A 57,671-nucleotide genomic window follows, 5' to 3' on the forward strand; every position below is an offset into this window, starting at 1 on the left:
CGCACGTGCTCACCGCGCACTCGCTTGAGCCGATGCGACCGTGGAAGGCCGAGCAGCTGGGCGGCGGCTACCAGGTGTCCTCCTGGGTGGAGAGCACCGCGGTGCTGGGCGCCGACGCCGTTATCGCGGTCAGCTCCGGCATGCGCGACGACGTCCTGCGCATCTATCCGACGCTGGACCCGAGCCTGGTTCACGTAATCCGCAACGGCATCGACACCGAGGTGTGGCATCCCGCGGGGCCGGTGCGCACCGGGTCGGTACTAGAGGAGTACGGCGTCGACCCGAACCGGCCCATCGTGGCGTTCGTCGGGCGTATCACCCGGCAGAAGGGTGTGCCGCACCTGGTGGCAGCCGCCCACCAATTCAGCTCGGACATTCAGCTGGTGCTGTGCGCCGGGGCGCCCGACACCCCCGAGATCGCCGAAGAGGTGCGCTCGGCGGTGACCCGGCTCGAGCACACCCGCACTGGGGTGTTCTGGATCAGAGAGATGCTACACAAGGCCAAGCTCCGCGAAATACTTTCGGCGGCAACGGTTTTCGTGTGTCCGTCGATATACGAGCCGTTGGGCATCGTGAACCTGGAGGCGATGGCGTGCGCGACGGCGGTGGTGGCCTCGGACGTCGGCGGCATCCCCGAGGTGGTGGCTGACGGTGTCACCGGGTCGCTGGTGCACTACGACGTCGACTTCCCGGAAGCCTACGAGGCCAGGCTGGCCGAGGCGGTCAATGCTCTAGTCGCCGACCCCGTCAAGGCGCGGCAGTACGGGCACACCGGCCGTCAACGCTGTATCGAAGAATTCTCCTGGGCTCACATTGCCGAGCAAACGTTGGACGTCTACCGCAACGTGTGTGAGTAACCCAGTGAGCCGGTCGGCCGCTCTAGCTGGTGACGCCCTTGAGCTCGTCGCCCAGCGCGGCAGCCTCGTCCGGCGTCAGTTCGACCACGAGGCGACCGCCACCTTCCAGTGGTACCCGCATCACGATGCCGCGCCCCTCCTTAGTTGCTTCTAGTGGACCGTCGCCGGTCCGGGGCTTCATCGCCGCCATCGAGTGCTCCCTCCGAATTCGAGCTGGCCCGCACCCGCGGACCTGGTCGGCGCCGAGCATGCCCCGCCAGTGGATTTCCAGCCATACCCGACATTGAACTGCCAAATCACCCCACCATTGTTCCCTATCCGAGTCACAAGGTGCACAAAGACCCGGTTCTGGGACGAACTTGCCCGTTTCACCCAGCGGTTGCCTGCACCCAGCAAGAGCGGATGTGATCGTCGACCATGCCGGTCGCCTGCATCAGCGCGTACGCGGTGGTGGGTCCGACGAAGCGGAAACCGCGGCGCTTGAGCTCACGCGCCATCGCCCTTGATTCCGCACTCACGGAGGGGATTTCGGATATGTCGACGTACCGGGGCCGGGCCGGCGGCGCGAACGACCACAGCAGTTCGGACAGATCTTGCGGCGACCCGAGGTCGACGGCGGCACGCGCGTTGGCCACCGTCGCCTCGATCTTGGCGCGGTTGCGCACAATGCCGCTGTCGGTCAATAGACGCTGCACGTCAACGTCGGTGAAGCGGGCGACCTTGTCGACGTCGAAGCCGTGAAATGCGCGTCGGAAATTTTCCCGCTTGCGCAGGATGATCAGCCAAGACAGACCGCTTTGAAAGGCTTCCAGGCTCAGCCGCTCGAACAACGCCGTGCCGTCTTTGAGCGCACGGCCCCACTCCTGGTCGTGATAGTCGCGATACAGCTCGGCATCGGGTCCGGGGCGAACCTCGGCCCAGCTACAGCGAATCAGGCCTTCGCGGCAAGGTGCGTCCACTACTTGCGCGCCTCATCGCTACGCGCTGCATACTCGCCGCGGTGGCTCATGTCGGACCGGAACGGTCCGACCCGACGGCGTCGACGCCTGAGGGCTCCGCGTCCTCGGCCACATCGTCTAGCGCATTGGGCTGTGCCTCGCTGCTAGAGGCTTGCAGGGCCGCCACCTGGCCCCGCAGCGTCTCCAACTCACGTCCCAACCGGTCCAGGACCCAGTCGACTTCGCTGGTCTTATATCCACGAAGCACCTGGGTGAATTTGACCGCATCGACGTCGCCGGCCGTGACGCCGAAGGCCGGCAGGACGGTGGCCGTCGTCGCGCGCGGCAGGGGTGGCAATTGTTCGCCGCGACCGAACAACAGACTCGCCGCGCCGAACAGCACAACCGCCACAAGGACCAGAACCACCAGGTAGAGCAACACCAACGCCACGCGACCGATCCTGCCCTATGGCACCGACAAACAGTCGATCAGTGCGGACGCAACGCGTTCATCGGCGGCCGGTCGTCCAGTGACACCGGCAGCGTGTGCTGGGTGAAGCCGTCCCCGACGGGCAAGAACTGGGTCAAGCCGACTCCGGAGTCGGGAATGCCGCATCGGGAAAGTAGCGTGGCAATCACTTGGCGGCTCATCGCACCGAGCTCCTCCAGCGGCCGGTTGCGGTGCGTCCGAACACCCAGGTTGACCTGCGCGATCGCGTCCAAACCCAACCGATCGAAGGTGTCGATCAACAGGCCGATCTCGACGCCGTAGCCCGGGGCGAACGGCAGCGAAGTCAGCAGTTCACGACTTGCCGCGTACTCCCCGCCCAGCGGCTGCAACACGCAGCCCAGCTCAGGGCGCAGCGCCGCCAGGAGCGGTCGCGCCACCAGTTCGGTCACCCGTCCGCCACCGGTGGAGCCCGCGTCACCGCTGGCATCACCCTTGGTCAGCGGGCGCCGGTAGAAGCCCTTGACCAGGTGAATTCCGTCACCGGTGAGCAGTGGGCCCACCAGATTGGGCACGAACCTGGGGTTGGGGTTGACCAGATCGGAATCGATGAACACCACGATGTCGCCGCGGGTTGCCGCCAGAGAACGCCACAACGCCTCGCCCTTACCGGGTCGGGTGGGCAACTCGGGCAGCGCATGTTCGCGGCTGACGACGCGCGCCCCCGCGGCGATAGCCCGAATCTCGGTGTCGTCGGTGGAACCGGAATCGAGCACGATCAGCTCGTCGACCAGCCCGTCAACCAGCGGGGAAATGCTGTCGATGACCGACTCGATGGTGTCTTCCTCGTTGAGCGCCGGGAGCACCACCGAAATGGTCCGACCGGCCTTGGCCGCGACCAATTCGCTGATCGTCCAGCGCGGACGGTTCCAGGTATGGACGGTGGCGAGATCACCCGCGACCAGCTCAGATGCTGTCATGCCAGTCCTCTCACCGTGCGTGTCGGGCGACGCGTCCCCTGGATCGAGGCCACCATCTCCAGCGTCCTCCTGGTCGCCGCAACTTGGTGGACGCGAAACATGCGTGCCCCGGCGGCTGCTGCCAGCGCGGTAGCCGCCAGTGTCCCCTCAAGTCGTTCGGTCACGTCCACGCCCAGAGTCTCCCCGACAACATCCTTATTGCTCAAAGCCATCAGCACCGGCCACCCGGTATTAACGACATCGCTCAGATGTCGCAACAGGAGCAGCCCGTGGAAGGTGTTCTTGCCGAAATCGTGGGCCGGGTCGATCAGCACCCGGTCGCGGGCTACGCCGACCGCAACTGCCCGCTCGGCAGCGGCTGTGACCTGGCGAATCACATCGTCCACCACGCCGCGGGTAGTCGTACCGTAACTCACCCGGAAGGGACGTGTGCGCGGTAGCGCTCCCCCGGTGTGCGCGCAAACCAAGCCGGCGTCGAATTCGGCGGCCACCTCGGCCAAGGCCGGGTCGACGCCGCCCCACGTGTCGTTGATGATGTCCGCACCCGCCGCACAAGCCAGTTTGGCGACCTCCGAGCGCCAGGTGTCGACGCTGATCAGCTGGTCGGGATAGGCGTCGCGGAGCCACTCAACGAACGGCACCAGGCGGGCGATCTCGGTTTCGGCGTCGACGGTCTCACCGGGGCCCGCCTTGACCCCGCCGATGTCGATCACGTCAGCGCCCTCGGCGACGGCACGGTGTACGGCGTCGCGCGCTGGGCCGTCGGCGAAGGTCGCGCCCTGGTCGAAGAACGAGTCCGGGGTGCGATTGATAATCGCCATGATCAGCGCGCGATCTGACGCCACCCGGCGACCGCAGAACGTCGAGTGGCCGACTGCTGTCGACGAGGTTGGGCGCACGCGTCCATTTTGCCTGGGTCGTGGGTGCACTGGCGGCCTCGAGTGTGCACTGGCGGCGTCGAGTGTGCACTGGCGGCGTCGAGTGTGCATCCAGGGCGTGAAAATCGCCAATTCACCGCCGTAGCCGCACACGCGAAACCGTGAGCGCACACTCAAACGGCGAGGCCGGCCAACATCAGCCCTGCGGTCGCTTACCCGCGGCGACCTCGTCCGGGTAATCGTCGTAGTACTCGACGTAGCCCTCTTTGCGCCCGGCCAGCACGTACAGCGGGTCCGCCACGTCCGGGCCGTAAGCCTGCTTGCGCAACTCGACTTTGCGGCTCTTGAACGTCGTCGTGTGCTCCAGCGACTCCACCAACCGCACGAACAGCGGAAGCGCGTAGCCGGGCAGCCTGTCGTACACGGCGCCGGCCAGGGATTGGCCGTCGAATTCGCGGCCCTCCCGCAGCTTGACCGCGGCCATGCCGGCCCGCCCACCGGTATTGGGCACCTCAACCCCGAAGACCGTGCACTCTTCGACATTGGAATCGGTCGACACCGCGGCCTCGACCTGCGTAGTGGCTACGTTCTCGCCCTTCCAGCGGAATGTGTCGCCCAACCGGTCTACGAATGCCGCGTGGAACATGCCCTGCGGGCTCATCACGTCACCGGTGTTGAAATAGCAGTCACCGTCCTTGAAAGCGTTGCGTACCAACTTCTTTTCGCTGGCTTTCTTGTCGGTGTAGCCGTCGAACGGCTGCAGCCGGTTGACCGGGCTGAGCAGCAGGCCCTGCTCGCCGTCGGGCACCCGGCGAACCCGTCCGGCGTCGTCACGAACTGGTTCGCCGGTGTCCGGGTCGTACTCCACGTAAGCGAGCGGCATCGGCGAAATGCCGGTGCTGCGAGGCACATTGAAGATATTGATGAACGCGGTGGTACCTTCACTGGCGGCGTAGAACTCGCAAACCCGGGAAATACCGAACCGTTTGGTGAACTCGTCCCAGATGTCCGGACGCAACCCGTTGCCGGCGATGACCCGAACCTTGTGTGCGCGATCGGTTTTCTTGGGCGGTTGGTTAAGCAGGTAGCGGCAGACCTCGCCGATGTAAATGAAAGCTGTTGCTTCGTAACGGATTACCTCGTCCCAGAACCGGGACGCCGAGAAGGACTTGCCCAGCGCCAAAGTCGCGCCGGAGTTGATCACCGACGACACCGCGACGGTGAGCGCATTGTTGTGATAGAGCGGCAGGCAGCTGTAGAGCGTGTCGGAGGCCTTCAACCGCAGCCCCAGGCCGCCGAATGCCCCGAGCGCTTTGAGCCACCGGTAGTGCGTCATCACGCTGGCCTTCGGGTAACCGGTGGTCCCCGAGGTGAAGATGTAGAACGCGGTGTCCTTGGCGCGCACCTCCGACGCCGACGCAGGGTTGGTGGCCGGCGCGGTCGTCGCAAATCGCGCCAAGTCCTCGACGGTGACCACCTCACCGGCCGAACCCCCGGATTCGCTGACAGCACTGACCAAGTCGGATTCGGCGATGAGCACCTTGGCATCCAGCAGGCCCAGGCTGTGCGAGAGGACATCACCACGCTGGTGGTAGTTCAGCATGCCGGCGATCGCACCGCATTTGACGACGGCGAGCATCGTGAGCACCGCGTTCGGCGAGTTACGCAACATGACGCCGACGACGTCGCCAGGACCGACACCCCGCGCGGCCAGCACCGCGGCGTAGCGGTTGGCGGTCGCGTTGGCTTCGCGATACGTCAGCTGCTCGTCGTCGAACTTTAGGAAGATCCGGTCGGCGTAGCGCGCTGCCCGCTCCTGAAACACCGCGCCGATAGACGCTTTGGAGCCGGGCCGCGGCAACAGTCCGGTCCTGACCGCGCGCAGGATCGACGGCGCGTCGGCAATCACGCCGGGTACTCGTGTCGCGATATCGGTGAGCTTGACTCGTACGTGCGCTCCGCCGTCGTGATCAGACACCTGATTCCTCGATTCTTTCCAGACCGCCTCGGTCCGGCGCGCACGCCTGCAGCGCCTCGCCGACCTTATCCACTACTACGAGCCGATCGACGGCCGCCTGGGAGATGTAACCGCTGTCGAGCAACTCATATATCCACGCCAGGAACCCGTCGAAATGCCCCCACGGATCCAGCAGCACGATCGGCTTGTCGTGCACGCCGAGATAGCCCTCAGTCCACGCGCTCAACAATTCGTCCATAGTGCCGACACCACCCGGCAGCGCGATGAACGCATCGGCACGGCTTTCCATTACTCGCTTACGCTCGCTCATGGTGTCGGTGACGATTAGTTCGTCGGCGCCCCGGTCGGCCAATTCGCGGTTTAGCAGCATTCTGGGAATTACCCCGACGGTCCATCCGCCGACTGCGCGCGCCGCCGAAGCGACCGCTCCCATCGCCGAAACGTGGCCGCCGCCCCAGACCAGGGTCCAGCCTTGCGAACCGATGCTGGCGCCGAGCGAGGCGGCGAGTTCGAGCAAATCGGGGTGCGTCGGCGAGGCTGCGCAGTACACGGCCACCGTCCACTGAACATCGGTCTCTGCGGGCATACACGGAAAGGTAGACCAACGCCGCAGGGCCTACGCATGCCACGGGTAGGGGTCACCATAAACTCACAACGATGCCGATTCGTTGGAACGTCCCGCAGCACGCGGCAGCCCTGGAACGGCTCAATGCCGCTGTCGGCGACACGGGCGGGGCCGTCGTACTGGGACCTGACGGTGTCGGCAAATCGACCCTGGCGCGATTGGCTGCCGAACAGTTCTGCGCCCAGCACCCGACCACGACAACCCGCTGGGTGATCGGCACCCCAGCCGAGCGGGTGGTTCCCTTCGGCGCTTTCGGACATTTAATCGACATCGCCGACATCGGGAAACCGGCAGCGTTGCTGCGGGCCGCTCGCACCTCGCTGATCCGCGCCGCACAGCAGGGCGATCTGCTGCTCATCGTCGACGAGGCCCATGACTTGGACATCCTGTCGGCCACCCTGGTGTATCAGCTGGCACTGACCCGAGCCGCGCGGATGATCGTCACCGCGCGCGCCGATGCGGCACCGCCGGCAATCGCTGCACTGTGGGCCGATGGGCTGCTTGATCGTATTGACATCGCGCCGCCTCGCGGCTCGACGACCGCGGGTGAGGTTGACGAGTTTCTCGCCGAGTTACCGGCCCCGGCGCGGTCGGTGTTGGACTACCTTGCCGTGGCGGAGCCGTTGTCGGTGGCGGATCTGAGCGTGCTGGCCGGAGACGGCGCGGTCAGCCAGGCCGAGGATCTGGGCGCGGCCGAAACTCGGTTACGCGGCGGCAGCACCGACCCCGCGATGGTCTACACCGCACACCCACTGTTCGGTGCACGCGCCCTGGCGAAGCTGGGCCGCGACGGCGCGCGGCAGCGGCGCACCGACCTGGTCAACCTGCTGTCCCGGCATCCCTCCGAGCACCCGACCAACCGGCTGCGACTGGCGTCGCTGGCGCTGGACAGCGACGCGCCCCAACCGGTCGCCGAGGTCGCAGCGGCCGCACAGCAGGCGCTGCGCTTAGGCGACCTGTCGCTCGCCGAGCGGCTGAGCCGGGCGGCACTGGAGCGGTCCGGCGGGCTGGATGCGCGCGTGGTGCTGGGTCAGGCTTTGGGTTGGCAAGGACGTGGCCGCGAAGCGGGCACAGTGCTGGGGGCGGTGGATCCCGCGAACTTGTCCGAGGCTGAGTTGATCGCCTGGGCCGTGCCGCGCGCGGCCAACCAGTTCTGGATGCTTGGCGAGCCCGAGCGGGCAACCGCGTTCTTGCAGACCACCCGCAACCACGTCACCGAACCGGCGGCACGCACAGTGCTGGACGGGCTTACCGCCACGTTCGCGATGAACTCCGGAAATCTGCAGCGCGCCATCACTCTGGCCACCGACGTGCTTGCCAAACCGGACGCTGCAGACATGGCGGTGGCCTGGGCGGCCAGCGCGGCCGCGTTGTCCTCGGCACGGATGGGCCGGCTCAGCGACGTTGACCGCTTGGCTGAAAAGGCTTCCACTGCAGAGCATCCCGGGCTGTTGCGGTTCACCGTGGGGCTTGGGCAGATCACGTCGTTATTGATGGCCGGCGAGGTGGCGCAGGCACAGGCATTGGCCCAGCAGTTCACCGATTTCGCCGAGCTCCAGCAGCCCGGCCGGGCCATCGGCGAGGTGCTGCTTGCCTATGTGTTACTCGCAAAGGGCGAATACGAGACCGCGGCAGCCTTTTTGGATCCCTGCGCCACCGAGTTGGAACGTACCGGCTATTCGTGGGGTCCGCTGTCGTTAATGTTGCTGGCGACTGCAATTGCCCGTCAGGGCGACATACCCGGATCGGCAAAAGCGTTGCGCCGGGCTGAAAATCGGCATGGAACGAAGTCGGCGTTGTTCGCTCCCGAGCTCGGGCTCGCACGCGCCTGGACCCGGGCGACGGCCCGGGACCGTCCCGGTGCCGTCTCCGCGGCACGGGATGCGGCTCGCATGGCGGAGCGTTCCGGCCAATCGGCAGTGGCGTTGCTGGCCTGGCATGATGCCGTCCGACTGGGCGACCTGCGGGCGGCGGAGCCCGCGGCCCGGCTCGCAAGCCAAATCAGTTGCCCGGTAGGTGATCTCATTGCCAGACATGCTCGCGCACTGGTCGCCGGCGATGGTGCCGGGCTCACGTCGGTGGCCGACGACCTGGTTGCAATCGGGATGGGCGCCGCGGCCGCTGATGTGGCGTCGCAGGCTCAGCGACTCAGATAACCGCGCAGCATGTCGACCGCGGCGGTGATCTGGGCAACCGGCACGCGCTCGTCACGCTTATGGGCCAGGTTCGGGTCGCCCGGCCCGTAGTTCAGCGCCGGAATGCCACGGGCCGCAAACCGAGACACGTCCGTCCAGCCGTACTTTGCCCGCACCTGCCCGCCCGCGGCCTCGACCAGCGCACGTGCGGCCGGCGCCGACAACCCGGGCAGCGCACCGGTGGCGGAGTCGGTCAGCTCGATGGCCACATCGAGCCCGTCGAAGACCTCGTGGACGTGCTGCAGCGCAGTGTCGGGCGAGCGGTCCGGAGCGAAGCGGAAATTGACCGTCACCGACGCGGCGTCGGGAATCACGTTGCCGGCCACACCACCGTCAACGCGGACCGCGGACAGTCCCTCGCGGTACACGCAGCCGTCGATGTCGACGCTGCGTGCCTGATAGCTGGCCAGCCGGTCCAGCACCGTACCTAGCTTGTGAATCGCGTTGTCGCCCAACCAAGAACGTGCCGAATGCGCGCGGGTTCCGGTCGCGCTGACGACCACCCGCAGGGTGCCTTGGCAGCCCGCCTCGATGAAGCCGGCGGTGGGTTCACCCAGAATGGCCACATCGGCGGTCAGCCAGTCCGGCAGCTCTCGCTCCAGGCGCCCCAAACCGTTTGCTGCGGAATCGATTTCCTCGCAGTCGTAGAACACCAGGGTCAGATCGTGCGCGGGTTCGGCCACGGTGGCGGCCAGGTGCAGGAAAACCGCATCGCCGGATTTCATGTCCGAGGTGCCGCAACCGTGCAGTTCGCCGTCCTCGATCCGGCTGGGCAGGTTGTCGGCCACTGGCACCGTGTCCAGATGCCCGGCCAGCAACACCCGCGACGGGCGGCCCAGTGCGGTGCGCGCCAGCACCGCGTTGCCGTTGCGAATGATCTCGAAACCGGACGTTTGCGCCCGCAGGGCTGCTTCGACCTCGTCGGCGATGCGAGCCTCGTTTCGCGATTCGCTGGGGATGTCGACTAACGCCACGGTCAGCTCGACGGGATCGCCATGCAATTCCAGCACGGGGCCAGCCTAGTCCGGCGAGCAGACGCAGAATCGCACTAACGGGGCCGCTGGGATGCGATTCTGTGTCTGCTCGCGGGACCAAGTAACCTGACCGCCGTGACTGGAGCTGCAGCTGTTGGGCTGGCGACCCTCGCCTCGGACGGATCCGTCCTCGACGCGTGGTTTCCCGCACCGGAACTGACCGAATCGAGTACCAGCGCCACTTCGCGACTGGCCATCTCGGACGTCCCGGCAGAATTGGGCGCACTCGTCGGGCGCGACGACGACCGGCAAACCGAGACCATCGCAATCCGCACGGTGATCGGCTCGCTGGACGACCAGGCCGCCGACGCGTACGACGCCTATCTGCGGTTGCATCTGCTCTCGCACCGACTGGTGGCGCCCCACGGGCTGAACGCCGGCGGCTTGTTCGGGGTATTGACCAATGTGGTGTGGACTAACCGTGGCCCATGCGCCGTCGAGGGATTCGAAGCGGTGCGGGCGCGGCTGCGCCGGCACGGACCGGTGACGGTCTACGGCATCGACAAGTTCCCCCGGATGGTCGATTACGTGCTGCCGACGGGCGTGCGGATCGCCGACGCGGACCGGGTGCGGCTGGGCGCGCACCTGGCGGCGGGCACCACCGTGATGCACGAGGGCTTCGTCAACTTCAACGCCGGCACGCTGGGCGCCTCCATGGTCGAGGGCCGCATTTCGGCGGGCGTGGTGGTCGGTGACGGTTCCGACGTCGGTGGTGGCGCCTCGATTATGGGCACGCTGTCCGGCGGTGGCGAGCAAGTCATCTCGATCGGTAAGCGCTGCCTGCTGGGCGCCAACGCGGGCCTGGGCATCTCCTTGGGTGACGACTGTGTGGTGGAGGCCGGCCTGTATGTCACAGCCGGCACGAAAGTCGCTCTGCCCGAAGGTAAGTCGGTCAAGGCCCGGGAGCTCTCCGGTGCTGACAACCTGCTCTTCCGGCGCAACTCGATGACCGGAGCGGTCGAGGTGGTCTCTCGCGACGGTCAGGGCATTGCGCTCAACGAGGAGTTGCACGCGAACTGAGCGGGCGGAAAATTAGCCATCGGCCAGCAGTTGCTTCTTGAGTACCTTGCCCAGCGCGTTGCGGGGCAGCGAGTCCACCATGCGCACCTCGCGGGGCCGCTTGTGCACCGAGAGCTGTTGCGCGACATGATTGATCAGCTCGTCAGCAGCGGCAGACCCGACCACGTACGCGACGATGCGCTGGCCGAGGTCCTCGTCCGGTAGCCCCACCACCGCAGCCTCCTTCACACCGGGATGCCCGAGCAGCACGGTCTCGATCTCGCCCGCACCGATGCGGTATCCCCCCGACTTGATCAGGTCGACCGACTCGCGGCCCACGATGCGGTGCATGCCACCACCGTCCACGACCGCGACGTCTCCGGTGCGGTACCACCCGTCGGCGTCGAACGCCTCGGCGGTGGCTTCGGGCCGGTTCAGGTAACCGTCGAACAGCGTCGGGCCCCGAACAAGAAGCTTGCCAACGGTTTCCGCGTCATGCGGCACCAACTCACCGTGGTCGTCGACCAGTCGGGTCTGCACCCCAGCCAGCGGCAGGCCCACCCAGCCCGGGCGACGCTCGCCGTCGGCGCGCGTGGACAGGGTGATCAGCGATTCCGAAGCACCGTATCGTTCGATGGGCCGGTGCCCCGTCAGCTGTTCCAGCCGCTCGAACACCGGTACCGGCAGCGCGGCACTGCCGGACACCAATAGCCTGGCCGGCTTCAGCGCTTCGGCGGCCGCGGCATCATCCACCAGCCGCGACCACACCGTGGGCACCCCGAAATACAGCGTCCCGCCAGCCGCGGCGTAGCCAGCAGGCGTCGGTTTTCCGGTGTGCACAAAGCGATTTCCCACCCGCAGCGATCCCAGCAGACCAAGCACCAACCCGTGGATGTGATACAGCGGCAGCCCGTGTACCAACACGTCCTCCGGGGTCCACTGCCACGCTTCGGCCAGCGCGTCCAAATCGGCGGCGATGGCTCGCCGGCTAACCTGGACGCCTTTGGGCAATCCCGTTGTGCCCGAGGTGTATACCACCATCGCCAGGGCATCCGGTGCTGGTTCGGCGTAGCGATGCCATGATCTGGCATGCAACCGAACCGGTATGTGCGGCAAGCCTTCCGGCTCGTCCGGCACCGGTCCAAGCCAGGCCTGGGCACCAGAGTCGGCCAGCATATGACGGCGTTCGGCCACCCCGACATCGGCCGGCACCGGGACGACGGGTACCCCGGCGATCAGACATCCGGTGATTGCCAACACCGTCGAGGCGGTGGGCGTCGCGAGCACCGCGACCTGTCGCGCGCCGGCCACCCGCTCGGCCACCGATGTCGCGGCGCCGACCAGGTCGCTGCGACTGAGCGTGAACCCGTCGATACGGACCGCGTCGGGAATGTCGGTGGCGGTAACGGCTGAGGGATTCAGCGAGGTCAGCAGCACGTCAGGGAGGCTACCCCCCGTGCGGTGGCGGGAACAACGAACGCAGGGCGGGCGGCGGCTGGAATGGCGCCCAGGTGCCGGCGGGCTGCGCCAGCCGGTCCGCGATGGCCCAGATCGTAGCCGGGTGGTGCCCATATCCGATATGACTGCTGAGCACCGCGATGTTCTCGGCGCTCTTGGAGGGCAGGTCAATGCAGGTCTGCCAGGCGACCATGCCGTCGTAGCGGGAATAGATGGACGTCGCCGGCACCGGAAGGGGTTCGTTTTCGGCCAAGAGCGGCAACTCGTGGCGTTCGGCGTGCAGCCGCGCAAACAGATTGAACTGACTGCTGGCCCGCGACTGGCTGATGCGGTGCATGCGGTAGGGACTGCCCAGCGTGATCACCTGACGAACGGCCGACGGATTCCGTCGGGCCAGGGTGCGCGCGAAGATGCCGCCCAGGCTCCAGCCGATCACGCTGACCGGCGCCTGGTAGCGCTCGTGCAGTTCGGCAAGGCGGTCGGGCATCCCCGCTACCGCCTTGCGGGTCGGGCCGATGTTCACGCCAAGTCCCCAACCGTGCACCTGATATCCGAGGCCGCTCAGCAGCCGGCGCAGCGTCCACATGGTGCCATCACCGGCGAGCAGTCCGGGCAACGCCAGCACCGGATGTCCGTCGCCTACCGGCAACTTCCGCCGCAGCGGCAGCGCGGCAATCAGCTGGCCGTATTCGACTACGGCACGCGGGATATCGCTCAACCAGAGCCCCAGTGCGGGGGCGGTTCCGGCCACCGCACTGTCAACAGCGACCGGGCGGATAGCAGCTTGGGCTGCCGGCATGAATCAGGCCTCCTCATCCCAAATTTTCATCAAAGTTGCCAGGATCTCCTCGCCGCGGCCGAGCCCGGCCAGGTGAGACTCGCCCGGCAGGTGCAACAGCTCAGCCTTGGGTAGCCGGGACACGACGTGCTCCCCATGCGAGAACGGGATGATGTGGTCGTGGTCGCCGTGCCACCAGCGCACCGGGACCGTCACCTCCTCTAGCCGGAATCCCCAGTCGCGGGCGAAGACGATCACGTCGTTGAACGGTGCGGCCAACTGCTTGCGGCTGCCGTTGAGCAGGTCGTCGAGAAACATGGCTTTGAACTCGGGCCTGGCCAGCAGGTGCCGGTCGGCTTGCGGCGAGAGCATGGCGTACACGTCCAGTGCGGGTGAAGCGATCGGGCGGGCGGCCCGGATCATCAGGCTGGCACCAACCCGCAATGGATTGCCGCCGACTCGCAGCAGCGGCGCGACCCGTTGCCCCAGATCCATCAGCCCCCCACTGATTGCGTCGGACCCGCGCGTCGGAGCCACGCCACCGAGCACTCCGGCGGCCACCACCCGGTCGGACAGTTTTGCCGCGCACGCCAGCGTGTAGGGACCGCCGCCGGAGAGCCCGACGACGGCCATTTTGTCGATGCCGAGTGTGTCTGCGATGGTGCGCAGGTCGTCGGCGAAAGCCGAAATCGTCTCGTACTGATGCGGTGTCGACGATCCTATGCCGGGACGGTCCACTCCGATCAGCCGGATGTTGTGCAGGTCGGCGTAGATGCGGGCCTCGGTCGGGATCTGCCGCCGCGCACCCGGGGTGCCGTGCAGCCAGAACACGGCGCGTCCTTGCGGGGCACCAAACTCGGCAAAGCCTATTTGGCGGTCTTCGCCAACGGCGACGTTTCCTTCGATCTTGGGGCGTGCAATCGCGACGGGCATGCCGGGCAGCCTTTCACGTGAGTCGCCCCGGGCGCACCGTTTTGCCCCGGGACCGCGACGTGCTGACGGATACATTTTTGCATTCGATATGCTATCAGCGCAGGTCAGAGACTTTGGTGTGAGTTAGCTAACTATCCGGTCACCAATAACGCGGAGACGACGTAATTCGGCGAGTTCGTCGTCGCCGACACCTAGCCGGCGCAGGATCTCGTCATTGTGCTGGCCGAGGGTTGGCGGGGCGGTGCGGTGATGGCTGGGCGGGCCGGGGTTGATCCGAAACGGCCAACCCGGATATCGGTGAGTTCCGGTGACCGGATGCTCGAACTCCTCGTAGAAGCCGCGGGCTTCGAGTTGGGCGAACTCGTACATCTGCGCGCCAGTGCTCACCGGTTCTGCCGGGATACCTTGCGCGCGAAGGCTTTCCACGATAGCGGCGGCCGTCTGCGTGCGCGTCCAGCCAGCGACGAGTTCGTCGAACACGTCGTGGTCGAGCGATCCGTCATCGGGAAGCGACAAGGCGACCCATGCATCGTCTTCGCTGGTCGGGTAGACGCCCTGCAAATAGCCGCGGTGTCGGTTGCCTTGTCGTGGCCGTACGACCCCGTTCATCGAGTACTCGATCACGGGTTCGGCGGTAAGGCATGCGGCGACTTCGATTTGGGCGATCTCGATCAGTTGTCCTTCGCCGGTCCGGCGCCGGTGTTCAAGGGCGGCTAGCAGCGCAACGCCCGCGTGCACACCGACGACCGGGTCGGCCGGTCCCTGCAGGTTGCACGGCGGTCCGTCGGCGTAGCCGGTGGCGGCCGTCATGCCGGAAGTCTGTTCGATGTTCAGTGCCCAGCCGACGTAATCCCGCCAGGGACCCTGCAAGCCGAAGCCGGGCATGCGGACCGCGATCACATCGGGTTTCAGCTTCACCAGCGAGTCGTAGTCCAGGCCGAAATGCTCCACCACGCGCGGAGAAAAGTTCTCCACCACGACGTCGGCCTGCGCGGCCAGGCGGTGGGCGATCTCGCGTCCGCGTTCTGACGTCAGATCGAGGGTGACGTCTTTTTTGTTGAGGTTGGTGGCCTGCCACAGGGCGCTGCGCTCGTACCAGTCGTCGCCCTCGAACGGATAGGCGCCCGAGTAGCGGTGCCCGTCGGGTCGTTGAATGGACTCGACTTTGACGATGTCGGCGCCGAAGGAGCCCAGGTAGCAGGTCAGGTACGCCCCGGCCCAGAACGTACTCAAGTCCAGCACCCGCAGTCCGGCGAACGGCAACGCCCCCGACTCAGTGGTCCGCGAGCCGAAGGAGGATGCGGTTTCCGGCTCGCAATTTCGCCGTGCGGTCGGGCTCGCGGACATCCGGAACGGTAGCCCCGGGCACCGAAAGTCACGAAACTCCTTGAAGAAACCGCGCTTTGCGTACTGCGGAGATTCCAGAATGGTGGCGCCGTTGTTGACCGGTGCGGCCGGAATGCGCATGGCTTGGCTGATTTCGATGGTCTCGGCCACCGTGCGCTCAGCAAGCAATGGCTCTGCCTTGGCGAAGAATTCGGCGCGCTCGGGGCCACCCATCATGATCGCGATCTGATGTTCGCCATACTCCGGCAGATCCAGCATCGCGCAGACGTCGAGCCAGTGTTGTCCGGTCAGGCAGTTGATTCCCACCCATCCGTCGGCAGCCCGCACCACACCCAGCATCGGCGCCGAGCGCACATTCGACGGCAACCCAAGGCTGCGCATCCGTTCGACCATCAACATCGGATAGGGCAGCGTGGACAGCAGTGCCTCGAACTCCGAGACATCCACCTCAGATACCTTGCCCGGGTGGGGAATTCGCAGTGCCGTCAACGCACCCAGCGCGCCGTAGGCGCCCGCGACATACTCGGCGATGCGCGCGCCGGCCTGTACCGGAGGACGCTGCGGGTCCCGCGCGCTCACCCACCCCGCCACCGCCTGCATGGTCAGCGGCGATTCGATCCGGTCTCGCCAAGGACCGGTCTGGCCGAAGTGAGAAACGCTGAGCCGCACCAGTCCCGGGTTGATTCGGCTCAGCTCATCGGGACCCAGACCCCAGCCATCCAGTGTGCCGGGCGAAAGATTTTCCACCAGAATGTGCGCGTCGGCGATCAGCTCGCGGGCCTCGGCCACATCAGCTATTCGCTTGCCGGCGTTGAGGTATTCGAACAGGCCGGACCGATCCGGATTGGCGACGTCGCCGGGAAACGGCCCCCAGTACCGCAGCGAATCCCCGCCGGGCGGTTCGATCTTGACGACCTCGGCACCGAGGTCCACCAGCAGCTTTGTCGCGTAGGGACCCGAAATTTCGATGGCGATTTCGACGACGTGGAGCCCCGCGAGGGGTCCACTCACGCGGGAACCCCGATCGCCATCGGCTCCATGTATTGGTGCACTCCGCCGATTCCGCCGCCCTCACGGCCCAATCCGCTGAGTTTGAATCCACCGAACGGCGCCGCCCCGGGGCCGCACCCGTTGATCGCAACCTGCCCGGTACGGATCTGGCGGGCCACGCCGAGCGCCCGATCGACGTCGCCGCCCCACACCGATCCGGACAAGCCGTAGCGGGAATTGTTCGCGATCGCGACGGCGTCGTCGTCGTCGCGGTAACGCAACACGCTAAGCACCGGGCCGAACACTTCCTCTTGAGCGATAACGGAATTCGGCGTGACCTCGGTGAGAACCGTTGGCTCGAAGTAGAACCCGACGTCCAGGCCCGCTGGACGGCCTCCGCCGGTGACCACCCTGGCGCCCTGCTCCACCGCACCTGCGACGTGCGCTTCAACCCGTCCCCGTTGCGCGGCACTGATCAGCGGACCCATCTGCACCTCGGGATCGGTTGGGTCCCCGACTTTCACGTCGCGGGCCAGTGCGACCAACCGGTCGACGACCTCGTCGTGTAACGAATCGGGCAGCAGCAACCGGCTCTGCAGGATGCACGCCTGGCCCGCGTGCATCGAACAACAGTCGAACAGCATCTGCTGCAGCATCTCGTCGGTGACGTCGGTGTCGTCGAGGATGATGCACGCCGACTTGCCGCCCAGTTCAAGCAAGATCCGCTTCAGGGTGTCCCCGGCGGCAGACATAACCTCGCGACCGACGACAGTACTGCCGGTGAAGCTGACCATGTCGATGCGGGGATCGGTGGTGAGCAGCTTGGCCGCCGGCACACTCGATGGAGTGACGACGTTGACTACCCCGGCCGGGAAGTCGGTGTGTTCGTCGATGATCCGCGCCAGCGCCAGCCCTGCCAGCGGTGTGAGCGGCGACGGCTTGAGCACGACGGTATTACCCGCGGCCAGTGCGTGATTGAGCTTCATCACGTTGAGGCAATGCGGGAAGTTCCACGGCGTCAGGATCGACACGACGCCAAGTGGCTCATGACGCAGCAGCGTCTTTCCGGCTCCGATGCCGGTGACCTCTTCGTCCGCCAACTGAGTTGCGAGTTGGGCGGCGTGCATGGACATGAACGCGGCGCCGTCGACCTGCATTACCCGCTCGTTTGAGGTGCAGGCCCACTCCTGCTGGGACAGCGCGAAAAAGTCGTCGGCGTACTTGAGCAGGGCGTCGCCGAGTTGGCTGAGACAGGTTGCGCGCTCCGACGGGGACATCGTCGCCCACGGCCCCTCGTCGAAGGCTCGCCGCGCGGCCGCGACAGCCGCATCGACCTGGCCGACGCTCGCGTCGGGAGCAGCGGCGATGGGTTGCTCGGTAGCCGGGGAGATGTCGTCGTAGCGACCGTCGTCGGGTTCCACCCATTTGCCGTCGATGTAGAGCTGATAGGTGTCGATTAGTCCTGTGGGCGCCGGCTCGGCCATTGGGTTGTCACCCCTCTGTCGGTCATCTACCAACCTGGTGTACACCCGTCGGACCTAGAGGTCAATCGTCACCAGCCCGAATTTGCCATTACTTCAATGCATTGATGCCTGTATTGACAGGCGTAGGCGGCCGCGAGTAGACACATTGCGCAGGACACTTCACAGCAATGTGTCGGATCGGAGAACCGCCCGTGCGCACCGATGCCCCGCTGCACTCCCCCGAGTTCTACGCGGGCGACCCCTACCCGACCTACCGTGAGCTGCGTGCGACGTCACCTGTTCATTGGAACGACGTCACCAAATTCTGGGCACTGCTGAAATACGAGGACATTCGTTACGTGTCGAGCACCCCAGCTCTGTTCACCTCGACCAAGGGCATCTCCATACCCGACCCCGAGATGCCGAATCCGGTCCAGGAGGGCAACCTCATATTTACCGACCCGCCACGGCACCGGCAGATGCGCAAGCTGATCAATTCCGGTTTCACCAGGCGCCGGGTCGCCGTGCTGGAGCCGAAGATCCGCGAGATCGTGCGCGGGGTCCTCGATGAGGTGGCACCCGACTCCGTGCACGAATTCGCCGAAGAGATCGCCGCCCCGCTGCCCACCCGCATGATCGCCGAACTGATCGGCGCACCGCCGCAAGACTGGGAGCAGTTCCGCGCCTGGTCGGATGCCGCCACCGGAACCGCCGACCCGGACATCGAGCTCGATGCGTTCGTGGCCATCGGTCAACTCTTCGAGTACTTCCAGAAATTGATCGCGGAACGACGCCAAGAACCCCGTGACGACCTGCTCTCGGTGTTGGCCGCTGCCGAGATCGACGAACATCGACTCACCGACGAGGACCTGCTCAACTTTGCGTTCCTGCTGCTGGTGGCTGGCAATGAAACCACTCGCAATCTGATCGCGTTGGGCACCTTGGCATTGATCGACAACCCCGATCAGTGCCGCTTGCTGGTCGAGGATCCCGCGCTGATCCCCGGCGCCGTCGAGGAGATGTTGCGCTTTACCAGCCCGGTGGTCAGCATGTCGCGTGTTGCGACGGCCGACACGGAGATTCGCGGCCAGGGGATCCGCGAGGGCGATGTCGTGACGATGCTGTACGGGTCGGCCAACCGTGACGAGGACATCTTCGGCAGCGATGCAGAAGAATTCCGGGTGACCCGTCACCCCAACCCGCACATCGCCTTTGGGTGCGGTGAACATTCCTGCATCGGAGCACAATTGGCGCGGCTGGAAGCAACCATCTTGTTCGAGGAGTTGCTACGTCGCTTCCCCCGACTCGAACTCGTGGGCGACGTGGACCGGATGAAAGCAACGATGGTGCCCGGGGTGAAGCGAATGCCAGTGCGGCTGGGAGCCTGAGATATGGAACTGGAGTACACGCCCGAACAGGAGCAGCTACGCGCCGAAATGCGTGCCACGCTCGAGCAGGTGATGACGCCCGAGCGGGTGGCGGCCATCGGCGAGAAGATCGAGGGTGGCCCAGCCGTGCGGGACTGTGTCCGCGCCCTGGCACAAGCCAACCTGCTCGGCGTCGGATGGCCTAAAGAGTATGGCGGGCGGGGCTTTTCGGCGATCGAACAGTTCATCTTCTCCGAAGAGGCGCGCCGGGTGGGCGCGCCGATACCGTTGGTGACGCTCAATACGGTGGGTCCTACGTTGATGCAGCGCGGCAGCGAGGAGCAGAAGCAAAAGTTCCTGCCCGCAATCCTGGACGGCAGCGTCGAATTCGCGATCGGCTACTCAGAGCCGGGAGCCGGTAGCGACCTGGCATCGGTGCGCACCACCGCAGTGCGCGATGGTGACGAGTATGTGATCAACGGGCAGAAGATGTTCACCAGCGGCGCCGCCTACGCCGACTACATCTGGCTCGCCGCCCGCACCGACCCGAATGTGAAGAAACACAAAGGCATTTCGATTCTCATCGTGCCCACCTCCTCGCCCGGCTTCTCCTGGCAGCCACTGCACACCATGCCCGGCATCTCCACTTTCTACACGTTCTACGACAACGTGCGGGTGCCGGCCAGTGCGCTGGTGGGAGAGGAAAACCAAGGCTGGCAACTGATCACCACTCAGCTCAACTTCGAACGCGCCGCCCTGGGCAATCTGGGCGCGCTGGAGCCGCTGTTCGAGAAGACGCTGCGCTGGGCCAGCACAACCGAACTCGACGGCGGCCGCGTCATCGACCAGCCGTGGGTGCAACTCGCGTTGGCGCGAGTCGAGGCCCAGGTCGCCGCGTACAAGCTGGTCAATTTGCGGGTGAATGCCGCCATGACCAAGGGCGTGCTGAACATGGGCGAGGCGTCGGCGGCCAAGGTGTTCGGAACCGAACTCACCCAGCAGGTGGCCCGACAACTGTTGGAGGTGCTCGACGGCAACGGGATACGCCGCGGCGCTGATGCCCCGCTGCGCGGCGCGCTGGAAACGGCGTACCGACAAGCGGTGATCAACACCTTCGGCGGCGGCGCCAACGAAATCCAGCGTGACATCATCGCGATGGCCGGGCTGCGGATGCCGCGGGCACCTCGCGACTTGAGGGCCGCAGAAAAGTCAGGAGGATCAACCCAATGACAGACGCACAACTGCAGAGCAAGCTGCAGGCACTTGTCGGTCAACCGACCGGCGGTTCCGGAAAACCCTCGGTGGCACCGGATCCCGTCAATCAGCCGATGATCCGGCACTGGGCATACGCCCTGGCCGACCTCAATCCCGTTTACCTTGACCCCGATTTCGCGGCGACGTCGCGATTCGGCGGCATCGTGTCGCCACCGGTGATGCTGCAGACCTGGACGATGCCGTCCCCGAAACTCGAAGGCATCGGTGACCGTGGTGGTGCGCCGATCGAGATCAGATCCAATCCGACGTCATTCCTGGACGAGGCCGGCTACACCAGCACGGTGGCGACCAACTCCGAGTTCGAGATAGAACGCTATCCGCGATTGGGCGACTTGATCAGCGCCACGACGGTCTACGAGTCGGTCTCCGACGAGAAGAAGACGGCATTGGGGACGGGCTTCTTCTTGACCTGGGTCACCACATACACCGATCAGCATGGCGAGGTGCTGGGCCGACAGCGATTCCGGGTGCTGCGATTCAAGCCGGCGGCGCGCTGATGGCGACCCGAATGGCCCCGACCATCAGCCCGGACACCGAATTCTTCTGGAATGGGCTGCGGGACAACAAGCTTCTCATCCAGCGGTGTGGCGGCTGCGGTGCGCTACGCCACCCGCCGCGCCCGATGTGCCCGCACTGCCGATCGCTGGATTGGGAGGCGATCGAGTCGACTGGACGCGGCACCGTCTACAGCTTCGTGATGCCGCACCAACCCAGGGTGCCGTTTTTCGACTATCCCTACGTTGTCGCGCTGGTGGAACTCGAGGAGGGTATCCGGCTGGTGTCCAACCTGACAGACATCGACCCCGCCGACGTCACGGTGGGCATGGCAGTCGAAATCTATTATCAGAGCTTCGATAACGAGCTAGTGCTGCATCAATTCCGACCGAGCGCATAGCCATGGACTTCACCTTCACCGAAGAGCAGGAGACCATCTCCAAGCTCGCCCGCGAGGTCTTCGAGCGCCGCGCTAATCCGGATCGGCTCGCCGAACTCGAGGCAGGCGGGGTCCGCTTCGACGAGGCGCTCTGGAAAGAATTGGCCGCCGTCGACCTGCTGGGGACTGCCTTGCCGGAGTCGGTGGGCGGTACCGGCGGCGGCTTCGTGGAACTCGGGGTGCTGCTGGCCGAGGTCGGCTGGAGCGTCGCCGCGGTACCCGCCTATGCGACATTGGTCCTGGGCGCCGACCCGATCGCTCGGCACGGAACTGCCGAACAACGGCAGCGGTACTTGCCGGAAGTCGTTGCTGGGAAATGCATTCTGACCGCGGGACTATCGGAGCCCCACCGCTCTGACCCGAGATCGCCGGCGACCACCGCGACGCGTGACGGAACGAGTTGGCGACTCGACGGAACCAAGGAACTGGTGCCGGCCGCCCAATTGGCCGACACCATGCTGATTCCGGCGCGCACCGAAGACGGTGAGACGGGACTGTTCTTGGTCGCCGCTGACACCGCTGGTCTGGAGATCCGTCCGGCGAAGACCACCAACCGGGAACCACACGCCGACGTATTCCTGGACGGTGCAACCGTTTCCGATCAAGACCGGCTGGCCGGGGACGTCGACTCGATATATAGCCGCGCGCTAATCGCGCTGTGCGCTATCCAACTGGGCGTCGTGGAGCGGGCCCTGCACATCGCCGCCACCTACACCACGGGGCGCGAGCAGTTTGGCAGACCGATCGGAAGCTTCCAGGCCGTACAGCAGCGAATGGCCGACGGCTTCATCGATGTCGAGGCGATCCGTTGGACCACCTGGCACGCGGCCTGGCTGGTCGCCCACGACCGCCCGGCCGATCGGGCAGCCCGCATCGCCAAGTTCTGGGCCGCCGAAGCCGGCGCACGCGTTGCCGCCACCGCCCAACATGTGCACGGCGGTATCGGCATCGACACGACCTACCCCCTGCACCGTTACTTCCTGTGGGCCAAGCACAACGAACTCACCCTCGGCCCGGCGACCCAACAGCTTGCCTGCCTCGGCGCGACTTACCCGGAAGGACATTGATGACCACCACCGACCGCGGCAACAAAACTCTGAGTTGGCACGATATCGCCGAAGGCGACGAGGCAACTCCGCTCGAAATCCCAATCACGACAACGATGATCGTTGCGGGGGCCATTGCCTCGCGGGACTTCATGCCGGTGCATCACGATCGCGACTACGCCAACAAGCAGGGCTCGCCCAATCTATTCATGAATATCCTGACCACTAACGGGTACTGCGTGCGGTTCCTCACCGACTGGGCCGGACCCGAGGCGATGGTCAAGAAACTCTCGATTCGCCTTGGCGTGCCGTGCTTTCCGGACGATCCACTGCGCTTCACCGGTACCGTGACGAGCAAGACCGCCGGAGCGGACGGGGAGAATTTCGTCGAAGTGACCTTCCAAGGTGCCAACAGTCTGGGCAATCACGTCTCGGGCACCGCGATACTCAGCCTCCTCGACGAGGCACAGTGATGGGCAGCACCCTGCCCGGCGCCGCGGCAATCGTCGGCATCGGCCAAACCGAGTTCTCCAAGGAATCCGGCCGCAGCGAACTGCAATTGGCCTGCGAGGCGGTCAGCGCAGCGCTTGATGACGCCGGTCTGGCGCCCAGCGACGTCGACGGCATGGTCACGTTCACCATGGACTCCAGCGACGAGATCGAGATCGCCCGCAATGTGGGCATCGGCGACCTGAGTTTCTTCAGCCGCGTCCATCACGGCGGCGGTGCCGCTGCCGGCACCGTCGTGCATGCGGCGATGGCCGTGGCGACTGGAGTCGCGGACGTGGTGGTGTGCTGGCGCGCCTTCAACGAGCGGTCCGGCTTCCGGTTCGGCGGCAGCGGGCGTACCAGCGCCCAAACCCCGTTGTTCATGGCGCATTACGCTCCATTCGGCTTGATCACCCCGGCCGCCTGGGTAGCGCTGCACGCGCAGCGGTACATGTCGACCTACGGCGTCACCAACGAGGACTTCGGTCGCATCGCCGTCGTCGACCGCGCGCACGCCGCCCGAAACCCCGACGCGTGGTTCTACGAACGGCCAATCACGTTGGCAGACCATCAGAACTCGCGCTGGATCATCGAACCGGTGCTGCGGCTGCTGGACTGCTGCCAGGAGAGCGACGGCGGGGTCGCCTTGGTGGTAACCAGCGCCGAGCGGGCGCGCGACCTGCGCCAGCCGCCGGCGATCATCGCCGCGGCCGCCCAGGGCGCGGCAGCCAACGGCGAGATGATGACCAGCTACTACCGCGACGACATCACCGGCCTGCCCGAGATGCGCGTGGTCGGCGATCGCCTATGGCGCGATTCCGGCCTCAAACCAACCGATATCCAAACCGCCTTCATCTACGACCATTTCACGCCATTCGTCTTCACTCAGCTTGAAGAACTCGGATTCTGCGGGCCTGGGGAGGCTAAGGACTTCGCCACCATCGAGCGTCTCTCGCTGGGCGGCGAGTTTCCGATCAACACCAACGGCGGCCTGCTCGGCGAGGCATACATCCACGGCATGAACGGCATCACCGAGGGGGTGCGCCAGGTTCGTGGCACCTCGCACAACCAGGTCACCAACGTCGAGCACGTGCTGGTCACCTCGGGGACCGGTGTCCCCACCAGCGGCTTAATTCTCACTGGGGCTGATTAGGCGCAGTCATGACCCAGGCTTCGACGTCGAGCGACACCCGCGAACTCATCCTGGACGCCGCATACGCCTGCTTTCGCAAGCATGGTCTGTTGAAAGCGACGATCGTCGACATCGCCCGGGAGGCGAACGTCTCGCGCAGCACCATCTACGAATACTTCCGCGACAAGGGCGCCATCCTGGAAGCCTGCGCCGAACACGCCTCTGAGCAGTTCTACCGGGAGATGTCACGGGCCATGGCCGGCGGCACTTCGTTGGAGGAGAAGCTGGCCAACGCAGCGGTATTCGTTGCCCAGGCGCGCCGCGCAATCGCCTCCGAGGAGTACTTCGACGAGGACGCGATCAGCTTGCTGCTGACCAAGGACGCCGGCGTACTGCTGCGTGAGTGCGTCGACTTCCTGGCGCCCTATTTGTCCGCGGCCAAACTCACCGGCGAGGTTCGCAAGGACCTCGACGTCGCGCCCGCCGGTGAGTGGTTCGCGCGAATCTTGTTCTCGCTGTTCAGCACTCCGTCGTCGACCATGGATCTTGACGATCCGGATGTCGTCGCGGACTTCGTGCGCACGCACGCGGTCCGTGGCTTCGCCAGCGATCGGCCGGGGCGCGGCCCGTCACGGCGCGCTACTTAGCCCTTGGGCGCCCAGCGTGACTCCTATGACGGTCGATCGGCGCGTCGCGTCGTGAAATTCACACTCGGCGCGTAGCTCTTCTGACGTTCGGCCAGTGCCCGCAGGAAGAACCCCAGGTTTGCCGGGCGTTCGGCTAACCGCCGCGTGAAGTACCCGTACCACTGGGTGCCGAACGGCACATACACCCGCACCTGGTTGCCGGCCTCCGCCAACCGCAGCTGCTCGTCGTCGCGAATGCCGTACAACATCTGATATTCGAAATCAGCTGCACTAAAGCAGGATTCGCGAGCCAGATGTGCGGTGGCGTCGATAATCACCGGGTCGTGCGTGGCCACCATGGGATAACCGCGGCCCGCCGTCAGCAGCCGCAGGCAACGCAGGTACGACTCGGTGATCTCGTCACCGTCCCGATGTGCGACCGACCCGGGTTCGTCGTAGGCGCCCTTGCACAACCGGACCCGCGCGCCCACCGTCGCGAGTTCGGCACAGTCGCCCACCGCACGCCGCAGGTAGGCCTGCACAACCGTTCCGAGCCAAGGGAAGTCGACCCGCAGATCGCCCGATATCGACAGCGTCGAATCGGTGGTGGTGTGATCCTCGGCGTCCACCGTCACCCAGACACCGACCTCGGCCGCCCGTGCACAGATGGTTCGTGCGTTGTCCAACGCAATCTTTTGACCGTCGCGATCCAGCGCCTGCCCCAGTGCGGAGAGCTTGCACGACACCTCCAGCGGTCGCACACCATCGCCAACGGCGTCCTCCCGTCTGCTCAGCGCATCGAGCAGGGACAGGTAGGTCTGCACGGTAGCGTCAGCGCCGTCGGCATCCGTAACGTTTTCCCCCAGGTAGTCGATGCTGACGTAGCGACCCGAATCACGCAGTATAGCAATGCTTCTCAGCACATCGTCAAGTGAATCCCCGGGTACGAACCTGCGCACGACCCGGCGCGTCACCGGTGCGCGCTCGACAATGCGGCGCAGCCTGTCCGCCCGGCCAGCGGCGAGCAGCATTGGTCGCACGGTGTGGGCGAACAGGCCGGCAATCATTCGGGTTCCATGTGCGGGTAGTTGTGGTCAGTGGCGGCGACGAACGTCTCCTTGATGGTGCGTGCCGAGGTCCAGCGCAACAGGTTCAGCGCCGACCCGGCTTTGTCATTGGTGCCCGACCCGCGGGAACCCCCGAACGGTTGACGGCCGACCACGGCGCCGGTCGGTTTGTCGTTGACATAGAAGTTGCCCGCCGCGAACCGCAGACGCTGCTGGGCGCTCAGCACGGCCGCGCGATCATCGGCAATCACCGCGCCGGTCAACGCATATCGGGATCCGGTGTCGACGACTTCGAGGATCCGGTCGTATTGGTCGTCGGGGTAGACGTGCACCGACAGCAGCGGCCCGAAGTATTCGGTGGCGAACGCCTCGTCGGTTGGGTCGTCGGACAATAGGACCGTGGGACGGACGAAATACCCTTCGTTGTCGTCGTATTCGCCGCCGACGGCGATGGTGATCCCGGCCGCACCCTTGGCTCGCTCGATCGCATCGACGTTCTTGACGAACGCGCGTCGGTCGATCAGCGCACCGCCGAAGTTGGACAGGTCGGTGACGTCGCCGTAGCGCAAATCGGCTGCGGCGCCGAGGAAGTCGTCGCCCATTCGTTGCCACACCGAACGGGCGATGAACGCCCGCGACGCCGCCGAGCACTTCTGGCCCTGGTAGTCGAACGCGCCGCGAATCAGCGCCGTGCGCAACACATCCGGGCGTGCTGAAGCGTGAGCGACCACGAAGTCCTTGCCGCCCGTCTCGCCGACCAGCCGCGGATAGCTGTGGTAGCGGCCGATATTGGTGCCGACCCGTTGCCATAGTTGTTGGAAGGTGGAGGTGGATCCGGTGAAGTGAATACCGGCCAGCCGCGGGTCGCTCAGCGCCACATCCGACACGTCCAGCCCATCACCGGTGACCAGATTGATCACGCCGGGTGGCAACCCCGCGTCCTCGAGCAGTTGCATGGTCAGATACGCCGACAGGGTCTGGGTGATCGACGGCTTCCACACCACGGTGTTGCCCATCAGCGCCGGCGCGGTGGGCAGGTTGGCCGCAATCGAGGTGAAGTTGAAGGGGGTGATGGCGTAGACGAAACCGTCCAGCGGTCGGTAGTCACTGCGGTTCCACTCCCCCGGACCGCTGATCGGCTGCTGGGCGAGGATTTGTCGGGCGAACGCTACGTTGAATCGCCAGAAGTCGACCTGCTCGCACGGCGCGTCGATCTCGGCTTGGTACACCGATTTGGATTGCCCCAGCATGGTGGCGGCCGCGATCTTCTCCCGCCACGGTCCGGCCAGCAGGTCGGCCGCGCGCAGGAATACCGCGGCGCGTTCGTCGGAGGGCGTCTGAGCCCACGTGCTTCTCGCGGCCATCGCGGCCTCGACTGCCGCGGACGCGTCCTCGTACCTCGCGTTGGTCAAGGTGCCGAGTTTCGCGGCATGCCGATGCGGCTGCACGACGTCGATTCGTTCGCCGCCGCCCATTTGGTGCTTGCCCGCGATGACGTGCGGCAGGTCGATCGGGTGGTCGGCCAGTGCGGTCAGTTCGGCGCGCAACCGGCTGCGTTCGGGCGAACCGGGCGCGTAGTCGTGGACCGGTTCGTTGGCGGGCATCGGTACCGCGGTGATGGCGTCCATGCAGCCAGGATGCCCATCGCGCACCAGCGATGAGTTGGCTGATTCGACAACATCAACCGCTCTTCCTAGTAGGATCGAACAATATGCGAGCACCCGGTGTCGGACTGGGACAGTTGCTGCTCGCCCTGGACGCGACCATGGTGAATCTGGTTGCCGCACCGCGCGGCCTGGATCTTGCGGTGGCGACGGCGGCGTTGATCGATTCCGACGACATTCGGCTGGGGCTGGCGCCGGCCGCGGGCTCGGCCGACGTGTTCTTTCTGCTCGGAGTCACCGACTGGGAGGCGGTGCGCTGGGTCGGCGGCCCGGGCAGATCCCCGGTGCAGGCTCCGGTGGCCATCTTCGTCAAGGAGCCGACTGACGCACTGGTGGCGCGCGCGGCGCAAGCCGGTTCGGCGGTGGTCGCAGTCGAACCGCAGGCCCGCTGGGAGCGGATATACCAGCTGGTCAACCACGTTTTGGAACATCACGGCGACCCGGCGGACCCGCAGGAGGACTCCGGCACCGACCTGTTCGGTCTGGCGCAGTCGTTGGCCGAGCGCATCCATGGAATGGTCAGCATCGAAGACGCCCAGTCACATGTGCTGGCGTATTCGGCCTCCAATGACGAGGCCGACGAGTTGCGTCGGCTGTCCATCCTGGGCCGCGCCGGGCCACCTGAGCATCTGCAATGGATCGGTCAGTGGGGCATCTTCGACGCGTTGCGGGCCGGCGATGCGGCGGTGCGTGTCGCCGAGCGTCCCGAGCTGGGACTACGTCCGCGGCTGGCGATTGGCATCCATCAATCCGGTCCGCCGCGCATCCCGGATTTCGTCGGCGCGATTTGGGTGCAGCAGGGCGCCCGGCCGTTGGCTGAGGACGCCGAGGAGATACTGCGCGGCGCCGCCGTGCTGGCGGCGCGGATCATAGCCCGCTTGGCGGCTCGTCCGTCGACGCACGCCCGGCGGGTGCAACAGTTGCTCGGGCTGGGCCAGGCCGACGCGGGTGACGTCGCCGCGATCGCCCGCGAACTCAGCCTGCCCGTGGCGGCCACCGGCGCACTGATCGGCTGGGACACCGTCGGCAGCTCCGACCCTCACCCCCGACTCGGCGAGGTCTTAGCGTTGAGCGCCAGCGCTTTTCGGCATGATGCCCAAGTGGCATCGCACGGTCGACGGGTGTACGTGCTGCTCCCGCAGATCGCGAAATCCCGATCGGTCGCGTCCTGGGTCCGCGGCACGATCAGTGCGCTGCGTACGGAGTTGAATGTCGGTTTGCGCGCGGCTATCGCGGCTCCGGTCACCGGCCTGGCCGCGGTGGCAGCGGCTCGCCTCGAGGTGGATCGCGTGCTGGATAGCGCCGGACGCCACCCTGTCGCGATCGGACAGGTGACCTCGCTAGCCGAGGCGCGCACCACGGTCTTGCTGGACGAGATCGTCGCCCTGGTGAGTGCGGACGAGCGCCTGGTCGACCCACGGATACATGACTTGTGCGCGAAAGATCCGGTTCTGGTCGACACCCTGCGGGCATACCTGGATTGCTTCGGCGACATCGGCGCCGCCGCCACCCGGTTGCAGGTGCATCCCAACACGATTCGCTATCGGGTGCGGCGAATTGAGCGCCTGTTATCCACTTCGTTCGCCGATCCCGATGTGCGACTTGTGTTTTCGCTCGGATTGCGGGTAGTGGGAGCGGCTGCTTCTCGCCCGGGGGGCCCGGCCGGGGGTAAGCTCTAATCGCTCGATCCAGCTACTACCCGCTGGTCGCGACGTGTGGAGGTACCCATGACGGACCAACCGCCTTACCCGCCGCCGTATCCGGGCCCGCCGCCCGGCGGGTCCGGGTATCCCCCGCCGCCCGGCGGTTATGGCGGCTACGGTTACCCACCGCCGCCGCAGAACTACGGGCCCAGCACCAACGCGATGGCGCTTGCCGCGCTTATCGCTTCGATAACCGGATTTATCACCTGCGGCCTGGGGGCCGTTTTAGGGCTGATTTTCGGTTTCATCGGCCTCAGCCAGATCAAGCGAACCGGTGACGGCGGTCGCGGTTTGGCGATAGCCGGAATCGTGATCAGTCTGGCGACATTTGGCATTTTCCTGATCGCCCTCATCATCGGGCTGGTCACCGACGACCATTCCAATAGTTCCGCGCCGGCAACGGCGATAGTAATCATCAGCGATAGCCATCCCGCTGACCTGGTCGCCTGAAGTTGGCGCGTGCGCAATAGTTTTTCTCAGGGTGATGGTAACTGTAAGTGTTGCAGCGGATTTCCGTGCGGTTAGGCTGCGTGGGTGGCCGATCACCCGTCGTCATATCTAGTGCTGGCATCGCAGCGCAGCGGCAGTACGCTGCTGGTCGAATCGCTGCGCGCGACCGGCGTGGCCGGTGAGCCGCAGGAGTTTTTCCAATACTTGCCCACCACCAGTCAGTCGCCCCAACCTCGGGAGTGGTTTGCCGGCGTTGAGGACGAATCGATACTGAGCCTGTTGGACCCACTCGACGAGGGAAAGCCCGACCTGGCACCGCCTGAGATCTGGCGTGACTACATCCGCACCGTCGGGCGCACTCCCAACGGCGTGTGGGGCGGCAAGTTGATGTGGAACCAGACGCCGCTGCTGCTGGATCGGGTGTCTGGACTCGAAGAGCGATCGGGTGAGGGATTGCTGGCCGCGATCCGCGACGTCGTTGGTGAGGACCCACTGCTCATCCATATCCACCGGCCCGATGTGGTCTCGCAGGCGGTGTCGTTTTGGCGCGCCGTGCAGACGCGGGTGTGGCGGGGCAGGCCCGACCCGGTCCGCGACGCGCGTGCCACTTACCACGCGGGCGCGATTGCTCACGTCGTCAAGATGTTGCAGGCGCAAGAGGCAGGCTGGCAGGCCTGGTTCGAGGAAGAGAACGTCAAACCGATCGAGATCTCCTATCCGGTGTTGTGGCGCAACCTGACTCAGGTGGTGGGCGACATTCTGGAACAGTTGGGGCTGGACCGGCGGCAGGCACCGGAGCCGGTGCTACAGCGGCAGGCCGACCAGCGTTCCGATGAGTGGGTGGACCGCTATCGGGTGGATGCCGAAAAGGAAGGCCTACCAACGTGACCGCGACCAACACACTGCACGTCGACGAGCTGCGCCTGCTGGAAGCAGAGGCGGTGCACATCATCCGCGAGGTCGTCGCCGAACTGGAACGCCCGGTGTTGCTGTTTTCGGCCGGTAAAGACTCGATAGTGTTACTTCGCTTGGCGGAGAAGGCATTCCGGCCGCTACCACTACCGTTTCCAGTCATGCACGTGGACACCGGGCACAACTTTCCCGAAGTGATCGAGTTCCGGGACCGCCGGGTCACCGGTGAGGGACACAAGCTGATAGTGGCCTCGGTCCAGGAATCGATCGACAAGGGCCGAGTGCCCGATCCCGGTCCCACTGCTTCGCGCAACCGCGCCCAGACCCGCACCCTGCTCGACGCACTGGAAGAAGGCGGCTTCGACGCGGCGTTCGGCGGCGCCCGCCGCGACGAGGAACGCGCCCGCGCAAAGGAACGGATTCTGAGCTTCCGCGACGAATTCGGTCAATGGGACCCACGTGCTCAGCGCCCCGAGCCGTGGACCCTCTACAACGGCCGGATCAAGAAGGGCGAACAGGTCCGGGTGTTTCCGCTAAGCAACTGGACCGAACTCGATATCTGGCGTTACATCGAGCTCGAAGGCCTGGAGATCCCGTCGATTTACTACGCGCATGAGCGAGAGGTGTTCGAGCGCGACGGCATTCTGCTGGCGGTGTCGGAATATGCCACGCCGCAGAATGGTGAAACCGCGGCCGTCGAATGGGTGCGATATCGCACCGTCGGCGACCTGACCATCACCGGGGCGGTGCGTTCCGAGGCCACCGACATCACCGGCGTCATCGTCGAAATATCGGCGGCCACGGTGTCCGAGCGCGGTGAGACGCGCGCCGATGACCGCACCTCGGCGGCCGCGATGGAAGACCGCAAGCGAGAGGGCTACTTCTGATGACCACCTCCGAAAAGACCGGCAAGGTGGAAAAGATCTTGCACCCCAGGGGCGTAACGCGTCAGTTGTTGCGCATCACCACCGCGGGTTCGGTGGACGACGGCAAGAGCACCCTGATCGGACGGCTGTTGCACGACACCGACAGCCTGCCGTTGGACCACCTGGAGGCGGTCACCGACGAGGAGGGCGTCGCCGACTTGGCCGCGCTTTCCGATGGACTGCGTGCCGAACGCGAGCAGGGCATCACCATCGACGTCGCCTACCGATTCTTTTCCACCGAGACTCGCAGCTACATCCTGGCCGATACGCCCGGCCATGAGCGCTACACCCGCAACATGTTCACCGGTGCCTCCAACGCCCACGTCGCGATCCTGCTTGTGGATGCGCGCGCCGGCGTGCTGCGCCAGACCCGCAGGCATGCCCGAATCGCAAAGTTGTTGGGCATCAAGCACTTTGTGGCGGCGGTGAACAAGATCGACCTAATCGACTTCGACCGCGGCAAGTTCGCCGAGGTCGAGGAACAGCTGAGCCAGGTAGCGGGGCGGCTGGGCGAGGTCGACATCAAGGTGATCCCGATCGCCGCCAAGCACGGGGACAACGTGGTGCACAGCTCTGAACGGACCCCGTGGTACGAGGGACCGACTCTGCTCGAGTACCTCGAGAACGTGGAACTCGCCGCGCCAAACGCCGAGGCGTCGCGACTGCGACTGCCGGTGCAGTGGGTGTCGCGGCCGACCGAGAACGTGCGCCGGCGCTACACCGGGCGGCTGGCGGCCGGGACGCTCAGCGTCGGCGATCCGGTGGTATCGCTACCTGCCGGCACGCGTTCGGAAGTGACTTCGTTAGACACCCTCGACGACGGCCGGACCACAGCGGTTACGCCACTGTCGGTTTCGATCGAACTCGCCGACGACATCGACGTGGGCCGCGGTGATGTCCTGGTGCGCGGCGCCGACGATGCGGTGCACCCGGTGCTGGCCCGGGAGATCGACGCAACAGTCTGCTGGTTTATCGACTCCCCATTGCGCGCCGGCGACCGATTGGCGCTCAAGCAAACCACCAAGACGGTGCGGGCCACCGTTCAAGAACTGCACTCGCGGCTGGACCCCGAAACCCTCGACGAACTCGACCAGCCAGTCGAACTGACGCTCAACGACATTGGCACTGTGACATTGCGAACCAGCTCTGTCGTCATCGCCGATCCCTACGTCGACAACCGCGATAGCGGCTCGTTCATCCTGATCGACGAAGCCAGCAACGACACCGTCGGCGCAGGCACCATCATCGAGGCCCGCGAAGTCAAGCCTGGTACCCATTCGCGCAGCGACATCCGTTGGCACCCATCGGCCCTGGACCGCAAACACCGTTGGAAGGCCACCGAGCAGTCGGGTGCGACCATCTGGTTCACCGGCCTGCCGGCCTCCGGCAAGTCAACGGTCGCGGTCGCGGTAGAACGGGCACTCGTGGAAACCGGTCGGGTGGCGTATCTGCTCGACGGTGACAACCTGCGCCACGGACTGTCCGACGATTTGGGCTTCTCGCCCGGCGATCGCACCGAAAACATCAGGCGGGTAGGTCATTTGACGCGCCTGCTGGCTGATGCGGGCGTGGTCGCGCTGGCCTCACTGGTGTCGCCGCTGAAGTCGGACCGCGAGACCGCGCGCGCCCTCAACGATGCCGCAAAGTTGCCGTTCATCGAAGTGCACGTCGCAACCTCGCTCGAAGAATGCGAAAAGCGTGATCCCAAGGGCCTTTACGCACGCGCCCGCAAGGGCGAGCTCAAGGGTCTGACGGGTGTCGACGCGCCTTACGAGGCACCGGAAAACCCGGACCTCGTGCTCGACACCACCGGCGCGGACATCGACGAGTTGGTGGCTCAAGTCATCAGGTTGCTCGACGAACGTAGTCCGCGCCGGTCGCACTGACCAACGGTCAAAAACGGCAAGGTCGTCTCCTTGATGGGTGGGCGCTATCTCGACCACCTCGAGCGCCGCGATGGCGTCTGGACCCTGTGCTCTCACGTGGTCGAGTGTGCTCTCACGGCTTTGCGTGTGCTCTCACGGCGGGAATTTCGGCGATCGGCCGCCATGACTACACACGCAACGCCTTAGATGCACACTCGCGCCCGCCGATAGCCGGGGCAACCGAGGCTAACCGACGCGCTGGCGCTTCTCCGCTTGGGACAAGGCATAAACCTCGACCAGGAACTGTTCGACGGCCACCGCGGCATGTGCCGCCCGCGGGGACCCGAAAATGTCGAAAGCGTGCTGCGCACAAGGCAGTTCGGCGTAGACGACGGGCTGGCGGCTGACCTCGCGCAGCCGAGCGGTGAAGCTGCGGGCCTGTTCGACCGGAATCAGTGAGTCGTTGGTGCCGTGCAGCACAAAAAACGGCGGCGCGTCCTCGGAAATGTGGGTGATCGACGAGGCCAGGCGAAACGGTTCGGCAATGTCGGCTCGGCTCATCTTGAACACCCGCTTGCCCATCATCGACGGCATCATCGGATGCACCGCATCGTCGCGGGTGAAGTCATAGAAGCCGTAAAACGGCACGGCAGCTTGCACCCTGGTGTCGACCTCTTCGAACCCCGGCTGGAAGAGCGGCTCGTTAGGGGTAAGCGCCGCAAGGGAAGACAAGTGCCCGCCGGCCGATCCGCCCGTGATCGCGATCCATTCCGGATCGCCACCGTACTCGGCGATGTGCTCCTTGACCCACCCGATCGCCCGCTTGACGTCGGCAATCTGATCGGGCCAAGTCGAACGCGGGCTCAGCCGGTAGTTGATCGACACACACACCCAGCCCAGCTCCGCGAGGTGGCTCATCAACGGATGAGCCTGGCCGCGTTTGTTTCCCACCATCCAGGCACCGCCGTGGACTTGCAGCAGCACCGGCGCCTTGCCGCTGCGATCGAGGTCCGGGCGTCGCCAGATGTCGAGGTGGTTGCGCGAGCCGAACTCGCCGTAACTGATGTCGGCGTCGTGCGCGTAATCCCGCCAGATCCGCAACATGCGCGCCGCGCCCGGCTTCTTGGCCGTCGCACCCTCGGGCGGCGGCTGCTGCCACAGATCACCCCCATCGGTGCGGCGTCCGGGGCCCAGTCCGGCGTCGAGTGCCGCCGTCAGCGGCTCATTGGCCGAGCGGCCGATTCGGCCCAATGCCAGCAGTCCCAGCCAGGACACCCCCGACAGCAGCCAGCTGAACACCAGCCAGCGTGTGGACAGCCGACGCGACAGCGCGGCCAGTGCACTGAAGTGAACCGCCAGCGATTGCACGGGCAACTCCGAGGCGAACAGGCCGAAAGCGAACGCGTAGCCCGCGCCGTAGCCGCGCTTGGCCCATGGACGGTAGCCATTGGCGGTGAATAGCAGCCCGAGTATCGATACCAATGCGGCCAGAAATCGTTTCACGGCCATCCCCTCCATCGACAATGCGCACCACTGCGCAACTGGTTACTCAATCTAACCGGTTTCTGCGACCGCCCCCCGCCCGCGTCCCGGGTCCACCTGGACCGTTTCCCACTTTGCCGGGCCTTAACCGTCACGCACAACAGCTGACCCGTGAAGCTAGGACCCGGTCAGCATCCCGGAATCATCGCCGGGACCGGCTGCCCTGTTAGAAATGTCGCGCAATGGGACTTCGCGCATAAACAGCGCCAAGACCAGACCGAGTGCGGCGACCGAGGCCGCACACAGGAAAACCTGCGCTAGCGACCCGGCGTAGGCCTGCACGATCGGCACCGCCACGGTGGCGGGTTGCCGATGCAAAGCCCGGGGCGAACTCGCCACTTCGGCGGACGCGCCGGTGGCCGCCAGTGCCGAGGCCAGCCGTGAGTTGAGGAAGTTGACGAACAAGGAACCGAATATCGCAGCGCCGAATGAGCCGCCGACGGTGCGGAAGAAACTCACACCGGAGGTGGCCACGCCGAGGTCTTCGAAATTCGACGTGCTCTGCACGATCAGTACCAGCACCTGCGAGCACATGCCGATCGCGGCCCCCAGGATCAACAGATAGACCGATTGCATTGCCGCAGTCGTCGATCCGTCCATGCGAGACATCAGCAGAAACGCGATGGTCATCAACGCGGTACCGACGACCGGAAAGATCTTGTAGCGGCCGGTCCGCCCGACCACGCTGCCGCTGACGATGGAAGTGATCAACATGCCGATCACCATCGGCAGTATGCGAAGACCCGAGGTGGTCGCCGAAACACCGTTGACGTACTGCATGAATGTCGGCACGAACGTCAGCGCCCCCAGCATCGCGAACCCAACCACGAACGCCAGCACACAGCACATGCTGAATATTGGCTTGGCGAACATGCGAATCGGCAGAATCGGTTCAGCGGCACGGGTTTCCACCCGCACGAACACGCCCAGCGTCACGACGGCAGTCGCGAACAGCCCGATGATCGGCACCGACCCCCATGCGTAGACGGTGCCACCCCAACTGGTGGCCAGAGTCAAGGCGGCCGCGCTCAGGCCAATGAAAACTATTCCTGCATAGTCGATTTCAGGTTTACCAACGGCTGCCAGAGCCGGGATAGCCACGGCCGCAACGCAGATCACCACCAGACAGACCGGGAGGTTGATCCAAAACGCCCACCGCCAGGTCAGATAGTCGGTGAAGTAGCCCCCGAGCAACGGCCCCGCGACCGTCGTGACACCGATAACCGCGCCCAGGATGCCCTGATACCGACCACGATCTCGAAGCGGCACCACCTCACCGACCAGAGCGACCGCCGTGACGGTGATAGCGCCGCCGCCGATGCCCTGCAGGGCGCGGGAACACACCAGCATGGCCATCGACTGTGCCAGCCCACATGACACCGACCCCGCGGCGAAAAGCAGCACCGCGACCTGAAACACCCGCTTGCGCCCGAACAGATCGCCGAGCTTGCCAACCAGCGCGGTGACGATCGTCGAGGCCAGCAGGTAGCTGGTGACCACCCACGATTGGCGACCGGCATCCCCCAGATCGGCGACTATGGTTGGCAGCGCGATGGCGACGATGGTCTGATCAAGCGCCGAGAGCAGTATTCCGAGCACTATTGCCAGGAAGATGAAGTTGCGTCGTCGCGGGGTGATCAGCGCGCGGCTGGATGCGAGTTCCGCGGTGGGCGCGGCGACCGGGCGTGTCATGGCGGCCGCTACGTTCTAATACGTTCTAGCAAGTGTCACCAGCGCACCGGCAACGACAGCACGCCCTCGTTCATCATCCCGGTCCGAACCTTCAGGTCGTCCACATTCGCCGCAAGCTCGAGTGTCGGCACGCGGGTTACCAAACCCCTTAGTAGCGACTGCATCTCGCAACGCGCCAACCAGGCGCCCGGACACAGAAACCGACCGTGACCGAAACTCACGTGCCGATTGTCCGAGCGGTCGACCAGGAACTCGTCTGCGTCGTCGAAGAATCGGGTGTCGCGGTTCGCCGAAGTAGTGCTGATCGCGATCGTCGTTCCCTTCGCGATTACCGTGTCGTCGAGTTCGATGTCATCGGTTGCGTAGCGGAGTGCGCCGAGGTTCGACGGCGGCAGGTAGCGCAGCACCTCCTCGACCGTCGACTCGATCAATGACGGGTCGGCAACCACCCGGCCATAGCAACCCTTGTGCAGCAGCAGGCCGATCATCCGGGAAATCATCACCCAAGTGGAGTCGACGCCCGCGGCGAAGAGTGCCTGTGCGAGATAGACCAGTTCGAGGTGACTGAGCTGCCCGTCGTCGACGTCCGACACCGCTACCAACTCGCTGAAGAAATCGGCCGTCGGTGCGCTTCGCCGTTTCTCGACCAGCTCACAAATGAACGCCGCAAACTCAGCCTGGCCCGCGGCCATCTCCTCGGCCGTGTGCAGCGAAAGGCTGAACAGCCGCTCCGACCAGTACTGGACTCGGTCCCCGTCATCGGTAGGGAAACCGAACATCTCACCGATAATCCGCTGCGGCAGCGGCCGGGCGAGCGCCTTCACGGCGTCGGCGGGCATCGGTCCGGCCAGCATCGCATCGAGCAGTTCATCGACGATCGTGACGATCTTCGGCCGCAACTGCTCGATCCGCCCTCGACGCAGGGCCTTGGCGAATAACCGGCGAATCCGCGTGTGGTGCGGGGGGTCAACCAAAGTCGAGACGAACTCCAGCTCCAGCATGCTCAGCTGTGCGGTCGAAAGCCTCGCCGCGTCGGCGCGGTACATATTCCGACTGGCTCGGGAATCGTCCAGCATTCGCTTGGCATCGTCATAGCGGGTTATGACCACTGCCGGGTCGCCACTTGGAAAGCGCACCTCGGCCGCTGGGCAACGCTGCCTGAGTTCGCCCAGTTCGCTCGGTGCGGACAACGCGTCCGGCTGACTGAACGGATAGTCCGTTGCAATGCTCACACCGGGATGGGCCATACGGTCACCTCTTTAGAAATTGGGACAGCTAGTCGATTCCAGAACTGGTTGGTGAACGGAATCCAGAATATTGACGCGGTGCGACGTGAATGTATTCGACGCGACAATCCGCTGGCAAGGGCTCGGGCTACGCACGAATAGGTCAGTTCGTCGCCTTGCGCGTTATCGTCAATCTTGAATCGCAGGCTGACTTGCCTTATACCCCAACATCTTTCAAGTCCCGTGACAGCGCACTGGCCCTCTCGAAGGGCTCGATAGTGGGCGCATTCCGCATCGGCGCTTTGTCTATTTATTGTGCATTGTGCATCGCACACCGGGCATTCATTGTGCACAGTGCCTTGCGCATTCATTGTGCATTATGCAATGCAATTTGTGCATTCATTGTGCAGGATGCACGTCGCGTTGGCTGGTCTCCCGCGCGGACGGCGAAGCGATCCCGTCAAAGACCGGCCATGCAACCTGCCCAGCAACGCAGCAAATACACATCGACTACTGGCGAGATACACCGACGCTCGCCGGCGCACGATGATCGGGCCCCTTTGCGACAGGATGCGTAGAACTATAACGCCATTACAGGGCGGTGGAGCATCCGCTCCGTTAGCGGTAATCTAACCGGCATTAGCGCGTTACAGTCCGCGCATCCTGAGTCGGTTCACCGGTGCAGCCATATCGGTAATCGAGCGCTAGCAAAGGTTCAAGATGTCGTTTTTATTCGCCGCCCCGGATATCATCGCCGCCACGGCCTCGACTGTGGCGAGTATCGGTTCCGCGGTCGATGCGGCCAACTTGTCGGCGATTCTTCCGACCACGGGCGTGCTCGCCGCGGCCGAAGACGAGGTGTCGATGGCCATCGCCGCGCTATTCGGCTCCCATGCTGAGCACTACCAGGCGCTCAGCGCGCGCGCCGCGGCGTTTCAAGAACAGTTCGTCCAGACACTCAGTACGGGCTCGAGCGCATACACGAGTGCCGAGTTTGCCAACGGTTTGACGATGCAAAACGCGCTCAACGCCATCAATACGCCCGCGCAATCTCTGTTGGGACGTCCGCTGGTCGGCGACGGCGCCAACGCGATCACGCCCGGCGGCAACGGCGGTGACGCCGGCCTGCTGTGGGGCAACGGCGGCAACGGCGCCGCCGGCGCTGCGGGTCAGGCCGGCGGTAACGGTGGAGCCGCTGGGCTGTTGTACGGCAACGGCGGGGCAGGCGGCAACGGCGGCAACGCAGTCGTTGCCGGCGGATCCGGCGGCAACGGCGGCCTTGGCGGCAACGCGGGGTTGATCGGCCTCGGTGGCGCCGGCGGCCATGGCGGGTTGGGTCTCAACGGCGCTAACGGCGTCAATCCGCCTGCCCACGCCCCCTTCTCAGCCGGAAGCGGCCCCAATTTCGGCGACGATGGCTTCGACGGGATCGACCCCGGACGAACTGGGGGCAACGGCGTCGTCGGCCGCCCTGGCGATGACAGCGGGAGTTCAGCCAATGGCGGTGACGGCGGCAACGGCGGCGCCGGCGGTGCCGGCGCGCCAGGCGGTCAGGGTGGTGCCGGCGGACAGGCCTACGACTCCGGAACCGGCGGCAATGGCGGTGCCGGTGGCAACGGGGGCGCTGGGGGCAAGGGCGGGATTGGCGGTAGCGGCGGTGACGGCGGCGACGGCACATTTCTCGCGAAGGCCGGTGCCGGTGGTGCAGGCGGCAAGGGCGGGGACGGCGGAACTGGTGCGGCCGGCGGCAATGGCGGCAACGGCGGCACCGGCGGCCGCCCCACCAACATCTTTGCTGACAGTTTCGGCGGAGATGGCGGAGCCGGCGGCAACGGTGGTAGTGGTGTTGCCGGCCACGACGGGGGCAACGGCGGCCACGGCGGGGCCGGTGGTCGCGGCGGACTTCTCTACGGCAACGGCGGAGCCGGTGGCACCGGCGGTTTAGGCGGCGACGGTGGTGTCGGCGCGACGGGCGGCGACGGCGGCAGGGGCGGCAACGGCGGCGTCGGCGATTCCGCTGCGTCAGTACGCGGGCACGGCGGCGTGGGCGGCACCGGCGGCACGGGTGGTACCGGTGGCGACGGTGGCAGCGGTGGCAACGGCGGTGTCGGGGGCGCCGGCGGCCTGCTCAGCCAATCGGGTGCTGCGGGCGCAGGCGGCCACGGCGGCGCGGGTGCGGCCCCCGGCGCTTCTGGAGCCGGCGGCATCGGCGGCCAGGGCATCGCCGCTGACGGCGTGAGCACCGCGACGGCGGCCAGTGGCGCCAACGGCGAGGTGGGTGGTGCCGGGACCAACGGCGCCGACGGCCACAGCGGCGGAACCGACACCTATGCAGGCGTCGCGACCCGGCAGGTGCTCAGCGCGATCAACGCACCCGCGCAATCGATGCTGGGCCGCCCGCTGATCGCGGACGGCGCCAACGCCACCACACCCGGCGCCAACGGCGGCGACGCCGGCATCCTGTGGGGCAACGGCGGCAACGGCGCGGCGGGACTCCCTGGGCAGGCCGGCGGCAACGGCGGGGCGGCCGCAATGTTCGGCCATGGTGGCGCGGGCGGTGCCGGTGGGCTGGGCGCTCCCGGCGGCAACGGCGGGACGGGCGGACTGATCAACGGCAGCGGCGGCCCCGGCGGCTACGGCGGCGCGGGTGCCCTCGGCGGCAACGGCGGCAACGCGCCGCTGTTCGGCAGCGGCGGACCCGGCGGCCACGGTGGCATCGGGGCCGCGGGCGGCAGAGGCGGCAATGCGCTCGGTATCGGCGACGGCGGCCCGGGTGGCGCGGGTGGCCTCCCCGTGGCCAACGGCATCGTCGGCGGTAGGGGTGGCGACGGCGGTACCGCCGCGATGTACGGCAGCGGCGGCGCCGGCGGCCAGGGCGGTGTCAGCGCAGACGGCGGTAACGGCGGGAACTCCGAACGGATCGGCAACGGCGGCGCCGGCGGCGCCGGCGGTGATGCCGCGGTTGCCGGCGGCCACGGTGGCAACGGCGGCAGCGGTGGCGCCTCGGGTCAGATCGGCGTAGGCGGCGACGGCGGCCTGGGCGGACGGGGCGGCGACGGCAGCACCGGCGCCAACGCCGTCAATCCCCCGCCGGCCGGAACTGCCGGCACTGGATCGGCCGGAACAACGCTGGGCACCAGCGGCACCGGTAAAGCCGGGGGTGCCGGTGGTACCGGCGCAAACGGCAGTCCGGGTCAGGTCGGCGGCACCGGCGGCGTCGGCGGCGCCGGCGACTCCGGTAACGAGGGCGGCAAGACGGCTGCCGACGGCGGCACCGGTGGAACAGGTGGCAATGGCGGCACCGGCGGCACCGGCGGCACCGGCGCAAAGGGCGGCACCGGCGGAGACGGTGGGGCTGGCGGCCTCGGCGGCGGCAAGGTCGTCGTCTTCGGTGCTGGGCCGCCTGGGGGCGAGGGTGGCAACGGCGGCACCGGCGGCACCGGCGGTACCGGCGGCACCGGCGCGACCGGCGGCACGGGGACGGCAGCCGGGAACGGCGGCAGCGGCGGCGCGGGCGGGCGCGGCGGCACGTTGCTGGGTGTCGGCGGCAACGGTGGGGTCGGTGGCGCCGGAGGCATCGGCGGCACCGGTGGCATCGGTGCTGGTGGGGGCACCGGCGGCGACGGCGGTGTGGGCGGCATCGGCGGTACGGCCGGACCTTCCGGCATCGGAACCGTTGCCGCCAAAGCCGGCGACGGTGGTGTCGGCGGTGACGGTGGCACGGGAGGCACCGGCGGAACCGGTGGCACCGGCGGCGCCGGCGGCAACCGCGGTGCGGGCGGGGCCGGCGGCGCCGGCGGAATGCTGGGGATCGCGGGTAACGGCGGGGCCGGAGGCGCCGCCGGCGAGGGCGGTCTGGGTGGGACGGGCGGCACTGGCGGCACCGGCGGGGCCGGCGGCCTCGGCGGTGCCGGCGGTGCCGCCGACAGTTTGGATCCCAACCCCGCGGACCGGGTAGGCGACGCCGGCGACGACGGCGACCACGGTGGCGTAGGCGCAGGTGGCGCGGGAGGTCAGGGCGGCAAGGCGGGCACTGCGGGCGCCGGCGGAAGCGGCCTGGTCAACGGTGCCTCCGGCGTCGTGGGATCGACGGGCAGCGTTGGTACGGCCGGCAAATCCGGCTGAGCACCCCGCTGAGCAGACGCAGGATCCGGCTGGATCTGGCCTGGATCTGGCTAGGTGAGGCGCTGCGCGGCAGCGTCGATGCGCTCGTCGGTCGCGGTCAACGCAACGCGCACATGCCGCGCACCCGCGGGGCCGTAAAACTCCCCTGGCGCCACCAGGATGCCGCGCTCAGCCAGCCAATGCACGGTCTCACGACACCCCTGGCCCCGGCCGGCCCATAGATAGAGGCCGGCTTCGGAGTGGTCGACAGTGAAGCCCGCCGCGCGCAGGGCCGGCAGCAACACAGCACGGCGCTGCGCGTAACGCTCCCGCTGCAGCTTCTCGTGATCGTCGTCGTCGAGCGCGGCCACCATCGCCGCCTGCACCGGCGTCGGCACGATCATCCCAGCATGTTTGCGTACGGCCAGCAGCTCAGCGACCACCTGGGGATCACCGGCGACAAAACCGGCCCGGTAGCCGGCCAGCGACGAGCTTTTGGACAGCGAGTGCATCGCTAGCAGCCCGGTATGGTCGCCGTCGCACACCGACGGGTGCAGCACCGATAACGGCTCGGCCTCCCAGGCCAAACCCAGGTAGCACTCGTCGGAAGCCACCAGCACGCCCCGCTCGCGGGCCCACCCGACCACCTTGCGCAAGTGCTCGACCCCGAGCACCCGGCCGGTCGGGTTACTCGGCGAATTCAGGTAGATCAGCGCAGGAGATTGGGGACCCAGCTGCGTCAGCGAGTCCGCGCGGGCAACCTGTGTGCCGGCCAGTCGCGCACCCACGTCATAGGTCGGGTAGGCCAGCTCGGGCACCACCACCACATCTGCGCGACCCAACCCCAGCAGCGACGGCAACCAGGCGATGAGTTCCTTGGTGCCGATCACCGGCAGCACCGCCGATTCGGCCAGCGCGGTGACGCCAAACCGCCTGGCCAGCGCCGCTACGGCGGATTCCCGCAGCCGCGCGGTTCCCGCGGTGGCCGGATAACCCGACGACGAACCGGCGCCCGCCAACGCTTCCTGGACCAGCGGTGCGACTGGATCCACCGGGGTGCCGACGGACAGATCGACGATGCCGCCCGGGTGGGCAGCAGCTGTCGCTTTTGCCTCTGCCAGGGTGTCCCACGGGAACTCTGGCAGCGCCGCCGACACGGCCTGCCGGCGTTGTCTTGGCGCGTTCAGTCCTCGCCCTGCGGCGGCAGATCCTTGACCACCTGCGGGTCATTCTCGGTCATGCCGACCTTGGCCGCGCCTCCCGGAGATCCCAACTCCTCGAAGAAGTCGGCGTTGATCTGCGTGTATTGGCTCCACTGCTCGGGCACGTCGTCTTCGTAGTAGATCGCCTCGACCGGGCACACCGGTTCGCAGGCTCCGCAGTCGACGCATTCGTCGGGGTGGATGAACAGCATCCGGGCACCCTCGTAGATGCAGTCCACCGGACACTCTTCGATGCACGCCTTGTCTTTGATGTCGACGCAAGGCTGGGAAATCACGTACGTCACGGACGTCTCCTCAACGTGTCCTCCATGTACGGCTCAGGGTGGGATGCTGTCGCGTCACCCGAGGGGCTACTCGGCTGAGCATTTCGGTTACTGATACTAGACGTAGCACATACAACTCCGACAATTGGCACGCCCGGCGGAATGTCTCGCCGCTATGAACCTAGTTGCCTACCGCCCTGACCGGCATTTAAGGTGCGCGGATGGTGCTACCCCGGGCGATCCTGCGCGTGGGGGTTCGCGCCGAAGAATGCGCCGAAGAATGGGCCGAAGAATGCGCCACCGCCTGGACCGGCAAGGCGGCACGGGCAGTGCCGGAGAAATGATATCACCGTACCCGAAGTTGTTGTCCCCGTTGGACTTAGGGTTTACCACCCTGCGCAACCGGGTGGTGATGGGTTCTATGCACACTGGGCTGGAAGACCGAGCCGCTCATATCGATCGCCTCGCGGCATACTTCGCCGAACGTGCCCGCGGCGGCGTCGGATTGATCATCACCGGCGGCTACGCGCCCAATCGCACCGGTTGGTTGCTGCCACTGGCCTCGGCACTTACTTCCTCGAGCCAGGCCCGGCGGCACCGTCGCATCACCGACGCCGTGCACGACGAAGACGGCAAGATCCTGTTGCAGATACTGCACGCCGGACGCTATGCCTACCACCCACTTTCGGTCAGCGCATCGTCAATCAAGGCACCCATCAACCCGTTTCGACCCCGCGCGCTGACCGGCCGCGGCGTCGAATCAACCATCACCGATTTCGTCCGGTGCGCGCAACTGGCCCAGGAGGCGGGCTACGACGGCGTCGAAATCATGGGCAGCGAAGGCTATTTGATCAACCAATTCCTCGCGCCGCGCACCAACAAACGCACCGACTCCTGGGGCGGCACCGCCGCCAACCGGCGCCGATTCCCGGTCGAGATCGTGCGGCGTACTCGCGCGGCGGTCGGGTCGAATTTCATTATCTGCTACCGGATGTCGATGGCCGACTACGTCGAAAACGGTCAGAGTTGGGACGAAACCGTCAGGCTGGCAACCGAAGTGGAGGCCGCCGGCGCCACCCTCATCAATTCCGGATTCGGCTGGCACGAGGCCAGGGTGCCAACGATCGTGACATCGGTACCCAACAGCGCCTTCGTCGAGGTCAGCGGCGCGCTGGCCGAAGCCGTCAGCATTCCGGTGGTGGCCTCCAACCGGATCAACATGCCCCAGGCCGCCGAACAGATTCTCACCGACACCCAGGTTCGGCTGATCTCGATGGCCCGCCCGTTGTTGAGCGACCCGGAGTGGGTGCTCAAGGCCGGGGCCGACCGTGCCGACGAGATCAACACCTGCATCGCGTGCAATCAAGCGTGTCTGGACCATGCGTTCGCCAAGAAAATGGTGTCGTGTCTGCTCAATCCGCGGGCCGGTCGCGAAACGACCTTGGTGTTGTCACCTACCCAGCGGGCCCGAACGGTGGCAGTGGTCGGCGCCGGCCCGGCCGGACTTGCCACCGCGGTCAGCGCCGCACAACGCGGTCACCGGGTCACGCTGTTCGAGGCCAACGACTACGTCGGCGGCCAGTTCGACCTGGCCCGCCGCATCCCCGGTAAAGAGGAGTTCAACGAAACCATCCGGTATTTCTCGACGATGCTGGCCAAGCTTGGCGTCGACGTCCGGCTGGGGATCCAGGCCAGCGCCCAGGATCTCGCCGGGTCCGCCGACTTCGATGACATCGTGCTGGCCACCGGGGTGCATCCGCGCCTGCCGACGATCCCGGGCATCGAGCACGCCAAGGTGTTGAGCTATGCCGAGGCGATCACCGGCGCCAAACCGATCGGCAAGAGCGTCGCCGTCATCGGCGCGGGCGGCATTGGGTTCGACGTCTGCGAACTGCTGGTCACCGATCAGTCTCCGACGCTGAACCTCAAGGACTGGAAGGCCGAATGGGGCGTTCTGGACCCGCACCAGGCCGCTCCGGAAGCCCGCGGCGCGCTCACCACCGCCGTGCCCGCGCCGCCGGCTCGGCAGGTGTACCTGCTGCAGCGCACCGAGGGGCCCCAAGGCAAGCGGTTGGGCAAGACCACCGGATGGGTACACCGGGCGTCGCTCAAAGCCAAGGGCGTTCACCAGCTGTCCGGGGTCAACTACGAGCGGATCACCGACGAGGGACTGCACATCAGTTACGGCCGCAACCGAGCCAGACCGCAGCTGCTCGCGGTCGACACCATCGTGGTGTGCGCCGGCCAGGAATCGGTGCGCGAACTTCAGGACGAACTGCGTCGAATCGGCATCGCTCCGCATCTGATCGGCGGGGCCGCATTCGCCGCCGAGTTGGACGCCAAACGCGCAATCAAACAAGGCACCGAGCTAGCGTCAAAACTGTGAAGGGCTTAAGACCGCGCTAAGTTTTGGTGGTGAGCTTGCGGATTTCGCTCACCGCGAAACCACGTTTGCCAAGCCTCTGAGCTGGGAATTGTTACGCCCGCGGCTGGTTCGGCGATATCAATTTCGATAGAAGCACGTCCAGGGGGCCTGGTAACCTTTGTCGGAGACGGCAACCGCTGGGCAATGTCGTCGCCGCCGCATTCGGCGGTGCAAATTTTGGGGAAGGTGTCCAAACATGAGGTTGTCTCTTATCGGAATTGGTGTCGCGACCGGCGCCGCCGCACTGTCATTGAGCCTCGGCGCGGGTGTCGCGTCTGCAGACCCGCTGGACGCGGCGATCAACACGACTTGCAACTACGGTCAGGTCATGGCAGCGCTGAACGCAGTCGACCCGGCCGCGGCCGCGCAGATCAACGCAAACCCGATCGCGATCGCGAAGCTGAACCAGTTCCTCAGCTCGGGTCCGGCCGGTCGTCGTCAGATCGCCGCACAGCTTTCCGCGATCCAGGGCGCCCAGCAGTACGTCCACGATCTCGAAGTTGTCGCCGACACCTGCAACAACTACTGAGTTTTTTCCTAAGCCGCGAGCGCAACGCCGCGGCGTGATCCGTGCGGATCGCGCTGGCGTTGCGCTCGTGGTTTTAGGCGGCCAGTGACGCGTACGTGGTGGTGCGCTGACGCGCGGGGCGGCCTATTCCCTCGGCGATAGCGGCCAACTCGGCCACCGACTTGGCCGACCCGTGTTCAGAACCGGCCATTCGCGAGATCGTTTCCTCCATCAACGTGCCGCCCAGATCGTTGGCGCCACCGTTGAGCATCACCTGGGTGCGTTCCACACCGAGCTTGACCCAGCTGGTCTGGATGTGGGAGATGCGGCCGTGCAGCATGATTCGCGCCAGGGCATGTACCGCCCGGTTGTCGCGGTGGGTGGGTCCGGGGCGTGCGGCACCGGCCAGATACAACGGCGAATTCTGGTGCACGAACGGCAACGGCACGAACTCGGTGAACCCGCCGGTCCGGTCCTGGATGCCGCGCAGCACGTTCAGATGCCCCACCCAGTGCTTCGGGCTGTCGACGTGGCCGTACATCATCGTCGACGACGACCGCAGCCCCACCTCGTGCGCGGTGGTGACGATCTCAACCCACAGCGACGTCGGCAGCTTGCCCTTGGTGAGCACCCAGCGCACCTCGTCGTCCAGAATCTCCGCGGCCGTGCCGGGAATTGTGTCCAATCCGGCCTCACGCAGGCCGATCAGCCACTCCCTAACACTCAGCCCGCTTTTCGTCACGCCGTTGGCGATCTCCATCGGTGAGAACGCGTGCACGTGCATCGACGGGACGCGCGCCTTGACCGCGCGCACCAAATCGGCGTAGCCGGTTACCGGCAACTCCGGGTCGATGCCGCCTTGCATGCAGATTTCGGTGGCCCCGGCGACGTGCGCTTCCCAGGCCCGGTCGGCCACCTCGTCGGCCGACAGCGAGTACGCGTCGGCGTCGCCCTTGCGCTGCGCGAACGCACAGAACCGGCAACCCGTGTAGCAGATGTTGGTGAAGTTGATGTTGCGGTTCACCACGAAGGTCACGTCATCGCCGACCACCTCGCGACGTAGCGAATCCGCCAGCGCGACAACCGCTTCCAATGCGGGACCATCGGCCGTGGCAAGAGCCAGGTACTCGTCGTCGGTGCAACCGCCCGGGTCCCGTTCGGCCGAGCGCAACGCGGCCAGCACGTCGGTGTCTAGGCGCTCTGGCGCTCGTGACCCCAACTCGTGCACCCGCGAGCGGATGGATTCCCAGTCGCCGAAGGCGCTGTCGAGGTCGCTGCGGGTCTCGGTGTTGCGCCCTTCGGTGTCGATGGTGGCGCCCAGGTCCACCCGTCCGGAAGAGGCCACCTCGTCGGGCTCCTGCCACGGCATGCCCGCGGGGGTCACGTCGCGGGCAAAGCCGGTAGCCGGATCGGCAAGGGCCACAACATGTCCGCGCACCCTCGGATCGATCCAGGCCGCTCCGGCCTGCACATACTTGGGCTGCGCGGTCAACCGCTGCACCAGGTCGTAGCCGGCCTCGGCGGTGACGGCGGCCAAGTCGTCCAAAGCGGGCCAGGGCCGCTCCGGGTTGACGTGATCGGGCGTGAGCGGCGAGACGCCACCCCAGTCGTCGACACCGGCGGCCACCAGTGCCAGACATTCGTCGCGCGACACCAGGTTCGGCGGGGCCTGGATACGCATGCCGGGCCCCAGCACCAGGCGAGCCACCGCCACCGTCGCCAGGTAGTCCTCGATACCGGCATCGGGGACGGCGGCCATGGCGGTGTGCTGCTTGGCCCGGAAATTCTGCACGATCACTTCCTGGATGTGCCCGAACTCCTTGTGCGACTTGCGGATCGCGTGCAGTGTGTCGGCCCGTTCGGCCAATGTCTCACCGATGCCGACCAACAAGCCGGTGGTGAACGGGATGGACAGCCGGCCGGCGTCGGTCAGCGCCCGCAGTCGCACCGCCGGGTCCTTGTCCGGACTGCCGTAGTGCGCAAGCCCTTTGGTCTCGAACAACCGCCGTGAGGTGGTCTCGAGCATCATGCCCATCGACGGCGACACCGGCTTGAGCCGCGACATCTCCGACCAGGTCATCACGCCCGGATTCAAGTGGGGCAACAGGCCGGTGTCCTCGAGGACACGGATCGCCATCGCCCGCACGTAGGACAGGGTCGAGTCGTAGCCGCGCTCGTCGAGCCAGTCGCGGGCTTCCGGCCAGCGCTCCTCTGGGCGGTCGCCGAGAGTGAATAACGCTTCCTTGCAACCAAGTTCGGCGCCGCGCCGGGCGACGTCGAGAATCTCGTCGGGCTCCATGTACATGCCCACGCCCTGGGCCCGCAGCTTGCCCGGGACAGTGACGAATGTGCAGTAGTGACAGTTGTCCCGGCACAGATGGGTCACCGGCAGGAAAACCTTGCGTGAGTAGCTGATCGGCAACCGGCCGTGCGGGCCGCGTCGGCCGGCGGACTCCAGGCCCGCATCCCGCACCCGCGCCGCGCTCTCGCACAACTCGGCCAGGTCGTCACCGCGTGCGGTCAGCGCGACGGCGGCCTCGTCGAGGTTGAGCACCACGCCGTCTCGCGCCCGTCGTAGCACCCTGCGCAGCGCGGAGTTGCTGGTCCGGGCGTGCGTCCGGGGCGGCGGCACGGTTGGGCTAGGCAGAGCGGTCGGCTCTGGAATCAGCGGCACGTTGATGTAACTTCCCTGCGCTCTGTTTTCATCCGCGCGTTCCACCCGGGGAGAGAACTGGGCACTGCTGCCATATCGGCAACAGTAGCGGCAGGGAACCGCCGGCACGCGACTGACCAGCGTGCCCGATGAGCGCCCATTTCGGCCGACTCCACCATGAACAGTCCAGGATCGCGATACCATCGCGATATCCAGTAGGGGGTGAGCGGAATGTCGTTTTTGCACGCGGCGCCGGAAGCGCTGGCTGCGGCGGCTTCCGACATTGCTGGCATCGGCTCGGAGATCAACACGGCCAACGCCGCCGCAGCGTTGCCCACTACCGGGGTGGTCGCGGCGGCCGCAGACCAGGTTTCGGCTCAGGTCGCGGCCCTGTTCTCGTCGCACGCCCGCGGATATCAGCAGCTCAGCGCCCAGATATCGGCGTTTCACGACAAGTTCGTGCAAGTCCTGGGCGCGGGAGCGGGGGCTTACACCTCGGCCGAGCGCGGTGCGGCGCAGGCCCTGGTGAACGCGGTTAACGCACCCGCCCAGCAGCTGCTCGGCCACCCGTTGATCGGGCCGTCGGCGCCCGACGTGGCCGCCATCGCCGCAAGAGCCGCGACGCAGGTGCAAACCGCGTTCGGCGCGCCCGGTGCCCTGTTGGGGTTGACGCCGACGGGTGGGGCCAGCGGCGTGGCCGCCACCAGCGCTTTGCTTGGGCCGTTGGCCGCTGAGGCGGCGCCGGCAGCGGTCCTCCCCGTTTCCTGGGCGACGGCCATCGAGAACTTCTATCTCGCGGTCGAGCCGTACGTGGCGTACGGCTTCAATCTGGCCGCTTACGCCGCGGGCTGGCTACCTTACGTCGGCATCTTGGCGCCGCAGATCAACTTCTTCTACTACCTGTTCGAGCCGATGGTGCAAAGCGGCCTGTTCAACATCCTGGACTGGCTGAGCGGCACGGTCACCTTCAGCCAGGGCCTGAGCAACTTCTGGGCCACCACCACCGCGTCGATCAACCAGTTCATCAACACCGAGATCTACTGGTTCCTGAGCTTCTTCCCGCCGCTGCCGCCACTGCCGCCGCTGCCGTAAGTCCCCCGGTCAGGAACGGGCTTTACGGCGCAACAGCACCCACACTGGGGGCGCCACGCCGAGCACGATCAGCAGCAGGACCCCGTAGGCCATCACGCCGCGGCCGCCGAAGATGATGTCGTCGCCGGGTCCGCCCAGCGTCATCGCGGCGACCGTGAGCAACCATGTCCACAGCGGCAACGCGGCCACTCGCGTAGACGACGTCCATCGACTCGCCGCCCACACCAGGGCCGCGTTGACCAGCCCGCTGACCAACGCGCTCACCGGGAAGGGAATCGAACCGATATAGGCGGGCAGCAACAACGCGCCGGCTAGGGCGGAAAGAACGCCGTCAACGGCTAATAGCGCCAGGACAACAAAACGGATTGCGGGATCTGTCGCGCCGCTCTCCTCACTGAAGACGACGCGCGGCTCGGTATCGGTCAGGTTGGAACGCTGTCGATCTGCGAGAGGATCGAACCGAGTACCCACTGGAAGTTGTCGAGCCGGTCCTGCCAGTGCTGCAAGTTCGGGTCCAGGTCGGGGTCCATGCGAGTTCCTCCAATTCCGAGGCGGCCTGATTTGAAGCCTAGTTGCCCGAACCCGTGATGCCCAGACCGGCAAGCAGATCCGTTTCCCATCCGCGCTCGTCGCGGTCGCCGGCATCGCCGACGATCAACACGTAGTGCTCGTCCGCCAAGATCGGCAATGCCAGGTTATTCGACAGGGCGCAGGCCCTTCCGGTCGCGCCAACGGTGAGCTGGGTGGAATGTGCGGCCAGAGCGGCGACCTTGGCAGCATGCGCGTCGGCATCGGCTTCCACGACGGCGGTGATGCTTTCGTTGGGGTAGCTGAACGGGATCTCGGCCGGCGGCAGGAACCATTCCGGCCGTAGGTCTTCAGGAACCAACGAGCGCAGGCCAGCCGCTACGGCATCTTTGCCCAGCACCGTCCAATAGAACTTCGGTACTGTCCACGGTTCGCCCGGGTAGTGGGCGGTCCCCGCGGCGGCCACCGCGGCTGTCGTGATGACGTGGGTATGGATGTGGTCGGGATGGCCGTAGCCGCCGTCGGGGTCGTAGGTCACCACCACGTGCGGGCGCAGTTCGCGGATGAGGGCCACCAGCGCGCCGACGGCTTCCCGTTCGTCGGCATCGACGAAGCGCGTGCGGCCGCGCGACCCAGGACCAGGGGCGGAGCCAACCATGCCGGAGTCGCGCCAGCGTCCGGCGCCCCCGAGGTAGATGGGTCCGTTGACGCCCAGCGCGTGCAGCGCCCGGGTGAGTTCGCCGATGCGGTAGCCGCCGAGTTGATCCGCGTGATCGACCGCTAGTTGAGCCCACCGGTCGCCGATCACCTCGCCCTCCTCACCGAGGGTGCAGGTGACGACGTGGACCTGGGCGCCGCGTGCTGTGTAGTGGGCGATGGTGGCACCGTTGGTCAGACTCTCGTCATCGGGGTGCGCGTGTACGAACATTAGCCGCGGCGTCTCTGGCATGGACGCACATTACCGTGACCGATAGGAACGCCAGCGGCTACTATCAAAAAATGACGCAGGCCGCTCACGTCAAGTCGAGCACCGGCCGCAGCCGCCGGCGTGGCGAGGTGCTCGAACGGGCACTTTATGCGGCGACCTTGGCCGAGCTGACCTCGGTGGGTTACGGCGGTCTGACGATGGAAGGGATTGCGGCGCGCGCCCATACCGGCAAGGCCGCGCTGTACCGCCGCTGGGCCAGTAAGCACGACTTGGTGCTAGCGGCAATGACGCACACGGTTCCGCCCTTGCCCGAGCCGCGTCCCGGCCGTTCGGCTCGGGAGAATCTGCTGACCGTGTTCGCTGCTCATCGTGACGTGTTGGCCGGTAAGACCGACTTCCCCGGTCTGGAAATCATCAGCCAACTGCTGCACGAACCCGAACTGCGGGCAATCTTCGCCGACGCGATCGTGCTGCCGCGCATGAAGCTCATCGAGTCGATCCTGCAATCCGCGGTCCGTGACGGCGACATCGATGCCGCCGCACTGACCCCGCTGACGGCGCGCATCGGTCCCGCGTTGATCAACCAGCAATTCATGCTCTATGGCACAGCGCCGAGCCGACGGGAACTGTCGGACATTGTCGACGCCGTTATACCGCCGAAAGATGCTTCGACACAAGCTGATTGACGAAGCGCCCAGTCTGCTCAGGCGGTAAACGGCTCGGTGACCAGGCCGACGGCGTCCACGCCCGCCATCAGACCCTGGTCGAAAGCGCCTACCAGGCCGCCGATTTCGCCGCCATTGAAGGTTTGCGCTCCGGAACCGAGCAGCAAGTTGGACGTGAAGTTGGTCGGCACCGGCGCACCGAAGAACAGATCCACCGCCTGCTGACCGGTGCCGAGCAACAGGTTCCCCGCGTTGAAACTACGGTTCAGCACCCCGTTGAGCGCACTGTCGGTGCCGAAGAACTGCCGTTCCAGCGCAATCTCGTTGGTCACCAGTGCCTGATTGAACGCCATTTGGTTGTTCACCAGGCTGGTGTTGAATCCGATCTGCATCTGTTCCAGCTGCCGGAACGGATCGGCCGGCAGTCCCGGCACGTTGACGCCGGCCAGGCCGAGCAGATTGCCCGGAACCATCAGACTTTGATCGAAAGCACCTACCAGACCACCGATTTGGCCGCCATTAAACGCTTGCGCTCCGGAACCGAGCAACAGGCTGGAAGTGAAGTTGGCCGGCACCGGCGCACCGAAGAAAAGGTTCACCGCCTGCTGGCCGGTACCTACGAACAGGTTTCCGGTGTTGAAGGCACGGTTGAGCACACCGTTGAGGGCACTGTCGGTGCCGAAGAACTGCCGCTCCAGGGCCACCTCGTTGGTCAATAGCGCTTTGTTGAAGGCTAATTCGTTGGCCACCAGATTCGTGTTGAACTCGACCTGCATCTGTTCCAACTGCTGTAGCGGGGTCCCTGCGGCCGCAAGCGCTTGCAGCGGTGCGACATTGGCGGCCTCCGCGCCGGCATACGCACCGGCAGCCGATCTCATAATCTGCACGAACTGCTCGTGGAATTGCGCGGCTTGGGCACTGAGCGCCTGATATGCCTGGCCGTGCGCGCCGAACAATTGCGCGACCGCAGCTGAAATCTCGTCGGCACCCGCCGGTAGTACCGCCGTCGTCGTCGCGGCCACCGCCTCGTTAGCCGCACCGATCACCGACCGGATACCGGCCAGGTCCATCGCGGCCGAGGCGACAAACTCCGGTGCCGTCGTCAAAAAGGACATCACGTACTCCCCACGTCTTATCCCGCGTCTTATCCTCAGCGCCACGCCATGCGGCCCCCCGGCCAGGCGCGAACTGACTCGCTAAGTTGCGACGGTCCGAGCGTAGCGAGACCGCCGGTGTCGCGTGGGGCTTTTCTATGAACCGCGTTGGAGAATTTTGCCGCAGTTCGCCCAGCGGCTACTGCGTTCGCGCAGCCTAGTCGCCGATCTCTCCCTCGACCGTGACGGTGCCGGTGACGCCGCCGTTGACGCCGCCGGTCAGGGCCGCGCCCAAGTCGGTCAGCAGGTTCGGCAGGTCGCCGGTGAGGACCGACTGAATCGGGACGGTGAAAAGGCTCAGCAGTGCCGCGTCGAACAGCCACTTCTCCTCGAAGGCGCGGAGCAGACCCCCGCCCTGCAACCCTCCGAAGATGTCTCCGGCGCCGTTGAGTTCGAGGCTGCCGAAGAAGTCGGCCGGCATCTCTGCGCCCAACAGGACGTTGACCGTCTGCTGGCCCGCGCCGACCGCGAAGTTGATCATGTTGCCGAAGTTGTTCAACGCACCGTTGAGTGGGCTGCTGGTACCGGACAGGGCTAGCTGCAACCCGATCTCGTTGGCGAGAAGTTGTTCGTTGAACGCCAGCTGGCCGCTGACCAGGTTGCCGGTCAAAGCCGCTCTGAGATCACCGAATTGGGTCAGCAGCGACGTGTCGCCGGTGAGCGCACTGTTGACCAGCAACACCTGCTCCACCGCGCCGAGCAGACCGCCGGTCGGGATGCCGGTTTCCAGCGAGCTGCCGATGACGAGGCTGGTGGTGAAGTCTGCGGGCATCTCCGCACCCAGCGCCACGTTGGCCAGCTGTTCGCCGGTGCCTACCAATAGGTTCACGGCGTTGAAGCCGTGGTTGATGGCGCCGTTGAAGGCGTTGGTGCTGCCGAACAGAGCTTGCTGCAGAGCCAGTTCACCAGCGACCAGGTTCTGGTTGAAAGCCAACTGCCCGTTGACGAAGTTGGTCAGCAGCCCGGCCTGCAGAGCCCCAGCCTGGTCCACCGCGAGGGTCGGCAATCCAAATGCCTCGTCCACCAACGCATTTATGCCGGTGAAGTCACCATTCAAGCTGGCGTTGACCGCAGCGTTGAGTCGAGCATTCAGGCCGGTGAGGTCGGCACTCAAATTACCGGCCAGGCCGGGGAGGTTCACGTTGAGGCCACCGGTGAGATCCGACAGCGCAGCATTGAAATTGGCTGTCAGGGTCTGCAAGCCGGGAAGGCCGGACAGCCCGCCAGCGAAGTTGCCCGACAGGGCGGCGTTGAGGGCAGTGCTGAGTTGCGTGCTCAGTCCCGGCAGGCCACCGGTGAAGTTGGCGACCAAGGCAGGCAGGCTCAGTCCGAAGCCGCCGGCCAGGCCGGACAGCGCGGCATTCAAAGCGGTGTTGAAATTGCCCGCCAATGTGGCGCCAGTCTGCGTCAGCGCGGCCAAGTTTGGTAGCCCGGCAGTCAGGTTTCCTGACAACGCTCCGTTCAGGGCGGCACCGAGCTGCGTCTCCAACCCGGACAGCCCCGCATTCAGCGCGGTGTTGAAATTGCCCACCAATGCAGGCAGATTCGCACCGAAGGCGCCGGTGAGGTTCGGCAGGTTCACGTCGAAGCCGAGCCCCGACAGTGCCGCATTGAAGTTGCCGGCCAGCGACCCGCCGGTTTGCGCAAAATTGGCCAGACTCGCATTCAAGCTGCTCGCCAGGTTGCCACCGGTCTGGCTGAGGGCAGCCAGACCCGCATTTGCGTTGGCTATCAGTTGATTACCCGCGACCACGAATCCGTTCAGGTCCGGCAGCGCTGCGCCGAGATTGCCCGACAGCGCGGCGTTGAGCTGCGCTCCCAGCCCGGAGAATCCGCCGCTGAACGCGCCGGTGAGACCGCCCAGTCCGGCGTTGGCATCCAGGGCGCTGTTGATGGTGAAACTCGCATTGAAGTCCGCCGGAACCTGCGCTCCGAGTAGCAGATTGACCGCCTGCTGGCCGCCGCCCACGAAGGAGTTGAAAACGTTGAGTCCAGCATCGACCGCGCCGGACAGCGCGTTGCCGCTGCCAAAAATGGCCTGTCGCAACGCGACTTGGGCACCGACCAGGTTCTGGTTGAACGCCACTTCCGCGTTGACCAGGTTGGCCGTGAAGCCGGCATATGCCTCACCGAATCCCTCGATCGACAAGGCCGGTGCGGCAAGACCATTCGCCAAGGTCTGCGCGGTAGCCGACTCGGCCGCCGCGTAGGCATTGGCGCCGGCGCCGACCGCTGAGATGAACTGTTCATAGGATGCAGCGACCTGCGCGCTGATGCGCTGATACCCCGCCGCATTCTCGGAGAACAGGGCGGCTATGCCCGCCGAGACTTCGTCGGCCGCCGCGGCAAGCACGCCGGTTGTCGACGAAGCGGCTGCCGCATTGGCAGCGCTGACCGCCGAACCGATATTGGACAGATTCGTTGCGAACGCTGCCATTAGCTGCGGTTCAACAAATACAAATGACATCTCGGACCCCTTACCCGCATGACCAGTGCTGGCTACCCCGGCCCGAGCAGGTGCCCACCCCCGCTTGAGCGTATCGCGGGGGTTGACCGCACAAGCGATTTCCAAACCTGGATTTTCATAACAATTTGTCACAAGCCCAATGACTGCCCGGCACGCTGGCGCGGTGGGTCCGGAAAAGCCGCGAAATCAGTCCGTAATAGTCTGCGAGGCTGCAGAATTCGAACCTATTGACCGATTTTGACCCAATGGCCAGCATCGCCGACGATGCCGACCGGCACTGCGCCGGTCAGGCTGACGTTCTGAACGCTCGGGCCGGCGGCAACGATCGTGGTGTCCTGCAGGATGGGCAGCACGGTCGACATATTCCACAGTCTCGGCTCCACCGCGGTGATTACGTCGTTGATGCTCTTGGTGCCGGCGAGTGCGGCGTCGATGTTGGACTGGATGCTGCGATCGCAGATGCCGGTGAGGTTTGACGGCGCCTTGACCAGCGCGCCGGGCTCCGGCGGCCGAGTGGGAGTCGGCGGCGGCGACGCGGTCGACGGTGCGGCTTGCGTCGTGCTGCCTGCGGGCCCAGCGGTGGTCGACGACGTGGTCGTCGGAGTGCTGGGTGTCGGGACCTCAGTCGTTTGCAGGCTCGCTTGCAGCGCGGGACACCCGAACCTCGAAGCCAACGACGTCGCCAGGTTTCCGCCGGCCTGATGCCAGCCGACCAGCGCGTCTACCTGATGATTTTTCAGCGCGTCGCGGTACAGCGTCACCGGATCCAGCGCGAGCACGCTCGCTGCGATGCCGACGTTACGCAACTGGTCGGCGGCGGTGTTGGCGACGGCCACCGAGGTCGGGTCGTTCGCGGCGACCCCGATGACCAGCGTCAGCTGCTTGCCGTCCTTGCTCACCTGGCCGTGGATCACTTCCGGTGGGCCGGTGCTGACTGGCGTGGTGGTGGTTCCGGCGGGTGTCGGGGAGACCGATGTGCTGCTTTCGATCTGGTAGCCGGACGCCTCCAACAGTCCCAGCGCGGCCGTTCTGCTCAGCGCGGGCGGCGCGGTCGGCACGTAACCCGGGTCGCTGGGTGAGCGGATCTGCGCTTGGGCCAGGGTGACGGTGTTGTCACTGCCCGCCCCCACGGCGGCCAGCAGGTCGACGTCGACGAGCCCCAGGATCGCCTTGCGGACCTGAGCATCGGCCAGCTTGGGCTCGTTGGCCCGCAGCGTCAGCTGCATGACCCGCGGCGTCACGATCCGGGCGGTCCGCACGTCGGGAATCGCCGAAAGCTGGGCGAACGCGGCCGAACCACCGTGCACCTGCGCCACCTGGGTATCGCCGTTGCGCACCGAATCGGCCAGGGCGGCCGGGGCGCCGGCCCGACGGAACTGGATCAACCCAGGTTTGGCGGGTGGGCCCCAGTAGCGGTCGTTGCGGGCGATCAGGATCTCGTCGCGCTGTGGGTCGATGTTCTCCACCCGGAACTGCCCGCCGGTGACGGGCAGCGCGCGGGCGAGCCCGGCCGCAAACCCGCCGGGCACGTCTTTGACGATGTGCGCGGGCAGCAGGTTGTAGAACAACTCACGCCAGGCCGGGTAGGGCTGTGCGAACGTGACGACGGCCTGCTTGCCGCCCTCCAGCGATTGGACCGAGGTGATCAGGTCATAGCCGGCCGGATCGACCACGCCGGGCTGGGTGGCCATCTGCTGCCACAGATACCAGAAGTCGTCAGCGGCGATCGGCGCGTTGTCCGTCCACTGCGCCTCCGGCCGGATCTTGTAGGTCACGGTGAACGGGTTCTCACTGGTCACCTCGGCCGACACCAGCAGCGTCGGGTCCATTTCCCAGCGGGACCC

47 protein-coding genes and 2 pseudogenes (1 of these 49 running past the window's edge) are annotated in these 57,671 nt (G+C 66.0%); 23 read left to right on the plus strand and 26 right to left on the minus strand.

From position 1 onward, the window contains the following. The coding region (glgA, locus tag A5634_RS12765; protein WP_065144417.1) for a glycogen synthase at positions 1 to 857 on the plus strand (857 nt) is incomplete at its 5' end. 22 nt (positions 858 to 879) lie between these two features. Here glgA and A5634_RS12770 read toward each other — a convergent pair. From A5634_RS12770 to A5634_RS12800, 7 genes are all read right to left on the minus strand, one after another. Next, positions 880 to 1,047 (minus strand): DUF3117 domain-containing protein, encoded by a 168-nt coding sequence (locus A5634_RS12770; protein ID WP_003406247.1) that lies wholly within the window; start codon positions 1,045 to 1,047, stop codon positions 880 to 882. A 178-nt stretch (positions 1,048 to 1,225) separates the two neighbouring features. After that, on the minus strand, positions 1,226 to 1,816 hold the full coding sequence (locus A5634_RS12775; protein ID WP_065144418.1) for a DNA-3-methyladenine glycosylase I: 591 nt from the start codon (positions 1,814 to 1,816) through the stop codon (positions 1,226 to 1,228). Between the two features lie 46 nt (positions 1,817 to 1,862). Further along, positions 1,863 to 2,246: a DivIVA domain-containing protein gene (locus tag A5634_RS12780; RefSeq protein WP_065144419.1), complete on the minus strand. Its 384-nt coding sequence runs from the start codon at positions 2,244 to 2,246 to the stop codon at positions 1,863 to 1,865. Positions 2,247 to 2,284: 38 nt separating this feature from the next. Continuing rightward, a complete protein-coding gene (locus tag A5634_RS12785; RefSeq protein WP_065144420.1) occupies positions 2,285 to 3,223 on the minus strand; it encodes a glucosyl-3-phosphoglycerate synthase in 939 nt (312 codons plus the stop codon). Further along, a complete protein-coding gene (folP, locus tag A5634_RS12790) occupies positions 3,220 to 4,044 on the minus strand; it encodes a dihydropteroate synthase (RefSeq protein ID WP_253861586.1) in 825 nt (274 codons plus the stop codon). The genes A5634_RS12785 and folP overlap by 4 nt, the downstream gene beginning before the upstream one ends. Before the next feature lie 253 nt (positions 4,045 to 4,297). Then, the gene (gene fadD6 / locus A5634_RS12795; protein ID WP_065144422.1) at positions 4,298 to 6,079 is read right to left on the minus strand and encodes a long-chain-acyl-CoA synthetase FadD6; all 1,782 of its coding nucleotides are present in this window, start codon (positions 6,077 to 6,079) and stop codon (positions 4,298 to 4,300) included. Further along, positions 6,072 to 6,665, minus strand: coding sequence for a TIGR00730 family Rossman fold protein (locus A5634_RS12800; RefSeq protein ID WP_065144423.1), 594 nt, complete (start codon positions 6,663 to 6,665; stop codon positions 6,072 to 6,074). The genes fadD6 and A5634_RS12800 overlap by 8 nt, the downstream gene beginning before the upstream one ends. A 71-nt stretch (positions 6,666 to 6,736) precedes the next feature. On the opposite strand from A5634_RS12800, the gene A5634_RS12805 reads away from it, so the two are divergent. Then, positions 6,737 to 8,860: a GTPase domain-containing protein gene (locus tag A5634_RS12805; RefSeq protein ID WP_065144424.1), complete on the plus strand. Its 2,124-nt coding sequence runs from the start codon at positions 6,737 to 6,739 to the stop codon at positions 8,858 to 8,860. Here A5634_RS12805 and dapE read toward each other — a convergent pair. Then, positions 8,845 to 9,909 carry a succinyl-diaminopimelate desuccinylase gene (gene dapE, locus A5634_RS12810; protein WP_065144425.1) on the minus strand — a complete coding sequence of 355 codons (1,065 nt, stop codon included), beginning with the start codon at positions 9,907 to 9,909 and terminating at the stop codon, positions 8,845 to 8,847. The two genes, A5634_RS12805 and dapE, sit on opposite strands and share 16 nt — an antisense overlap. 90 nt (positions 9,910 to 9,999) lie before the next feature. Here dapE and dapD point away from each other — a divergent pair, with 90 nt between their 5' ends. Then, entirely contained in the window at positions 10,000 to 10,953 is a 954-nt protein-coding gene (dapD, locus tag A5634_RS12815) for a 2,3,4,5-tetrahydropyridine-2,6-dicarboxylate N-succinyltransferase (RefSeq protein ID WP_155769517.1), read from the plus strand. Positions 10,954 to 10,965: 12 nt separating this feature from the next. Here the strand turns inward: dapD and A5634_RS12820 are convergent, their stop codons facing one another. From A5634_RS12820 to A5634_RS12840, 5 genes are all read right to left on the minus strand, one after another. Further along, a complete protein-coding gene (locus tag A5634_RS12820) occupies positions 10,966 to 12,369 on the minus strand; it encodes an acyl-CoA synthetase (protein WP_065144427.1) in 1,404 nt (467 codons plus the stop codon). 10 nt (positions 12,370 to 12,379) lie between these two features. Further along, a complete protein-coding gene (locus A5634_RS12825) occupies positions 12,380 to 13,189 on the minus strand; it encodes an esterase/lipase family protein (RefSeq protein ID WP_253861579.1) in 810 nt (269 codons plus the stop codon). A 3-nt stretch (positions 13,190 to 13,192) separates the two neighbouring features. After that, positions 13,193 to 14,101 (minus strand): alpha/beta fold hydrolase, encoded by a 909-nt coding sequence (locus A5634_RS12830; protein WP_065144428.1) that lies wholly within the window; start codon positions 14,099 to 14,101, stop codon positions 13,193 to 13,195. Between the two features lie 123 nt (positions 14,102 to 14,224). Continuing rightward, positions 14,225 to 16,459: a CaiB/BaiF CoA transferase family protein gene (locus A5634_RS12835; protein ID WP_065144429.1), complete on the minus strand. Its 2,235-nt coding sequence runs from the start codon at positions 16,457 to 16,459 to the stop codon at positions 14,225 to 14,227. Continuing rightward, the gene (locus A5634_RS12840; protein ID WP_065144430.1) at positions 16,456 to 17,922 is read right to left on the minus strand and encodes an aldehyde dehydrogenase family protein; all 1,467 of its coding nucleotides are present in this window, start codon (positions 17,920 to 17,922) and stop codon (positions 16,456 to 16,458) included. Before A5634_RS12840 ends, A5634_RS12835 begins: the two co-directional genes overlap by 4 nt. Positions 17,923 to 18,089: 167 nt before the next feature. Between A5634_RS12840 and A5634_RS12845 the strand changes: the two genes are divergently transcribed. The 8 genes from A5634_RS12845 to A5634_RS12880 are packed head-to-tail and all read left to right on the plus strand — an operon-like array spanning position 18,090 to position 24,791. Then, positions 18,090 to 19,289, plus strand: coding sequence for a cytochrome P450 (locus A5634_RS12845; RefSeq protein WP_065144431.1), 1,200 nt, complete (start codon positions 18,090 to 18,092; stop codon positions 19,287 to 19,289). A gap of 3 nt (positions 19,290 to 19,292) precedes the next feature. Continuing rightward, the gene (locus tag A5634_RS12850) at positions 19,293 to 20,498 is read left to right on the plus strand and encodes an acyl-CoA dehydrogenase family protein (protein WP_065144432.1); all 1,206 of its coding nucleotides are present in this window, start codon (positions 19,293 to 19,295) and stop codon (positions 20,496 to 20,498) included. Beyond that, entirely contained in the window at positions 20,495 to 21,040 is a 546-nt protein-coding gene (locus A5634_RS12855; protein ID WP_065144433.1) for an FAS1-like dehydratase domain-containing protein, read from the plus strand. Before A5634_RS12850 ends, A5634_RS12855 begins: the two co-directional genes overlap by 4 nt. Next, a complete protein-coding gene (locus tag A5634_RS12860) occupies positions 21,040 to 21,438 on the plus strand; it encodes a Zn-ribbon domain-containing OB-fold protein (RefSeq protein WP_065144434.1) in 399 nt (132 codons plus the stop codon). The genes A5634_RS12855 and A5634_RS12860 overlap by 1 nt, the downstream gene beginning before the upstream one ends. 2 nt (positions 21,439 to 21,440) lie before the next feature. Next, positions 21,441 to 22,544 (plus strand): acyl-CoA dehydrogenase family protein, encoded by a 1,104-nt coding sequence (locus A5634_RS12865; RefSeq protein ID WP_065144435.1) that lies wholly within the window; start codon positions 21,441 to 21,443, stop codon positions 22,542 to 22,544. After that, positions 22,544 to 22,996 carry a MaoC family dehydratase gene (locus A5634_RS12870; protein WP_065144436.1) on the plus strand — a complete coding sequence of 151 codons (453 nt, stop codon included), beginning with the start codon at positions 22,544 to 22,546 and terminating at the stop codon, positions 22,994 to 22,996. Before A5634_RS12865 ends, A5634_RS12870 begins: the two co-directional genes overlap by 1 nt. Further along, on the plus strand, positions 22,996 to 24,165 hold the full coding sequence (locus A5634_RS12875; protein WP_065144437.1) for a lipid-transfer protein: 1,170 nt from the start codon (positions 22,996 to 22,998) through the stop codon (positions 24,163 to 24,165). The genes A5634_RS12870 and A5634_RS12875 overlap by 1 nt, the downstream gene beginning before the upstream one ends. Positions 24,166 to 24,173: 8 nt before the next feature. Beyond that, positions 24,174 to 24,791: a TetR/AcrR family transcriptional regulator gene (locus A5634_RS12880; RefSeq protein ID WP_065144438.1), complete on the plus strand. Its 618-nt coding sequence runs from the start codon at positions 24,174 to 24,176 to the stop codon at positions 24,789 to 24,791. A gap of 23 nt (positions 24,792 to 24,814) precedes the next feature. Here A5634_RS12880 and A5634_RS12885 read toward each other — a convergent pair whose 3' ends face one another. Both A5634_RS12885 and pruA read right to left on the minus strand, forming a co-directional pair. Further along, positions 24,815 to 25,834 (minus strand): proline dehydrogenase family protein, encoded by a 1,020-nt coding sequence (locus A5634_RS12885; protein WP_155769521.1) that lies wholly within the window; start codon positions 25,832 to 25,834, stop codon positions 24,815 to 24,817. Further along, on the minus strand, positions 25,834 to 27,465 hold the full coding sequence (pruA, locus tag A5634_RS12890) for an L-glutamate gamma-semialdehyde dehydrogenase (RefSeq protein ID WP_065144440.1): 1,632 nt from the start codon (positions 27,463 to 27,465) through the stop codon (positions 25,834 to 25,836). The genes A5634_RS12885 and pruA overlap by 1 nt, the downstream gene beginning before the upstream one ends. A gap of 83 nt (positions 27,466 to 27,548) precedes the next feature. Here pruA and A5634_RS12895 point away from each other — a divergent pair, with 83 nt between their 5' ends. The 6 genes and pseudogenes from A5634_RS12895 to A5634_RS29400 form a co-directional block, all read left to right on the plus strand. Further along, entirely contained in the window at positions 27,549 to 29,180 is a 1,632-nt protein-coding gene (locus A5634_RS12895) for a PucR family transcriptional regulator (protein WP_065144441.1), read from the plus strand. Between the two features lie 48 nt (positions 29,181 to 29,228). Next, positions 29,229 to 29,654, plus strand: a complete 426-nt coding sequence (locus A5634_RS12900; RefSeq protein ID WP_155769518.1) for a DUF4190 domain-containing protein — start codon at positions 29,229 to 29,231, stop codon at positions 29,652 to 29,654. An 84-nt stretch (positions 29,655 to 29,738) separates the two neighbouring features. After that, the gene (stf0, locus tag A5634_RS12905) at positions 29,739 to 30,542 is read left to right on the plus strand and encodes a trehalose 2-sulfotransferase (protein WP_065144443.1); all 804 of its coding nucleotides are present in this window, start codon (positions 29,739 to 29,741) and stop codon (positions 30,540 to 30,542) included. After that, entirely contained in the window at positions 30,539 to 31,453 is a 915-nt protein-coding gene (gene cysD, locus A5634_RS12910; protein ID WP_065144444.1) for a sulfate adenylyltransferase subunit CysD, read from the plus strand. Before stf0 ends, cysD begins: the two co-directional genes overlap by 4 nt. Next, on the plus strand, positions 31,453 to 33,378 hold the full coding sequence (gene cysC, locus A5634_RS12915) for an adenylyl-sulfate kinase (protein WP_065144445.1): 1,926 nt from the start codon (positions 31,453 to 31,455) through the stop codon (positions 33,376 to 33,378). The genes cysD and cysC overlap by 1 nt, the downstream gene beginning before the upstream one ends. A gap of 9 nt (positions 33,379 to 33,387) precedes the next feature. Further along, a pseudogene (locus A5634_RS29400) lies at positions 33,388 to 33,465 on the plus strand (nuclear transport factor 2 family protein); the annotation flags it as partial. A 138-nt stretch (positions 33,466 to 33,603) separates the two neighbouring features. Here A5634_RS29400 and A5634_RS12920 read toward each other — a convergent pair. The 3 genes and pseudogenes from A5634_RS12920 to A5634_RS12930 all read right to left on the minus strand — a co-directional run bounded on the left by A5634_RS12920 (position 33,604) and on the right by A5634_RS12930 (position 37,838). Next, positions 33,604 to 34,860 carry an alpha/beta hydrolase gene (locus A5634_RS12920; protein ID WP_253861581.1) on the minus strand — a complete coding sequence of 419 codons (1,257 nt, stop codon included), beginning with the start codon at positions 34,858 to 34,860 and terminating at the stop codon, positions 33,604 to 33,606. Positions 34,861 to 35,025: 165 nt separating this feature from the next. Next, a pseudogene (locus tag A5634_RS12925) lies at positions 35,026 to 36,591 on the minus strand (MDR family MFS transporter); the annotation flags it as partial. 35 nt (positions 36,592 to 36,626) lie between these two features. Next, positions 36,627 to 37,838, minus strand: coding sequence for a cytochrome P450 (locus A5634_RS12930; protein ID WP_065144447.1), 1,212 nt, complete (start codon positions 37,836 to 37,838; stop codon positions 36,627 to 36,629). A gap of 699 nt (positions 37,839 to 38,537) precedes the next feature. On the opposite strand from A5634_RS12930, the gene A5634_RS28205 reads away from it, so the two are divergent. Next, complete coding sequence (locus A5634_RS28205; protein ID WP_065144448.1) at positions 38,538 to 41,942, plus strand: PE family protein; 3,405 nt, start codon at positions 38,538 to 38,540, stop codon at positions 41,940 to 41,942. A 50-nt stretch (positions 41,943 to 41,992) separates the two neighbouring features. On the opposite strand, the gene dapC is transcribed toward A5634_RS28205, so the two are convergent. Both dapC and fdxA read right to left on the minus strand, forming a co-directional pair. Then, the gene (gene dapC, locus A5634_RS12940; protein WP_065144449.1) at positions 41,993 to 43,078 is read right to left on the minus strand and encodes a succinyldiaminopimelate transaminase; all 1,086 of its coding nucleotides are present in this window, start codon (positions 43,076 to 43,078) and stop codon (positions 41,993 to 41,995) included. 26 nt (positions 43,079 to 43,104) lie between these two features. After that, complete coding sequence (gene fdxA, locus A5634_RS12945) at positions 43,105 to 43,428, minus strand: ferredoxin (RefSeq protein WP_065144450.1); 324 nt, start codon at positions 43,426 to 43,428, stop codon at positions 43,105 to 43,107. A gap of 200 nt (positions 43,429 to 43,628) precedes the next feature. On the opposite strand from fdxA, the gene A5634_RS29930 reads away from it, so the two are divergent. From A5634_RS29930 to A5634_RS12955, 3 genes are all read left to right on the plus strand, one after another. Next, positions 43,629 to 43,751 carry a hypothetical protein gene (locus A5634_RS29930; RefSeq protein ID WP_301337109.1) on the plus strand — a complete coding sequence of 41 codons (123 nt, stop codon included), beginning with the start codon at positions 43,629 to 43,631 and terminating at the stop codon, positions 43,749 to 43,751. After that, a complete protein-coding gene (locus A5634_RS12950) occupies positions 43,748 to 45,793 on the plus strand; it encodes an NADPH-dependent 2,4-dienoyl-CoA reductase (RefSeq protein ID WP_065144451.1) in 2,046 nt (681 codons plus the stop codon). The genes A5634_RS29930 and A5634_RS12950 overlap by 4 nt, the downstream gene beginning before the upstream one ends. 235 nt (positions 45,794 to 46,028) lie before the next feature. Next, positions 46,029 to 46,361: a hemophore-related protein gene (locus tag A5634_RS12955; protein WP_065144452.1), complete on the plus strand. Its 333-nt coding sequence runs from the start codon at positions 46,029 to 46,031 to the stop codon at positions 46,359 to 46,361. A 73-nt stretch (positions 46,362 to 46,434) separates the two neighbouring features. On the opposite strand, the gene A5634_RS12960 is transcribed toward A5634_RS12955, so the two are convergent. Continuing rightward, positions 46,435 to 49,020, minus strand: a complete 2,586-nt coding sequence (locus A5634_RS12960; protein ID WP_155769522.1) for a bifunctional FO biosynthesis protein CofGH — start codon at positions 49,018 to 49,020, stop codon at positions 46,435 to 46,437. Between the two features lie 204 nt (positions 49,021 to 49,224). On the opposite strand from A5634_RS12960, the gene A5634_RS29935 reads away from it, so the two are divergent. After that, positions 49,225 to 50,085, plus strand: a complete 861-nt coding sequence (locus A5634_RS29935; RefSeq protein ID WP_065144453.1) for a PE family protein — start codon at positions 49,225 to 49,227, stop codon at positions 50,083 to 50,085. A gap of 9 nt (positions 50,086 to 50,094) precedes the next feature. Here the strand turns inward: A5634_RS29935 and A5634_RS12970 are convergent, their stop codons facing one another. Continuing rightward, a complete protein-coding gene (locus A5634_RS12970) occupies positions 50,095 to 50,556 on the minus strand; it encodes a hypothetical protein (protein ID WP_065144454.1) in 462 nt (153 codons plus the stop codon). A 97-nt stretch (positions 50,557 to 50,653) separates the two neighbouring features. Continuing rightward, on the minus strand, positions 50,654 to 51,562 hold the full coding sequence (gene mshB / locus A5634_RS12975) for an N-acetyl-1-D-myo-inositol-2-amino-2-deoxy-alpha-D-glucopyranoside deacetylase (protein WP_065144455.1): 909 nt from the start codon (positions 51,560 to 51,562) through the stop codon (positions 50,654 to 50,656). A 50-nt stretch (positions 51,563 to 51,612) separates the two neighbouring features. Here mshB and A5634_RS12980 point away from each other — a divergent pair, with 50 nt between their 5' ends. Continuing rightward, positions 51,613 to 52,227 carry a TetR/AcrR family transcriptional regulator gene (locus A5634_RS12980; RefSeq protein WP_065144456.1) on the plus strand — a complete coding sequence of 205 codons (615 nt, stop codon included), beginning with the start codon at positions 51,613 to 51,615 and terminating at the stop codon, positions 52,225 to 52,227. A 17-nt stretch (positions 52,228 to 52,244) separates the two neighbouring features. On the opposite strand, the gene A5634_RS29940 is transcribed toward A5634_RS12980, so the two are convergent. The 3 genes from A5634_RS29940 to A5634_RS12995 all read right to left on the minus strand — a co-directional run. Continuing rightward, positions 52,245 to 53,321 carry a PE family protein gene (locus tag A5634_RS29940; protein WP_065144457.1) on the minus strand — a complete coding sequence of 359 codons (1,077 nt, stop codon included), beginning with the start codon at positions 53,319 to 53,321 and terminating at the stop codon, positions 52,245 to 52,247. A 196-nt stretch (positions 53,322 to 53,517) separates the two neighbouring features. Continuing rightward, the gene (locus tag A5634_RS29945) at positions 53,518 to 55,827 is read right to left on the minus strand and encodes a PE family protein (RefSeq protein ID WP_065144458.1); all 2,310 of its coding nucleotides are present in this window, start codon (positions 55,825 to 55,827) and stop codon (positions 53,518 to 53,520) included. A 224-nt stretch (positions 55,828 to 56,051) separates the two neighbouring features. Further along, on the minus strand, positions 56,052 to 57,671 hold the 3' portion of the coding sequence (locus A5634_RS12995; protein ID WP_065144469.1) for an ABC transporter family substrate-binding protein. 300 nt of this gene lie beyond the right edge of the window; only the last 1,620 of its 1,920 coding nucleotides appear in the window; the start codon falls outside the window, past its right edge; its stop codon occupies positions 56,052 to 56,054.

It is taken from the genome of Mycobacterium asiaticum, assembly GCF_001673365.1.
Classification (GTDB): domain Bacteria; phylum Actinomycetota; class Actinomycetes; order Mycobacteriales; family Mycobacteriaceae; genus Mycobacterium; species Mycobacterium asiaticum_A.

Coding starts and splice junctions, on each gene's coding strand:
- A5634_RS12825 (WP_253861579.1), bottom strand. CDS start 13,189: ATGCCGGCAGCCCAAGCTGCTATCCGCCCGGTCGCTGTTGACAGTGCG.
- A5634_RS12860 (WP_065144434.1), top strand. CDS start 21,040: ATGGCGACCCGAATGGCCCCGACCATCAGCCCGGACACCGAATTCTTC.
- A5634_RS12845 (WP_065144431.1), top strand. CDS start 18,090: ATGTGTCGGATCGGAGAACCGCCCGTGCGCACCGATGCCCCGCTGCAC.
- pruA (WP_065144440.1), bottom strand. CDS start 27,465: ATGGACGCCATCACCGCGGTACCGATGCCCGCCAACGAACCGGTCCAC.
- A5634_RS29940 (WP_065144457.1), bottom strand. CDS start 53,321: ATGTCCTTTTTGACGACGGCACCGGAGTTTGTCGCCTCGGCCGCGATG.
- A5634_RS12955 (WP_065144452.1), top strand. CDS start 46,029: ATGAGGTTGTCTCTTATCGGAATTGGTGTCGCGACCGGCGCCGCCGCA.
- A5634_RS12895 (WP_065144441.1), top strand. CDS start 27,549: ATGCGAGCACCCGGTGTCGGACTGGGACAGTTGCTGCTCGCCCTGGAC.
- A5634_RS12830 (WP_065144428.1), bottom strand. CDS start 14,101: ATGCCCGTCGCGATTGCACGCCCCAAGATCGAAGGAAACGTCGCCGTT.
- A5634_RS12870 (WP_065144436.1), top strand. CDS start 22,544: ATGACCACCACCGACCGCGGCAACAAAACTCTGAGTTGGCACGATATC.
- A5634_RS12865 (WP_065144435.1), top strand. CDS start 21,441: ATGGACTTCACCTTCACCGAAGAGCAGGAGACCATCTCCAAGCTCGCC.
- A5634_RS28205 (WP_065144448.1), top strand. CDS start 38,538: ATGTCGTTTTTATTCGCCGCCCCGGATATCATCGCCGCCACGGCCTCG.
- mshB (WP_065144455.1), bottom strand. CDS start 51,562: ATGCCAGAGACGCCGCGGCTAATGTTCGTACACGCGCACCCCGATGAC.
- A5634_RS12855 (WP_065144433.1), top strand. CDS start 20,495: ATGACAGACGCACAACTGCAGAGCAAGCTGCAGGCACTTGTCGGTCAA.
- A5634_RS12840 (WP_065144430.1), bottom strand. CDS start 17,922: ATGGCCGAGCCGGCGCCCACAGGACTAATCGACACCTATCAGCTCTAC.
- A5634_RS12880 (WP_065144438.1), top strand. CDS start 24,174: ATGACCCAGGCTTCGACGTCGAGCGACACCCGCGAACTCATCCTGGAC.
- folP (WP_253861586.1), bottom strand. CDS start 4,044: ATGGCGATTATCAATCGCACCCCGGACTCGTTCTTCGACCAGGGCGCG.
- A5634_RS12770 (WP_003406247.1), bottom strand. CDS start 1,047: ATGGCGGCGATGAAGCCCCGGACCGGCGACGGTCCACTAGAAGCAACT.
- A5634_RS12850 (WP_065144432.1), top strand. CDS start 19,293: ATGGAACTGGAGTACACGCCCGAACAGGAGCAGCTACGCGCCGAAATG.
- A5634_RS12950 (WP_065144451.1), top strand. CDS start 43,748: ATGATATCACCGTACCCGAAGTTGTTGTCCCCGTTGGACTTAGGGTTT.
- A5634_RS12980 (WP_065144456.1), top strand. CDS start 51,613: ATGACGCAGGCCGCTCACGTCAAGTCGAGCACCGGCCGCAGCCGCCGG.
- A5634_RS12900 (WP_155769518.1), top strand. CDS start 29,229: ATGACGGACCAACCGCCTTACCCGCCGCCGTATCCGGGCCCGCCGCCC.
- A5634_RS29930 (WP_301337109.1), top strand. CDS start 43,629: ATGGTGCTACCCCGGGCGATCCTGCGCGTGGGGGTTCGCGCCGAAGAA.
- A5634_RS29945 (WP_065144458.1), bottom strand. CDS start 55,827: ATGTCATTTGTATTTGTTGAACCGCAGCTAATGGCAGCGTTCGCAACG.
- A5634_RS12805 (WP_065144424.1), top strand. CDS start 6,737: ATGCCGATTCGTTGGAACGTCCCGCAGCACGCGGCAGCCCTGGAACGG.
- A5634_RS12875 (WP_065144437.1), top strand. CDS start 22,996: ATGGGCAGCACCCTGCCCGGCGCCGCGGCAATCGTCGGCATCGGCCAA.
- A5634_RS29935 (WP_065144453.1), top strand. CDS start 49,225: ATGTCGTTTTTGCACGCGGCGCCGGAAGCGCTGGCTGCGGCGGCTTCC.
- A5634_RS12785 (WP_065144420.1), bottom strand. CDS start 3,223: ATGACAGCATCTGAGCTGGTCGCGGGTGATCTCGCCACCGTCCATACC.
- cysC (WP_065144445.1), top strand. CDS start 31,453: ATGACCACCTCCGAAAAGACCGGCAAGGTGGAAAAGATCTTGCACCCC.
- A5634_RS12930 (WP_065144447.1), bottom strand. CDS start 37,838: ATGGCCCATCCCGGTGTGAGCATTGCAACGGACTATCCGTTCAGTCAG.
- A5634_RS12800 (WP_065144423.1), bottom strand. CDS start 6,665: ATGCCCGCAGAGACCGATGTTCAGTGGACGGTGGCCGTGTACTGCGCA.